The sequence below is a fragment of the Serinicoccus sp. CUA-874 genome (assembly GCF_001942225.1).
Taxonomy (GTDB): domain Bacteria; phylum Actinomycetota; class Actinomycetes; order Actinomycetales; family Dermatophilaceae; genus Ornithinicoccus; species Ornithinicoccus marinus.
On record NZ_MKJZ01000022.1, the window covers coordinates 56,229 to 111,040 of the forward strand.

Below are 54,812 nucleotides of genomic sequence, written 5' to 3' on the forward strand. Positions count from 1 at the left end.
CAACGCGCTGCAGCGCGCCGATCAGATCGCCTGGATGAACGGGGACACCAGCACCGACTTCTTCGCCCCGATCGTGGCCGACGCCGAGGCCGGCTTCGGCGGGCCGCTCAACGTCTTCGAGCTGATGAAGTCGATGATCGCGGCCGGTGCGGCCGGCGTGCACTGGGAGGACCAGCTCGCCTCGGAGAAGAAGTGCGGCCACCTCGGCGGCAAGGTGCTCATCCCCACCGGTCAGCACGTCCGCACCCTCAACTCGGCCCGGCTCGCCGCCGACGTCCTGGGCGTGCCCTCGGTCGTCATCGCCCGCACCGACGCTCTCGCGGCGGACCTGCTGACCAGCGACGTGGACGAGATCGACCAGGAGTTCACCACCGGCGAGCGCACCTCCGAGGGCTTCTTCCGGGTGCGCAACGGCATCGAGCCGGTGCTGGCGCGGGCCAAGGCCTACGCGCCCTACGCCGACCTCATCTGGGTCGAGACCGGCACCCCGGACCTCGGCCTGGCGCGGGAGTTCGCCACCGAGCTGCACAAGGACTTCCCCGGGCAGAAGCTCGCCTACAACTGCAGCCCGTCCTTCAACTGGAGGTCGGCGCTCTCGGACAGCGAGATCGCCTCCTTCCAGGACGAGCTCGGAGACCTGGGCTACGCCTTCCAGTTCATCACCCTGGCCGGCTTCCACGCGCTGAACCACTCGATGTTCCAGCTCGCCCAGGGGTATGCCCGGACCGGCATGAGCGCGTATGTCGAGCTGCAGGAGGCGGAGTTCGCCGCGGCCTCCTCGGGCTACACCGCGGTCAAGCACCAGGCGGAGGTGGGCACCGGCTACTTCGACGCGGTCAGCACCGCGGTCAACCCGGAGTCCTCCACCACCGCGCTGTCCGGCTCGACCGAGTCCGAGCAGTTCCACTGAGCAGCAGCCGAACCCACCGCGGTGGCCAAGTGCGGCCACAGCGACCGGAACCCACCGCGGTGGCCAGGGATCGCCCTGGCCACCGCGGCCGTCCACCCGAGAGGATGAGGTCATGGAGACCTACCCCGAGGCGCTGCTCCAGGACGAGCAGCTCGCGACGCTGACCGACCTCGAGCGCGCGCTGCGGGAGTCCCGCGCCGAGCTGCTGCGCGGCCGCAAGGAGCAGTCGCGGGGCGTGCGCGCCGGGACCGAGCTGCACACCCGCTCCGAGACCGCGCAGCTGCGCGCCGACGACGCCTGGCAGGTGGCGCCGCCACCGGCGGACCTGACCCACCGCCGGGTCGAGCTCGCGACCGCGGCCACCGCGGAGCAGGCCAAGGGCGCGCTCGCCTCCGGCGCCGACGTCTGGGTGGCCGACCTGGAGGACATGCTGGTGCCCACCTCGCGCCGGCTGGTCGCCGCCCAGGAGGTCATCCTCGAGGTAGCGGGGACCCGCACCGGTGACCCGGACCCCGGCGTGCCCACGCTCATGGTCCGGCCGCGCGGGCTGCACCTCGACGAGGCCCACCTGGAGGTGGACGGGCAGCCCACGGCGGCCTCGCTCGTCGACACCGTCACCTTCCTCGCCCGCTGCGCGAGGCTGCTGCTCGAGCGGGGCACCGGCCCTTACCTCTACCTGCCCAAGGTCGAGTCGGCCGCCGAAGCGCAGTGGTGGGACCGGATGCTCACCGCCGCCGAAGAGGCGCTCGGCCTGCCCACCGGATGCACCCGGGTCAGCGTGCTCGTCGAGACGGTGCAGGCGGCCTACGAGCTGGACGAGATCGTCCACGCGCTGCGGGAGCGGGTCACGGGGCTGGCCGCCGGACGCTGGGACTACGTCTTCTCCCACCTGCGGACCTACGGGGACCGGCCGGACCACGTGCTGCCGGACCGGGACGCGTTCACCATGAACACCCGGTTCCTGCGGACCTACACCGACCTCATCGTGCGCACCTGCCACCGGCGGGGCGTCCAGGCCATCGGCGGACCGATCGCGCTCGCCGCCAGCGGCCCCTTCGACGACTCGGCCGCGATGACCCACGCGCGGGTGCACCGCGACAAGGCCCGCGAGGCCAAGCAGGGCTTCGACGGCGCATGGGTGCTGCACCCCGCTCTCGTGCCGGTCGCCCGGCAGCCCTTCGAGGAACGCGACCGGCGGCGGGCCGAGCGGCAGGCTCCGGCCGAGGACGCACCCTCGCCCGGCCGGGCGTCCGACGCGGCTCCGGATGCCGAGGCGCTGCGTGACGTCAGCGCGATCCCCGGCGCGTCGACCCTGACCGGGGTGCGCACGGCGATGCGCTCGTCGCTGACCTATCTCACCGGGTGGCTGGCCGGGGAGGGCACCGCCACGCTCGCCGGTCACGTCGAGGACTTCGGCACCGTCGAGCTGGCCCGCATGCAGCTGTGGCAGTGGCTCTCGCACGGCACCCGGCTGGCCGAGGGTCCGACGATGTCGACGCTGCTGCTGGACCGGATGCTCGAGGACGAGGTGGCGCTGATGCGTCGCCGCGGGGCCCGCGAGGACCTGCTGGGGCACGCCGTCGAGCTCCTCCGCGACTCGGTGGTGGCGGCCGACCCGCCGGCCTTCCTCTCCCAGCGGGCCTACGACGTCCTGCTCGGCATCGGCGAGCCCGACGAGGACGACCACCACGACGCTGCGCAGGAGGCCACCTCCGGCGCCGCCTGACCGCGGTGGGGATGTGCTGCCAGGACGACACCCAGCCACCGCGGTGGGGATGTGTTGCCAAGGCAACACCCGGCCACCGCGGTGGGGATGTGTTGCCAGGGCAACACCGAGCCACCGCGGTGGGTCAGCCGGAGGCCCCGGAGCGGGGGTGCCGGTGCCCGCGCAGGACGACGTGCTCCGGATCGGCCAGGACCCTGACGTCCGCGCGCGGGTCCTCGCGGTAGATGACGAGGTCGGCCGACTCACCCTCAGCGATCCCGGGGCGACCCAGCCACTCGCGGGCCGACCAGGTGGCCGCCCCGAGCGCCTCGGTCGCACTCATCCCGGCCCGGGTCAGCGCCTCCACCTCCTGGGCGACGAGCCCGTGCGGCAGCTGCCCACCCGCGTCGGACCCGGCATACACCGGTATGCCCGCCTCGTGCGCCTTGGCGACCGTCTCGTGCCGCCGCGCGTAGAGGTCCATCATGTGGTCGGCGTAGGTCGGGAACTTGCCGCGACCGGCGTCGGCGAAACCCGGGAAGTTGTCGATGTTGACCAGGGTCGGCACGATCGCGATGCCCTCGGCCGCGAAGGTGTCGATGGTGTCGTCGACCAGCCCGGTGGCGTGCTCGATGCAGTCGGTCCCGGCGGCGGCGAAGTCGACCAGCGACTGCTCCCCGAAGCAGTGCGCGGTGACCCGTGCCCCCTCCTCGTGCGCGGCGGCGATGGCCTCGGTGAGCACGTCGACCGGCCAGCAGGTCCCCAGGTCACCGGTCTCCCGGTCGATCCAGTCACCCACGAGCTTGACCCACCCGTCACCGGCGCGCGCCTCCTGGCGCACGTAGGCCACGAGGTCCTCGGGCTCGATCTCCCAGGCGAAGTTGCGGATGTAGCGCCGGGTGCGGGCGATGTGCCGGCCGGCGCGGATGAGCCGCGGCAGGTCCTCCCGGTCCTGCACCCACCGCGTGTCGGCCGGGCTGCCCGCGTCGCGCAGCAGCAGCGCGCCCGCGTCCCGCTCGGCCAGCGCGTGCTCCTCGGCCCGGGCGTCGTCCACCGCACCCTGGGCCTCGAGGCCGACGTGGCAGTGCGCGTCGACCAGCCCGGGGAGGGCATACCCCCGGATCGTCTCGACCTCGGCACCCGTCGGGGCACTGAGGCTGACCCGGCCGTCGACCACCCAGATCTCCTCGAGCACCTCCTCGGGACCGACCAGGATCTGACCCGTGACGTGGAGCACCGGTGCGCTCATCGCTCGCCTCGCCTTCTTCGCCGTGGATGCTCACCGTAGCGTCGAGCAGTGCGGCCGTAGACTCCCCCTTCGTGTCCGACCCCGGTATGCCCACCCGCGAGCCGCTGCGTGTCCCGCGCGTCGACCTCGGCGCGATGCTGCGGGCGGCCGCCGACGGTCACTTCCCAGAACCGGACGGCGGCTTCTCGCGCACCGCACCGTGGCGGGGCGGGGTCGAGGGCGCGATCGCCTTCACCGGCCACGCCGTCATGGCCGTGACCGAGGACGTCACCGACGGCGAGCTCGCGGCCCTGGGTGTCCACGGCTTCGGCGGGGCGCACGACCCGCGGATCGCGACCACGCTCGCGGGTGAGGGCCCGATCGGGGTCCTCGACGCGCTGCTCGTGGGCCGTGGCACCGGGGCCGGCGGGCCCCTGGTCCCCCGCCCCGACCTCGCCGGCACCGACCGCGCCGCGCACGCCGGCGAGTGGCGGACCGAGATCGACGTCTACGGCCTGCCCGACCGCGACGTCAGCTCGCTGGCGACGCTCTCCCGCGGGATCGGCGGCCTGCCGGAGGTCGGCATCCAGGCCGAGGACGGCCACGCCGCCACCCTGCTCGACGGGATCCTGGCGCGCCGACCGGCCGGCGAGGTCGTCCTCGCGTCGGTGACGCCCGGCAACGCCCGCTCGCTGCGCTTCTTCCTGCGCCGCGGATTCGTGCCGGTCGCCAGCGAGCAGCTCTGGAAGCCGCGACGCCTGACCCGCGGTCAGGCCAGCGGGACGGCGGCCACCACCTCGATCTCGACGAGCTGGCCGGGATAGCCCAGGACGGTGACTCCGCTCAGCGTGCTGGGCACCTCGTGCTCGGCGAAGGTCGCGAGGCGCCGGCGACGAAGATGGGCCGACTCGCGCCGTCGGTGGTGGCGGAGTAGGCGTAGGGGGACGGGGCCAGCGCCGAGTCGCCGGACAGTCGGACGATGGAGGAGGGCACGGCCACACCGTGGGCGCCGGGGCGGTCGACGGCGCGCCACCCCCGCCCGGCATCGCCGTCGCGATCAGATCACGCCGGCAGCGAGGGCCGGCTCGGCGTACGCCTCGGCGAGCGACGCGACCGTCTCGTGCGCGTTGAGGCCGCTGGGGTTGGAGACCACCCACAGCTGCGCGCCCTCGAGATCCTCCGGCTGCCGACCCGGGGTCGCGCCGCGAGCCCCGAAGGCGCTGCGGTATGCCGTGATCCCCGCGACGGCGACGACCGCCGGTCGCACCCGGCGCACCGTGTCACGCAGCCGCTCACCGCCCTCGCGCAGCTCCGAGGCGCTCAGCTCGTCGGCGCGGGCGGTGGCACGGGGCACGAGGTTGGTGATGCCGATGCCCCGGTCGAGCAGGTGGGCACGGTCCTCGTCGTCCATCCCGGCACCCTGGTCGATGCGACGCCCGCTGATCCCGGCACGCTCGAGCGCGGGGTAGAACCGGTTGCCCGGGTGGGCGAAGTGGGTCAGCGTCGCGGCGGTCCACAGGCCGGGGTTGATCCCGACGAAGAGCAGCCGCACCCTCGGGCCCGAGCCCGGCTCCGGGAGGAGGTCGGGGACCTCGGCCCCCCGGTAGGACTGCAGCTCCGCCTGCGTGAAACGGGGCGTCACGAGACCGGCAGCCCCACGCCGTCCCAGGCCGCGAGCAGGGCGTCGAGCACCTCCGGGGCATCGGCATACCGCTCCCGCGCGGACTCCGCGGTGGCGGCGGCGAAGGTGGCGAAGTCGACGTCCCGCGCGATCCGGCCGCGGGTGGCGAGGGTGTCGTACCAGACCTGGCCGGCCCGCTCCCAGGCCCGTCCCCCGAGCCCAGTGGCGAAGAGGTGGAACGCCTTGTTGGGAATGCCGGAGTTGATGTGCACCCCGCCGTTGTCGTTGTCGGCGTCGTGCGGCAGGTCGACGTAGTCGTCCATGTGCGCCGGTTGCGGGTCCTGGCCGAGGGCAGGGTCGTCGTAGGCGGTCCCGGGAGCGGCCATCGAGCGCAGCGCCACGCCCTGGACGCGATCGGTGAGCAGGTCGGCGCCGATGAGCCAGTCGGCCGAGCCGGCCTCCTGCCCCAGGAGCCGCTGCCGCACCAGCGCACCCAGGACGTCGCAGACCGACTCGTTGAGCGCGCCCGGCTGGCGACGTAGGTCAGGCCAGAGGTGTATTGCACCAGCCCGTGACCCAGCTCGTGCGCGATGACATCCAGGCTCGCGGTGAACCGCCGGAAATAGACGCCGTCCCCGTCGCCGAAGACCATCTGCCGGCCGTCCCAGAAGGCGTTGTCGTAGTCGCGCCCGTAGTGGACCGTGGCCGCGAGCAGCATGCCCTGACCGTCGAGGGAGTCCCGGCCGTAGGAACGCGCGAGCAGCTCCCACGTCGCGCCCAGGCCGTCGTAGGCCTCGGTGGCAGCGACGTCGCCGGTCGCCGGGTCACCCTCGCCGCGGACCAACCGGCCGGGCAGCGTGGTCGCCCCACCAGCGTCGTAGATGCTGCGCCGGGGCGCCGCGTCGTCGGGCACGACGGTCCGCGCTAGGTCGGGGGCGACGACCGGCTCGGCGGGCAGCCGCGGCAGCGGCATCGTCGTGGGCAGGATCGTCCCCTGGGACGGCGGCTCTCCTCCCGGCCACCGGGTCGCCATGAGCTCCCGGCGCCCCCGCGTCTGCTCGCTGTCCTGCAGCGTGGCCTGGACGATCGGAGCGACCTCCGGGTCGGCCTGGGCGATCCGGGCCAGCAGGTAGCCCGGGATGATCGTGCAGCGTGTCCCCGTCATGGACCCACTCTGACATCGGGCGCCGACAGACGCCTGCGGCGCCCTCGGCTCAGCCCTTGCCGCCGTCGAGGTACTTCTCGAAACCCGGCGGCAGCTTGAGCCCGGACAGGTCGCTTCCCTGCCCAGGGTCGTCCTCCAGCCCGGCGGCCCCACCGCCGAAGGCGCTCTCCAGCGAGCGATCCCGGGCCGCCTGCTCCTTGGCCGCGGCCTCCCGCTCCTGCTGCGCCCGCTTGGCCGGGTTGCCCGACTTGCCCTTCTTGCGCTGCTGCTTGCCCTTCTTGGCGCCACCCCCGGCGCCGCCCATGCCGGGCATCCCCGGCATACCGGGCATGCCGCCGCCCTTCTTGAGCTGACGCATCATCTTCTGCGCCTCGCCGAAGCGCTCGATGAGCTGGTTGACCTCGCCGACGCTCACACCCGAGCCCCGCGCGACGCGGGCGCGGCGCGAGCCGTTGAGGATCTTGGGGTGGCCACGCTCGAGCGGGGTCATCGAGCGGACCATGGCCTCGACCCGGTCGAACTCGCGCTCGTCGAGGGAGTCCAGCTGCGCCTTCATCCCCTGCATCCCGGGCATCATCCCGAGCATCTGCTTCAGCGAACCCATCCGCTTGATCGCCGACATCTGCTCGAGGAAGTCGTCGAAGGTGAAGTCCTCGTCGGCGAGGAACTTGCGGGTCATCTCCTTCGCCTGAGCCTGGTCGAAGGCCTTCTCCGCCTGCTCGATGAGGGTCAGCACGTCGCCCATGTCGAGGATGCGCGAGGCCATCCGGTCGGGGTGGAACAGCTCGACGTCCTTGACCCCCTCCCCGGTGGAGGCGAAGAGGATCGGCTGCCCGGTGACGGTCGCGACCGACAGCGCGGCGCCACCGCGGGCGTCGCCGTCCAGCTTGGACAGCACGGTGCCGGTGATGCCGACGCCGTCGGCGAAGGCCTTGGCGGTGTCGACCGCGGCCTGCCCGATCATCGCGTCGATGACGAAGAGCACCTCGTGCGCGCTCGTCTCGACCCGGATGTCGTGCGCCTGGCGCATGAGGTCGACGTCGACGGCCAGCCGGCCGGCGGTGTCGATGATGACGACGTCGTGGTTCTTGCGGCGGGCCTCCTCGACCCCGTCGACCGCGACGTCGACCGGGTCCCCGAAGCTGCGGGTCCCCTCCCCCGACTCCAGGGTCGCGTCGTGACCGAAGATGTTGCCGCGCTCGGGCGCGAAGACCGGCACCCCCGCGCGCTCGCCGACGACCTCGAGCTGGGTGACGGCGTTGGGGCGCTGCAGGTCGGCGGCCACGAGCATCGGGGTATGCCCCTGGTCTGCGAGCATCCTGCCCAGCTTGCCCGCGAAGGTCGTCTTTCCCGAGCCCTGCAGGCCGGCGAGCATGATCACGGTGGGCGGGTTCTTGGCGAGGTTGAGCCGCCGCGTCTGGCCCCCGAGGATCGCGACGAGCTCCTCGTTGACGATCTTGACGATCTGCTGCGCCGGGTTCAGCGCCTGGTGCACCTCGCGCCCAGCCCCCGCTCGCGGATCCGGCCGGTGAACTCCTTGACCACGGGCAGCGCCACGTCGGCGTCCAGCAGCGCCATCCGGATGTCGCGGATGGTGGAGTTGAGGTCGGACTCGGTGACGGTGCCCTTGCGCTTGAGGTTGCGGAAGGTCTGCGTCAGGCGGTCGGAGAGACTGGTGAACACCCGCCCTACGATACGTGCCGCGCGGCGCCGACCGGTCCTCCGCCGGGTCACCTCCGGCGCGCACCGGGCCCCTCCGGCTGCGCATACTGGGCCCGTGCCCTCCCCCCGACTCGCCGAGCAGGCCCGCAACCGCCTCGCCGAGGCGCTGCGGCAGCGGGTGGCGGGACCGGACGCCGCACCCCGGGCCGCGGCCATCTGGCTGGCTCCGGGCGAGCGCCGGTTCGCCCCCTCCGACCCGATCTGCCGGGTGCACGGACACGCCGGGATGTATGCCGGGGGCATCCGCGCGCTGCTCCTCCAGGCGTTGCACCCGTTGGCGATGGCCGGCGTGGGCCAGCACTCCGGCTACCGCGGCGACCCGTGGGGCCGGCTGCAACGCACGAGCGAGTTCATCGCGATGACGACCTACGGGCCGGTGGACTCCGCGCAACGTGTGATCGACCGGATCAACCGGGTGCACCGCACGGTCAGGGGGACCGCGCCGGACGGGCGACGGTATGCCGCCACCGACCCGCACCTGCTGCGCTGGGTGCACGTCGCCGAGATCGACAGCTTCCTGGTGGCCCACCAGCACTACGCGCGGACCCCGCTCACTTGCGCCGAGGCGGACCGCTACGTCGACCAGGCGGCGTGGGCCGCCGAGAGCTCGGGGTGCTCGACCCGCCGCGCACGGCGCGCGGTCTGGCCGGGTCGCTCGCGGCATACCGGCCCGAGCTGGAGGCCAGCGAGGGGGCGCTCGACGTCGCCCGCTTCCTGCTGGCCGAGCCGCCGCTGCCGTGGGCCGCGCGACCCGGATTCTGGATGCTCGCCGCCGGCGCGGTGCAGATGCTGCCCGGGTATGCCCGCGACCTGCTCGGGCTGCGTCTGCCGGACCCGCTGCGTGCCGTGGAGCGACCCGCGCTGGCGACGCTCGACCCGCTCGGCCGGCTCGGGACCGCGGCGGTCGGCTGGGCGCTCAGCAGCCCCGACGACCCGCGGAACTCACCGCAGAGCTCGGCCGTCGTCGACCGCACCGCCCGGGCACCCCACTCCTAGCCGTCAGCCGACGATCGCGCTGACGAAGGCCTCCGGGTCGAACGGCGCCAGGTCGTCCGGGCCCTCGCCCAGGCCGATGAGCTTCACCGGGACGCCGAGCTTGCGCTGCACGTTGACGACGATGCCGCCCTTGGCGGTGCCGTCCATCTTGGTCAGGACGATCCCGGTGATCGCGACCTCCCGGGCGAACTCCTCCGCCTGCCGCATGCCGTTCTGCCCCGTCGTGGCGTCGAGCACGAGCAGCACCTCGCCGACCGGGGCCACCTTCTCCACGACCCGCTTGATCTTGCCGAGCTCGTCCATGAGGCCCCGCTTGGTGTGGAGCCGCCCGGCGGTGTCGACGAGCACGACGTCGACCTCGGCGTCCACCCCGCCCTTGACGGCGTCGTAGGCGACCGACGCGGGGTCGGCACCCTCGGTGTGCGAGCGCACGGTGGGCACACCCACCCGCTCACCCCAGGTCTGGAGCTGGTCGGCGGCGGCGGCGCGGAAGGTGTCGGCGGCGCCGAAGAGCACGTCCTTGTCCTCGGCGACGAGCACCCGACCGAGCTTGCCCACCGTCGTGGTCTTGCCGGTCCCGTTGACGCCCACCACGAGGATGACCGCCGGGTGCTCGCCCTCGCGGCTCGCGGCGACCCGCCGGTCGAGGGTCGGGTCGACGAGCCGGAGCAGGTCGTCGTGCAGCCACTGCTTCACCTGGGCCGCGTCGGTCGTGCCGTCCACCTTGACCTGCGTCCGCAGCGAGTCGACGAGCTCCTGGGTCGCCTCCACGCCGAGGTCGGAGGCGAGCAGGGTGTCCTCGACGTCCTCCCAGTCCTGCTCGCTGAGGCCACCGCGTGACAGCAGCGCCAGGAGCGCGTTGCCGATGGCGTTGTTGGAGCGGGCGAGCCGGGCGCGCAGCCGCTGCAGCCGGCCGCGGGCCGAGTCCGGCCGCTCCAGCGTGGGCGCGGACGCCTCGGGCTCCTCGACCGCGACCCCACCACCGCGATTCTCGACCTCGCCGGAGGGCTCGGGCCGCTCCTCGGTGAGGACATCGGAGTCCTCCTCCCGCCGCGTGCCGGCGGGCGGCAGCGTCGCCGAGTCACCACCTCGACCGCGGACCAGCGCCACCAGCAGCGCGAGACCCCCGAGCACCACGACGGTGACGAGGGTCAGGATCTCCCAGAGCTCATTGATCGGTCCCACGACGTCAGTCTCTCAGACCGGCTCGGCCGATCCGCACCGCGCGACCGGCGCCGGGCGCGCGCAGCAGCGTGCTGGGCGCGGTGTGTCCGCGCCCCGGCATACCGTGCAGGTATGCCGACGCCCCAGGAGCCGGACTTCGCCCCGGTGCCGGTCAGACGGGTCGAGCGCGACCCGCAGTCCGCGCTGCCGGACGAGCACACCTGGCCGCGGACCATCCCGGCCGTCGCCCAGCTGATCGCCGAGGGCCTCGACCTCGGACGGGCCACGGTGCTCGTCGGGCCGAACGGCTCGGGCAAGTCCACCATCCTGGAGGCGGTGGCGATGACCTACGGCCTCAACGCCGAGGGCGGCTCCACCGGCGTGATGCATCGGACGCGCACGACCGAGTCCGACCTCGCGCAGTGGTTGCGCGTCGTGCGGGGCCCGGGGGCCTCCCGGTGGGGCTACTTCGTGCGGGCCGAGACGATGCACGGCCTGTTCAGCTATCTGCAGGACACGGTGCGGCACGACTTCCACCGGTTCTCGCACGGGGAAGCCTTCGTCGAGCTTCTGGGCTCGAAGCGCTACCAGGGGGACGGCTTCTTCGTCTGGGACGAGCCGGAGTCCGGTCTGTCCTTCGAGGCCCAGCTGCGCCTGCTGTCCGAGCTGGTCGAGATCGCCTCGCAGCCGGGGGCTCAGGTGCTCCTGGCGACGCACTCCCCGCTGCTGGCCGCCCTACCCGGGGCCGTGGTGCTCGAGTGCTCCGAGGAAGGGATGCGGGAGACGGCGTGGGACCGGCTCGACATGATCGACCACTACCGGAGGTTCCTGGAGGCGCCAGAGCGCTACCTGCGGCACCTGCGCGCCTGAGAGCTCTCAGCTGGCGGCGGGGTACTCACCCGGAGCGTCGTCCTGCGCCGACGGGGCGGTGGACGCCGAGCGGCGGCGCTCACGCAGCGCCTGGGTGCGCTGGGCGGCGGAGCGACCGAGCTGCTCGCCGCGGCTCCGGACCTGCTCGCCGCGCCGGCGCGCCCCGGCGATGAGCTCCTCCCCCTCGGGGGTCCAGAACTCTCCCCGGCCCTCGCGACGCGCCTCGATCATGACGTACCCCACGACCCCCGCGCCCAGGGCGACACACAGCAGCATGGCCAGGACTAGTGCAAGCATGTGACCAGTGTGCCGCTCGGTGTGCGCCGGAGCCGATCTGACGCCCGGCGTGTCGCGGGCGTGTCGCCCTCAGGGTGAGCGGAATCACACGACACAGACCGTGCGGCCGGTCGGGGAGTCAGCGGGCGAGGTCGCGCTCGATGCGGCGCAGCGTCTGCCGGGTGGAGGCGATGAGCCCCGCGTCGCCGGCGGCCTCCCGCAGCGCCAGGGCTCGCGACGCGGCCGCGTGCGCCTCCTCCGGTCGACCCTCGTCGAGGAGCACCTTGGCCCGGTGCTGGTGGACCAGGGCGGCCCGCGGGTCGTCGCCGGCGAGGATCTCCTCCGCGGCGTCGAGCAGCGCATACGCGGGCGCATACTCGCCCCGCCAGTGGTGCACGTGCGCCAGCCGGACCGCCGCGAGCGCCCAGGGGGAGGACCCAGCGTCCTGCTCGGCCAGGCGCGCCTGCCCCGCGGCCAGCGCCGCGTCGAGCTCGCCCAGCATCCGCAGCAGCGCGACGGCGTGCGGGTCCTCGGGCGTCTCCTCGACCCACTCGCGGGTCTCCTCCTCGTCGAGCAGCTCCTCGCGCAGCGTCTCGTCGTCGATGACGTAGGCGGGGAACTCGGCGCCGCCGAAGACCACCGTCATGCGGGCGACGGCTCGGGGGCGGGCGCGCGGCGGCGGGTGGGCTGCTCCACCCCGTCGGCGGCGACGTCCTTGATCCGCTGGCTCACCACCGTGGTCACGCCGTCGCCACGCATGGAGACGCCGTAGAGCGCGTCGGCGATCTCCATCGTGCGCTTCTGGTGGGTGATGACGATGAGCTGGCTGGAGTCGCGCAGCTCCTCGAAGAGGGTGATGAGCCGGCCCAGGTTGGTGTCGTCGAGCGCGGCCTCCACCTCGTCCATGATGTAGAACGGGCTGGGCCGGGCCTTGAAGATCGCGACGAGCAGCGCCACCGCCGTCAGCGACCGTTCCCCGCCGGAGAGCAGCGAGAGGCGCTTGATCTTCTTGCCCGGGGGCCGCGCCTCGACCTCGATGCCGGTGGTGAGCATGTTGTCCGGGTCGGTGAGCGTGATCCGCCCCTCACCCCCCGGGAAGAGGCGCGAGAAGACGCGCTCGAACTGCGCGGCCGTGTCGTGGAAGGCCTCGGTGAAGACCCGTTCCACCCGCTCGTCCACCGAGCGGACGATCTCCAGCAGGTCCTCCTTGGAGCGCCGCAGGTCCTCCACCTGCTCGGTGAGGAAGGTATGCCGCTCCTCGAGCGCGGCGAACTCCTCCAGGGCGAGCGGGTTGACCTTGCCGAGCTGGTTCAGGGCACGCTCCGCCTTGCGCAGCCGCTTGTCCTGGGCCTCCCGGACGAACGGCTGGGCCTCGGGCAGGTCCGCGTCCGGGTCGTCCGGGTCGGGGTCGTCCGGTCCGGGGATGACAGGGACGGGCAGGTGCGGACCGTACTCGTCCACCAACGTCTGCGGGTCCACACCGAGCTCCTCGACGGACCGGGTCTGCAGCGCCTCGATGCGCAGCCGCTGCTCGGCGCGGGCGATCTCGTCGGCGTGCACGGAGTCGGTGAGGTCACGCAGGTCGTCGGCGAGCTCGCGGGCCCGCTGCCGGGCGGTCGCGAGCGCCTGGTCACGCTCCGCCTGCTCCGCCTGCCCTCGGGAGCGTTCCTGCGCGGCCCGCTCCACGACCTGCCGGCCCGCGCCAGGAGGTAGCCCGCCCCCGCACGCACCGCCGCGGCGGTGTCACGCTCCCGGGCCCGGCGCTCCCGCCGCTGCGCGGCCTGCCGCCGGGCGGCGAGCTCGCCCGCGGCGGCCGACTCCAGGCTGTCGGCCCGGCCGGACAGCGCGGTGACGCGCTCCTCCTGGGTGCGCAGGGCCAGCCGTGCCTCGGTCTCCAGCGTCCGCGCCCGGGCGGCCGCCTCGGCGAGGCGCTCCCGCTCGGTGGTGTCCGGCTCCTCGGTCCCCTCCTGGCTGGCGAGCTGCTCGGCGTCGGCCAGCCGCTGCTCCAGCTCGGCGAGCTCGGCGCGGGTCGTGGCCAGGGACTCCTCGGCGGTGCCGATGGCGGTGGTGGCCCGCTCGTGCTCGGCCCGTGCCGTGCGCATCGTCTGGCCGAGCTGGGAGAGCTGCTCGGCCACCGCGGTCATCCGCGCGTCGGAGTCGTGCAACGCGTCCAGCGCCTCGTCGGCGCCGCGCTGCGCCTCCTCCAGGTCCTCCGTGGCCGAGCTCAGCGCGAAGGTCGCCCGCTCGGCGCGCGACGTCGCCTCCTGGACCCCGCTCTGCGCCTCCTCCAGCGCCGAGGTCAGCTCCAGCATGCTGGGGGCGGCCGACGACCCCCCGCGGACCCATCCCGGGCCGTAGACGTCCCCGGTACCGGTGACCACCGTGATGCCGGGCAGCGCCCGCACCAGCAGCGCGGCGTCGTCGGCGTCGTTGACCAGGGCCACCTGCTCCAGCAGTCCGGTGACCGCTCGCCGCAGCGCCTCGTCCCCGTCCTTGGCGCGCACCATGTCGGCGGCCCACACGGCATACCCGGGGAGCTCGGGCCAGCGCTCCCGCTCGGCACCGTCGTCGGCCTCCCCCGTCACCAGCTCGGGGACCATGAGGCCGGCCTGCCCCTGGTCCTGGTCGCGCAGCCAGGCCAGCGCCTCCTGCGCCTGGCCCAGCCCGTCGACGACGAGCGCCTCACCGGCCCAGCCCAGCGCGGCCGCGACCGCGGCCTCGCGGCCGGCCTCGACCACGAGGTGGTCGGTCACGGTGCCGGTCACGCCGGTCACGCCGTCGGCCGAGAGCAGCGCGCTCGCGCCGTCGGTGCGCCGCAGGCTCAGCGACAGCGCCTCCACCCGGGCCCCCCACTGCGCCTGCTCCGCCTGCGCCGCGCGCAGCTCCTCGGTCAGCCGCTCGACCTCCTCGCCCGCCTCGGCCCGGCGCTGCTCCGCGGCCTCGTAGTGCTCGTCGAGCCCTTCCTCGCCCTGCTCGACGTCGAGGACCGTGCCCTCGAGCCCGGCGTAGTCCTGCTCGGCCTTCTCCGCCCGCTGCACGACGGCCGCGGCCACCTGCTGCAGCCGGGTGACCTCGCCCTCGCCGGCCTCGAGCCGGGAGCGTCGGGCGGCCACCTGCCCGGACAGCCGAGCCAGCCCCTCGCGACGGTCCGCCGCGGCCCTCGCCAGCCGCTGGAGCCGCGCCTGCTCCTGGGCGTGCGCGTCCTCGGCCTGCGCCCGCGCCCCCTCCGCGTCGGCCAGCGCGGCCGCGAGCTCGGCCACCCGGGCCTGCAGCGCGGCCTCCTCCTCCCGGACCCGCGCCGCCTGTGCACGCAGCTCCTCGGGGTCGCGGCCACGGCGGGAGCGACCGCTCTCCTCCGCGGCCAGCTCCTCGGCCTCCGCGCCGAGCAGGCGCACCCGCTCGGCGGCGAGGTCACCCAGGGCCCGGGCCCGCTCCACCAGGGAGGACAAGGCATACCACCGGTCCTGCACCGCGGTGATCGCCGGCGCCGCCGCGGCCCGCTCCTGCTCCAGCTCGGCGACCCTGGCCTCGGCGGACCGCGCCGCCTCCTGCACCCGGGTGCGTCGCTCGATGAGGGCCCGCTCGTCGGCGAGCTCGGCCTCCAGCGCGCTCGTGAGCTGGACGAGGTCGTCGGCGAGGATGCGCAGCCGGGCGTCGCGCACCTCCGCCTGGATCGTCGCGGCCCGCCGGGCGGTCTCCGCCTGCCGGCCGAGCGGCCCGAGCTGGCGGCGGATCTCGGTGGTCAGGTCGGTGAGGCGGGTGAGGTTGCCCTCCATCGTCTCGAGCTTGCGCAGCGCCCGCTCCTTGCGCTTGCGGTGCTTGAGGACGCCGGCCGCCTCCTCGATGAAGCCGCGCCGCTCCTCGGGGGTGGCGCGCAGCACCTGGTCCAGCTGCCCCTGGCCGACGATGACGTGCATCTCGCGCCCGATGCCGGAGTCGGAGAGCAGCTCCTGCACGTCGAGCAGGCGGCAGGAGGTGCCGTTGATGGCGTACTCCGACCCGCCGGTGCGGAACATCGTGCGGGTGATCGTCACCTCGCTGTAGTCGATCGGCAGCGCGCCGTCGGTGTTGTCGATGGTGAGCGAGACCTCGGCGCGACCCAGCGGCTGGCGGCCGGAGGTGCCGGCGAAGATGACGTCCTCCATCTTGCCGCCGCGCAGGCTCTTGGCCCCCTGCTCCCCCATCACCCAGGCGAGCGCGTCGACGACGTTGGACTTGCCCGAGCCGTTGGGTCCGACGATGCAGGTGATGCCCGGCTCGAGCCGCATGCTCGTCGCCGAGGCGAACGACTTGAAGCCCTTGAGGGTCAGGCTCTTCACATACATGTGGCTGGGTCTTCCGCACTGGTCGCCGGGTCGGTGGTCCGGTCAACATACCTGCCGGGTATGCCGCGACCCGGCCGCCACACCCGGCTCCTCCTGCTCCTCAGCTTGGTCAGCGCTCCAGGAACCCCGTCAGCCCCTCCCGCACCTGGTGCCACTGCACCACCACGCCGTCGACCCTCCCGGGGCGGTTGCGGGTGGAGGGGTCCTCGCGCAGCAGCCCCGCGAGCGTCTCCACCGCGACCCGCTCGCCCTGGGCGTTCACCTCGACCCGGCCGTCGGGCAGGTTGCGGGCATGCCCCACGAGGCCGAGCTCCAGCGCCCGCGCCCGCGTCCACCAGCGGAAGCCGACGCCCTGGACCCGGCCGCGGACGAAGATCAGCGCGCGCTCCATGCCACCGAGACTACGGTGGACCCATGACCGACCCGTCGACCGCGACCCCGCCGGCCTACACCCCGATCGCCGACCGGCCCGTGCGATGGGGGCTGCTGGCCGCCGGAGGGATCGCCCGGGCCCTGGCGCAGGCGATCGCCGCGGTCGAGGGGGGCGAGGTGGTCGCCGTGGCGGCGCGCGACGGCGACCGAGCCCGGGCCTTCGCGGAGGAGTTCGGCATCCCTCGCGCCTACGGAAGCTATGCCGAGCTGGTCGACGACGCCGAGGTCGACGCCGTCTACATCTCCTCGACCCACCCCTTCCACCGCGAGCAGGCGCTGGCCTGCATCCGGGCCGGCAAGCACGTGCTCGTCGAGAAACCGACGACGCTGACCGTCCACGACACCGAGGAGGTGCTCGAGGCCGCCCGCGCGGCCGGGGTCCTCGCTGTCGAGGCCATGTGGACCCGGTGCCAGCCGATCGTCCTGGACGCGCTCGCCCGCGTCCGTCGCGGCGACATCGGCACGGTCCGCAGCGTCCACGCCGCCCTCCCGGTGCCCTTCGACTACGACGAGTCGCACCGCCTCTTCGACCTCACGAACGGCGGCGGGGCGCTGCTCGACCTCGGGATCTACCCGGTCACCCTCGCCCACCTCTTCGCCGGTCACCCCACCCACCTGCACGTCCTCGGCTCCCGGGTCGCCACCGGCGCCGACGCGCTGGTGGCCCTGCAGTGGATGACCACCGAGGGCGCCGTGGTCCAGGTCCTGACCGACTCGCTCTCGCACGGCAGCACCGAGACCCTCGTGCGCGGCTCGGAGGGGTCGCTGCAGCTGCACGGGCCGATCAACAACCCGACCTCCTTCACGGTCCGCCGGGGCGAGGAGGAGCAGCTGGTCGACGGTGGTGACCGACGCGGCTACGAGCACGAGGTCGAGGAGTTCCACCGCTGCCTGGAGCTTGGCCTGCCGGAGTCCCCGCTGATCCCGCACGCGGATACGGTGGCGATCATGACCATCCTGGAGAGCGCCCGTCGCGAGCTCGGCGTCCGCTACCCCCAGGAGGACGAGCCGCTGCACACCGCCGACGTGGTGCCGTGATGGTCGAGCTGCTCCTCTTCCTGGTCCTGGCCGTCGGGCTCCTGGCCCTCCTGGGGCGCACCGCGACGCCGCCGTCCGAGCGGCTGCCGCTGCGCCGGTGGACGCCGGTCCACGTCGCCGACCTCGTGGCTCGGGCGTTCCGCCTCTTCCGCGACGCCGGCGCGGAGCGGGTGCGGCGCCAGGAGGTCGCCCGCGAGTCGGTCGAGGGGCGTCAGCCGGAGAAGCCGCGGCGCGGCCAGCTGCCGCCTCCCCCGCCCAACCCCGAGGACGACCAGCGCTGACCGCTCACACCCGAGGGACCCGCGGCGCCGGCTGGCAGCGGGGGCAGAAGTGCGAGCTGCGGTTCGTGAACTCCTCGCGCCGGATCGCGGTCCCGCAGCGTCGACACGGGCGGCCGGTCTGCCCGTAGGCCTCCAGCGACCGGTCGAAGTAGCCCGACTCCACACCATTGAGACGTTATGTACAGCGCATAGAATCGTCAGTCGACTGGGCATCCAATCGGCACTCGACTCGTGCTCAGGTCCCGGCGCGTCGAAACACCGCAGATCCGGCGGCCGTCCACAGACTACTGAGCCTCGCATCCGCTACGTGCTATCCTTGCACCATCATGATCAGCCCGTTGCCGCAAGGCGCGGGCTGATTTTCTTTCCAGGGGAGGGTCATGGCCGAGTACGCGAAGCCGTGGCTGTCCGTCGACGAACAGATCGATCGACTGGCGAGGCACGGAGTCGAGATCGCAGACCACAGCCGAGCCGCGTCGGTCCTACAGGCGGTCGGCTATTACCGCCTCACTGGGTACCTCTACCCGTTCCGTGAGTCCGAGGTTGACATCGACGACGAGGGTCGCGTGCGGGTCCGCGTGCTCAGCGACTACAGGGCCGGCACAACGTTGCGGCACGCCGAGGACCTCATCGACTTCGACCGGCGTCTGCGCTTGCTCGTCATGGCCGGCGTCGAGCGCATCGAAGTGGCTGTTCGAATGCGGATCGGGTACGTGCTCGGCCGGAGGTCACCCTTCGCCTACGAGGACCCCGCCTGTTTCACTGACTCCTTCACTGCCGAGAGCACCGACGGGCCAGACTCCGCGCCGAGCAAGCACGTGCAATGGCTTCGGCGCGTCAACGAGAGGAAGACCCGCTCGGACGAGAAGTTCGTCGAGCACTTCCGGGAGAAGTACGACGATCGGATGCCGGTCTGGGCGCTCACCGAGATCCTCGAGCTGGGCCACCTCTCAGTCCTCTATCGGGGGATGAACCAGCAGGATGCCGAGGAGATCGCGCTGGCTTTCGGAGTCCCGACGAAGAGCATCATGAGCAGCTGGTTGGCCAGCCTGAACTACGTTCGCAACGTCGCGGCGCACCACTCCCGCCTGTTCAACAGAAAGCTCCAGAACGCACCGGCTCGCCCCAAGGTCGGACAGGTCCCCATCCTCGACCACCTGCGTGATGAGGAGACGGCTAAAGGTGTCTTCGGCACCTACAACGCCGTCGCCGTCATCGCGTATCTCCTGCCGACCATCGACCCCTGCTCTGACTGGGCGCAACAGCTGGCCGCGCTGCTGAGGAGGTTCCCGACCTCGCACGCCCTGACGGTCGAGTCGATGGGCGTACCACGCGACTGGGAATCGTTCGAGCTCTGGCGAGGCTGACGCCTGCAAGCGGATCGGCCCGAACTCGCAATCTGGGAGCTGACACGCGGATGCCCCGCCCGCAAATCCTGCGCTTGAGTGCCGCCGCACCTGGCCGCCTCTCCTAGGACGCCGCCCCAAGGATCTTCTACTTGTCGGAGGGTGCTGGTAGGCAAGACGGCATGGACTCTGAACCGGCACATCGCAAGCCACCCAACTTCCAGAAGCCCCTCATCGGCCGCCGTCCAGAGGACCGCACAATCGACAAGAAGGTGCACGCGACGCACCGTACCCATCAGGTGAAGATTCGCGGTCTCATCATGGACCTCCCTGGCGCAGAGGAACCAGTCGAGGTCTGCGTGAACGACCAGGCCGACTGGGAGTTGATCTATAAGAACCCTGCGGTCCACGTGAAATGCATCGTCTCTTCGTGCGACACGCTGCTCACGGCGAAGCGGATGAGCGCAAGCGGTCTTCGCTTCTTCGCCATCCGTTCCGGAGGTTGTGACCACAACCAGGTAGACATGCCAGTCAACCCTGGCGAGATAGCACAAGACCCCGCCACGCTCGACGGAGGAGGCGGGCCAGAGGGAGTCGAGCACCTGTGGATCAAGGGCCGCCTGTACAGGATCGCGAAAACGCTGGGTGCAAAGGCCGAGGTCGAGCACTCACTCACCCATGGCGACGTCTTCCTGCCGGAGCACGACCTCGTCCTTGAGTACCAGCGATGGAACACAGACTTCGCCACCCGAACGCTGCAGCGCACAACGGCCGGTGCAGCAAGGACGATCTGGCTGTTCCCGACAGAACTTCCCGAGCGAGCCTCCAAGTCTCTGAGCGCAGCAATCCGCAAGGAAGTCTTTCAAAACGGCGGCATCTACGTGTCGGTACTCAATCCGAGCGACAACTACGCACCCCAGAGACCGTGGGAAGATCCCTCACAAGAGCGCACTGCCCGCCTCTTCGCGCGGGGATCGATCGCGGAGTTCGATCCTGTCCACCAAGCACTGATCTATAAATCCCGCTCGCTGGCGACGATCCTCGCCCAAATCCTCAGCGGCGAGCGAGTGTTGCAGCAAGCTCCCATTTGGAAGAAGAGTGTTCGCCGTCGGGAGATGGCGCGAGTCTGGGTACTGCGAGGCGACCTTGAGTTGTCAAGCGCTGCCCAGTCGAGACGACGATCCACCTCACCGCCACCTGCAAGCAATCACACAGCATCGGAGCATCCCGACGAACCGCGTCCCGAGCAGGCGGTCCGACCTAAACTCGAGCTGGTTACAGGACTGGACACTCCTCAATCGCACTCTGGCGCGGCAGCTTCAGCTACTGCGGCCGACCACTCCCCTCTCACAGGAGAGCAGGCAAAGGTCAACGCAGAACCGATCGCTGATCGGGACACTGTTTCGACCGTCGAGGCCGCTTCGTCGACATCCCCGCAGACAGCCGATCAAGATGTGACGACCGAACGGCCAGCACCAGCCAGGCCCCTTTGGAAGAAGTTCGTGGACTGGCTACGCCAAGGATGATTGAGCGTACGTCACACCCACCACCTATAGCGTCGGATTATTGCAGCGCCCGGGCTCCACAACTGAACACTCGCGCAAAGGCTATCCAGACCGTGTCCCGATCGGAGCTTGCAGCGTTATGGACTAGGCTACTCGCAGTGGAACCGGTCGTCCAATGTTCGCCGCGCAAACCGTTCATCAACTCCCGGAGGCGTCGAGCCTGCTGTTTGTCACCCCGATAATCCGGGCAGCGTGATACTCGGGCCGGCCGTCTGCTGGAACGAGGCCAGCAAACGACCGAATCTCGGCCGAGGTCATCTCCCATCATGGACATTGTTCGGCGGGTGCTGCGCCTCATGGACGCCGGCGCGGAGCGGGTGCGGCGCTAGGAGGTCGCCCGCGAGTCGGTCGAGGGGCGTCAGCCGGAGAAGCCGCGGCGCGGCCAGCTGCCGCCTCCCCCGCCCAACCCCGAGGACGACCAGCGCTGACCGCTCACACCCGAGGGACCCGCGGCGCCGGCTGGCAGCGGGGGCAGAAGTGCGAGCTGCGGTTCGTGAACTCCTCGCGCCGGATCGCGGTCCCGCAGCGTCGACACGGGCGGCCGGTCTGCCCGTAGGCCTCCAGCGACCGGTCGAAGTAGCCGCTGGCCCCGTTGACGTTGACGTAGAGCGCGTCGAAGCTGGTGCCGCCCTGTCCCAGCGCGTCGCGCATGACGTCGGCGGCGTGGTCGAGCACCCGCCCGAGCGCGGGCTTCGTCTGGCTGGAGGCGAGCCGTCGCCCGTGCACCTGCGCCCGCCACAACGCCTCGTCGGCGTAGATGTTGCCGATACCGCTGACCACCCCCTGGTCCAGCAGGACCCGCTTGAGGGCGACGTCCTTGCCCTTCATCCGGCGCACCACCGCTGCCCGGTCGAAGGCCGGCTCGAGCGGGTCCGGGGCGATGTGCAGCACCGGCTCAGGTATGCCGTGGGAGTGCCCGCCGGGGTGACCCGGCGCGCTTGCCCCCGGCTCGTCGCGCAGCGGGGTGAGGGCGAGCCCGCCGAAGGTGCGCTGGTCGACGAAGCGCAGCTGGGGGCCGTCGTCGTCGAGGTCGAGGGTGGCGTGCAGGTGCTTCTCCCGCGGCGCCTGCGCGTCCTGCACGAGGAGCTGGCCGCTCATCCCGAGGTGCACGACCAGCGCCTGGGGGTCGTCGGCGGGAGGCTGGAGCACGAGCCAGAGGTACTTCCCCCTCCGGTCCGCGGCGAGCACCTGCGCACCGGCGACGCGCGCGGCCAGGTCCACTGGTCCGGCCGCGTGACGTCGGGCGACCCGCGCGCCGGTCAGCCGGGCCTCGCGGATGCGTCGCCCGACGACGTGCGTCTCGAGGCCACGACGGACGACCTCGACCTCCGGGAGCTCGGGCACGCCTCAGCCGCTGCCGGGGCCGTCGCCGGTGAGGTCCTCGACCGTCGGTTCGGTCGCGACCACCTGGGCGGCGCGCTCGGTGAGCAGCCGCCAGCCCTGCTCGGCGGCCTGCTGCTCAGCCAGCTTCTTGGAGCGACCCACCCCGGTCCCGACCACCTCGTCGGCGACGACCGCCCGGGCGGTGAAGGTCTTGTCGTGGTCCGGTCCCTCGGCGTCGACGAGGTACTGCGGGGGGCCCAGGTCGCCCGCCGAGGCGACCTCCTGCAGGCTGGTCTTCCAGTCCAGCCCGGCGCCGAGCCCCGCGCTGCGACGCATCAGCGGGTCCAGCAGGTGGTGGACGAAGGTGGCGGCAGCGGGCAGCCCGGCGGAGAGGTAGACGCAGCCGATGACCGCCTCGGTGGTGTCGGCGAGGATCGAGTCCTTGTCCCGCCCTCCGGTGGCCTGCTCCCCCTTGCCGAGCAGCACGAAGGCGCCGAGGTCCACGACCCGGGCGACCTCGGCCAGCGCGCGCGAGTTGACCACGGCCGCGCGGAGCTTGGCCAGCTGCCCCTCGGTCAGGTCGGGGTGGGTGCGGTAGAGCGTGTCGGTGACCACCACCCCCAGCACGGAGTCACCGAGGAACTCGAGCCGCTCGTTGTGCGGCTGCCCGTCGTTCTCGTAGGAGTAGGACCGGTGAGTCAGGGCCCGCAGCAGCAGCGCCTCGTCACAGGACTCGCCGACCACCTCGGTGAGGTAGTCGGCCAGCTCGGAGACGGGACGCACGACGGTGCCCCGAGGTCAGCCCTGGTGCTCGGTGCGCTCGGCGGCCGCGTAGTGGCGGCCGCCGTAGGTGCCGCAGGTGGGGCACGCCTGGTGCGGGGTCGCCACAGCCTGGCACTGCGGGCAGGTCGACAGCGCGATCGGCGCCGCCTTCCACTGCGAACGGCGGTGCCGGGTGTTGGAACGGGACATCTTCCGCTTGGGAACGGCCACGTCAGGTCCTCTTCTCGTCGTCGTCGGCCGGCGTGGCCATCGCGGCCAGCGCCGACCACCGGGGGTCGATCACGTCGTGCTCGTGCTCCGGGTCGTCCGCCAGGCGCGCCCCGCACTCGGAGCACAGGCCCGGACAGTCCTCCCGGCACACCGGTTGGAAGGGCAGCTCGGTCACGACGGCGTCCCGGACGACCTCTTCGAGGTCCATCAGGTCACCGTCGAGCATGCGCTGCTCGTCCTCGTCGCTCGCGTCCTGGTCGCCCGAGCGGCTCCCCACCTCCTGGTGGTGCGCCGCGCGGTCGGGGTAGGCGTAGAGCTCCTGGAAGGTCACCTCGACGTCGTCGACGATCTCGTCCAGGCAGCGCACGCACTCCCCTCTCGCCGTGGCCTGTGCCGTCCCCGTCGCCAGGATGCCCTCGACGACCGACTCCATCCGCAGCTCCAGCCGGACCGGGTGGCCCGCCGGGATCGCGATGACATCGGTGCCCAGGGGCTCCGTCGTGGTGACCTCGCGCGAGAGCTCGCGCATGGTCCCGGGCCGGCGGACCAGCTCCCGGGTGTCGAACACCCAGTCGCGCTCCGTCTGCTGGGCAGCCATGCCGAATTCCCTTACGTGTGGTCTGACCTGATGGACGGGTTCGGCCCTCGTGCACGGCGAGCACGGGAGGGACACAAACCGACGCACCAGCCTACCGGGCCGGTGCGGCGCGCTCAAATCTGGCGCAGCGCCTCCAGCACCGGCGCGGGCACCAGCGCGGAGACGTCGCCCCCGAGCCGGTGGACCTCCTTGACCAGCGAGCTGGAGACGTGCTCCAGCGCCGGGTCACCGGGCAGGAAGACCGTCTCGACACCGGTGAGGTGACGGTTCATCAGGGCCATCGGCAGCTCGTAGGCGAAGTCGGTGCCGCCGCGCAGCCCCTTGACCACCGCCTCGGCCCCGACCTCCTGGCACACGTCGACCAGCAGCCGCTCGGCATACGCCTCGACGCGGACGCGACCCGCGACCTCGCTCGGCAGCGAGGCGCCGACGAGCTCCAGCCGGGTCGGCACGGGGAAGCTGCCCTGCTTGGCAGGGTTGTGCAGGACGGCGACCACGACCTCGTCGTAGAGCGCGGCGGCCCGGGTCACGATGTCGACGTGCCCCAGCGTCACCGGGTCGAAGGATCCGGGGCAGACGCAACGGCGGGTCGACATGGCCAGGGAGCCTACCGGGCTGCGATCACCCCTCGTCCTCGAGCAACCCGTCCTTCCGGGCCTGCTCGACCAGAGCACGGACGGTATCGGCGTCCACGCCCTCGTCGAGGTGCCGGCCGCGGACCTCGAGGAAGGCCGCGCCGAGGTCGCGCCGCTCCTGCTCGGGGACCTCCTCGCGGGCGGGGTTGAGGATCGTGAGCTCCTCCTCGGTGAGGTGGTGCTGCAGCACCTCGTTCATGGCCTCGACGGCGTCGTCGAACTTCTGCGTGTCCGTGCCGGCGCACTCGAGCAGGTCCAGCAGCGCCTGGTTGATCTCGGCGTGCTCCTCCTCACCGTGCTCGGCCTCGTGCGCGTCGATGGCGTCCTTGCGCCGCAGCCGGGGGTAGACCTTCTCCTCCTCGGCCTCGCCGTGGGCGATGAGGACGCTGGCGAAGGCCGCGCGGGCCGCGGCACGGTCGCTGGAGCTGTCGCGGAGGTCGCGCATGAGGGCCTCGAAGAGCCGGTGGTCGTCGAGGATCAGGTCGACGACGTCGCCGGACACGGGACGCGGGATGGTGTAGTCGCTCATGCCGCGATCCTCCCAGGGTGGCCGCTCAGGCGCCCGCCGGGCCGCTCGGCTCGGCCAGGTGCAGCGCGGTCTCGCCGTAGCGCCGGGTGTCGAGGTGGCGCAGCGTCTCCGGCCAGGGCGGCCGCGGCGACCGGGCGCTGCGCTCGACCACGACGAGCGCGTCCGGGTCCAGCCAGCCGCCCGAGCCGAGCGCGTGGAGGACGCCGGCGAGCTCGGCGTCGGGCAGCGGGTAGGGCGGGTCGAGCAGCGCAAGGTGGTAGGCGTGCCCGCCCGGTCCGGCGGCCAGCACCGGGCCGACCGGGCCCACGACCACCTCGACGCCCGGCAGCGCCAGCTCCTCGGCGCTGCGCCCGATGAGCCGGGCGGTGGCCCGGTGCCGCTCCACGGCGAGCACACGGGCTGCGCCGCGCGAGGCCGCCTCCAGCCCGAGCGCGCCGGACCCGGCATACAGGTCCAGCACGGAGCAGCCCTCCAGGTCGAGCAGCGACTCGATCCGGGAGAACATCGCCTCGCGCACCCGGTCGGTGGTGGGCCGGGTGCCGGCGCCTCGAGGGGTATGCACGGTGCGCCCGCCGGCGCGCCCCGCGATGATCCTGGTCATCGCCTCATCCCCGCTCCAGGAAGGCGGCGCTGGTCGCGTCCAGACGGGTCAGTGCGTCGGCCAGCTCGGGATGGCGACTCAGCTCGGGGTCGGACTCCACGGTGCGCCAGGCAGCCTCGTGCGCCTGCACGATGAGGTCCTCGTCGCGGGCCAGCCGCAGGAAGCGCAGGCCGCTACGGCCGCCGCTCTGGCTGGCGCCGAGGACGTCGCCCTCGCGCCGGCTCTCCAGGTCGATGCGAGCCAGCTCGAAGCCGTCGGTGGTGGCGGCGACCTGCTCCAGCCGCTCGATCGCGGCGGGGTCCACGCCGTCGCCCTGCGTCACGAGCAGCGCCAGCCCGGGACGACCGCCACGGCCGACCCGCCCCCGCAGCTGGTGCAGCTGGGAGATGCCGAACCGGTCGGCGTCCAGCAGCACCATCGTCGTCGCGTCCGGGACGTCGACGCCGACCTCGATGACGGTGGTCGAGACCAGGACCTCCACCCGCCCCGCGGCGAAGGCCTGCATGACGGCGTCCTTGGCCTCGGCCGGCATCCGGCCGTGCAGCACCTCGATCCGCAGGTCGCGCGTCGCCGGCAGCTCGCGCAGGCACCGGGCGACCTGGTGGACCCCGTGCAGCCCGGGCGGTCCGGCGGACCCCTCCGGCATCTCGAGCAGGCCGAGGAGGTCGGCGCCGTCCTCGCCCTGCGGCGCTCCGGGCCCGGCCTCTCCGCCGAGCGGCAGGCCCGGACCGTCGGTGCCCGAGCCCGGCAGGTCCGGGTCGTCCGGATCCCCGATGCGGGGGCACACGACATACACCTGACCGCCACCGCGCACCTCCTCGGCGACCCGTTGCCAGGTCCGGCGCACCCAGTCGGGGCGTCGGCCGTCGACGACGTGACTGCTGATCGGGCGGCGCCCGCCGGGCAGCTCGCGCAACGTGGAGATCTCCATGTCGCCGTAGACGGTCATCGCCACGGTGCGCGGGATCGGGGTCGCGGTCATGACCAGCACGTGCGGGGAGGTGCCCTCGGGAGCCTTGGCGCGCAGCGCGTCGCGCTGCTCGACCCCGAACCGGTGCTGCTCGTCGACGACGACCAGACCCAGCTCGGCGAACTGGACGTGCTGCTGGATCAGCGCGTGGGTGCCGACCACGATCCCGGCCTCGCCCGAGGCGGCGGCCAGCAGCGCCTGCTTGCGCTCCCCCGCCGACTGGCTGCCGGTGAGCAGGGCCAGCCGGGTGCCCTCCTCCAGACCGCCGAGCAGCCCGGCCTCGGCGATCGGCCCGAGCAGCTGGCTGATCGAGCGGTGGTGCTGCGCGGCGAGGACCTCGGTCGGGGCGAGCAGCGCCGCCTGCCCGCCGGAGTCGACGACGGCGAGCATGGCGAGCAGGGCGAGCACGGTCTTGCCCGACCCGACCTCGCCCTGGAGCAGGCGGTGCATGGGGGCCTCGCGGGCCAGGTCGCCGAGGAGCTCGGCGAGGACGGCCTCCTGGCCCTCGGTGAGCGCGAACGGCAGCCGGTCGCGCAGCCGCTGCCCGAGCCCCTGCTCCGCCGGCACCCGGGGGCGGGCGGGCACCGCCTCGCTGGACCGGCGCACCCGGGCGAGCTGGGCCTGGACCGTGAAGGCCTCGCCGAACTTGAGCCGCCACCGGCCCCTGCGGTGGTCCGCCTCCGTGCCGGGCCGGTGGACCAGCCGGTAGGCCTCGAGCAGGCCGGGCAGACCCACCTGCCGCCGCACCTGCGCGGGGACCGGGTCCGGCAGCTCGTCGAGCTGGTGGAAGACCAGGTCGAGGCACTGGCCGTGGACGATGGGTGACAGACCCTTGGTGGCGGTGTAGACCGGGACCAGACCGTCGAGGAGCCACTGCGCCCCGCCCTCGCCGCCCTCGCTCAGCGTGGCGTAGTCCGGGTGGGTCAGCTGCAGCGTGTCGCGCCACACCCCCACCTGCCCGGAGCAGACGACCCGGACCCCGGGTCGGAGCCGGTCCTGGTGCCCGTAGGGCTTGAAGAAGGTCAGCTGGATCGTCCCGCCCGCGTCGTCCGCGACGTCCACGACGAGCCTGCGGCCGCGCCGGTTGCGCATCTGGTGGGTGGTCGCGGCGCGCACCGTCCCCACGACCACGACGTCCTCGCCGTGCGGCAGGTCGCGGAAGGCCGTGGGCCGGGTGGGGTCGAGGTAGGTGCGGGGCAACCAGTCGAGCAGCTGGCCCACGGTCCTGATCCCCCGCGCCCGCTGCAGCGTCTGCGCACTGGCCCCGACGAGGTCGCGCAGCCCGAAGTCGAGCGGGTTGGCCTCGCCGTCGGCCACGGGGCGCAGGTGGGCGCGTCCGGCGCCCGGCATCACTCGACCCCCAGCAGCACGGTATAGGTGGGCTGGCCCCCGTCCAGCACGCTCTGCTCGACCTCGCTGCCCGCGCAGCGGTCGGCGACGGCGTGCGCCATGACGTGGCGGACCTCGTCGTCGGCGTCCTCGCCGAGCAGCGCCGTCAGCAGCTCGACCCCGTCGTGCCAGATCGTGTCGAGCACGCACCGCGCGGCAGGCTCCAGGTCGTCCTCGACGGCGACGATCGCGTGGTCCACGATGCCCAGCCACTGGCCCGGTCGGCACGGACCGACCGGGGTCTCGGCCGCCCGGTCGGCGCGGGTGAGCGCACCCCCGTGCACCGCCGAGGCCGCCGCCGTCATCGCGTCCAGGACCGGCCCCAACCGGCCTGCCGGGTCGAGCACGGCGAGCGCGGCCAGGCCCTCCAGGAGGTTGCGGGTCGGCACGACCTCGACCTCCAGACCCTCGCGCCGCGCCTCCGCGGCGGCGGCGCGGGCGACCATGAGCATGTCGCCGTCGTTGGGCAGGATGACGACCGACGCACCGGTGCTGGCGCGCACCGCGGCGAGCAGCTCTCCGGTCGGGGCGCGACGACGCGGACCGCTGGGCACCAGCACGGCACCGCCGTCCGACATCAGCCGGGTCACCCCGTCGCCGAGGGCGCACGAGACCACTCCGATGCCCTGCGGCAGGGGCGCGACCGGGTGCGGGTGCTCACGTCCCTCCGTGCCGTCTCCGGGGCTCAGCGACGTCTGCCGCACCTCGCTCACGACCCCCGCCAGCCCTCCGGCCTCGATGGCCGCGGCGGTGTCCTCCTCCTCGACGTGCACGTGGACCTGGAACTCTGCGGGGCCACCCGCGACGGCGACGGAGTCCCCGAGATGCGTCAGGTGGGCCCGCAGCCGCTCGGCGCGCTCGGGGTCGCTGCCGCTCAGGAGGTACATCACCTCGACGGCCTCCTCCGACGTCGTGCCCCGACCCGAGGTCGGTCCGGGCGTCGCGGCCCACCAGTGCGGCACCTCGCCGTCGGCGCCGGCCGGGCGCTCGTCGAGGACGGCGTGCAGCGCCTCGACGACGAGGACCAGCCCTGCCCCGCCGGCGTCGACCACGCCCGCGTCGCGCAGCTCGGGCAGCTGCTCGGGAGTGCGTGCCAGGGCCTGCTGCGCCGCCTCGAGCGCCGCGTCGACGACCACGAGGACGTCCTGCGCGCCCTCGTCGACCGCACCCCGGGCGCGACGGCGGCGGCCCGGGCGACGGTGAGGATGGTGCCCTCCACCGGGGCGGCGAGCGCCTCCCAGGCGCTGCGCGAGGCGGACTCGAAGGCGTCGGCGACCTCGCGCGGGCCGGCCACGTCGACGTCGGGGGCCACCGCGTCGGCCAGCCCGCGGGTGAGCTGGGCCAGGATGACGCCCGAGTTGCCGCGGGCCGCCAGGAGCATGCCCCGCGCGATGAGGGCGAGCCCCTCCCGGAGCCGGTCGGTGCCGCCGCCGCTCTCGAAACGCACCCGCACGTGCTCCAGCGCGCCGTCGAGGGTGAGGTACATGTTGGTGCCGGTGTCGCCGTCCGCCACCGGGAAGACGTTGAGCGCGTCGACCTGCTCCCGCGCCGTCGCCAGCGACAACCGCGCGGTGACCGCCCAGCGGCGGGCGGTCACGAGGTCGAGCACGGGTCCGGGCACGGCACCAACCTAGTGCCCGGCGCCGACGCCGTCCGCGGCGCCACAGGCATACCGTGGAGGTGCGGCGACGCACGGTCGTCGTCCGCCGCGATGATTTGGGCGCCGTGTCGCGGTTCCGGTACGCTGGACCGGTTGCCCGCGCCGCGCTGCTGCGGGCCCGAGACCTTTCACCGGACGACCTTCAGGAGAACACCGTGGCTGCCACTTGCGACGTCTGCGGCAAGGGACCGAGCTTCGGTCACAGCATCTCGCACTCGCACCGCCGCACCAAGCGCCGCTGGAACCCCAACATCCAGCGGGTCCGCACCACCGCGGGCGGCACCGCCAAGCGGATGAACGTCTGCACCTCCTGCCTCAAGGCGGGCAAGGTCACCCGCTGACCCTCCGCTGACGGCAGGTTGCCGTCATCTGCCGGCGCTCCTCGTCAGGGGGGCGCCGGTTCTGCTGTGTCGGGCGGCAGGACCGGTCCCGGTCTCAGCCGCCGAAGTGGTCCCAGCCGCCGCCGTCCGGGTCCAGGGCCTGCTCCCCCAGCCGCACGGTCGGCTCCCCCTGCACCTGCTCGGCACCCCCGAGGACGACCCACCCCGTCGGCACCGCGCCGACCGGGAAGGTCGCGAGCAGCTCGTGCTCCTCACCGCCGCCGAGCACGGCGCGCCGGGCCGCCTCCAGCCCCAGCTCGGGCGCGAGCCGGGCGGCGAGGTCGTCGACGGCCGCCTCGTCCAGCAGGAGGTCGACGCCGCTGGCGCGCGCCACCCGACCCCCGTCGCGGCCCAGCCCGTCCGAGACGTCGATCATCGCCGTGGCCCCGGCGAGCGCCGCCACCGGACCCTGCTCGAGGTCCACCCACGGCCGGAGGTGGTGGTCGACCCAGCGGCCCTGGCGCGCCCCGGCCCGGAGCTGCTCGAGCCCCGCGTGGGAGCGACCCAGCGGTCCGGACACCGCGAGGACGTCGCCCGGTCGGGCGCCGCTGCGCAGCACCGCACCCGGTATGCCCTCGGCCAGCTCCCCGAGCGCCGTCACCGACACCGCGACCACCCCCGGGCCGGCGGCGCTGAGGTCGCCCCCGACGACGGGGACCCCGGCGCGGGAGCAGGCGCGGGCGAGCCCGGTCGTGAGGTCGCGGCACCAGGCGAGCGGCAGCTCCCGGTCGCAGAGCAGGGTCACCAGCACCCCCGTCCCCCGGCCGCCCATCGAGGCCAGGTCGGCGAGGTTCTGGGTGACGATCTTCTCGCCCACGTCCTGACCGGTCGACCACGCGTCCAGCCAGTCCTGACCACGCACCATCGTGTCCGTGGTCGCCAGGACGGCGCCGGTGCGCACGCGCAGGTGGGCGGTGTCGTCGCCCGGCCCGACGACGACGTCGCGCAGGCTCCCCGCGGCCGCCCCGTGCTCGGCGAGCACGCCGAAGACCTCGCCGAGGATGCCGCGCTCCCCCACCTCGCCGACGGTCCGCCCGCCCTCGCCCGGAGGCTCGCTCGTGCTGCTCATCCCCGCACGGTAGCCTCCGTGCAACCGAGCAGGAGGCAGCACCGTGGTCAAGGCATACATCCTCGTCCAGACCGAGGTCGGCGTCTCCGCGCGCGTCACCCGGGCGATCCGCGAGCTCGACGGCGTCCAGAGCGCCGAGGACGTGGCCGGTCCCTACGACGTCATCGTGCAGGTGCAGGCGCCGACGGTGCAGGAGCTGGGTCGTGGCGTCATCGCGCACGTCCTGGCGGTGCCCGGGATCACCCGCACCACGACGTGCACGGTCGTCGAGCTCTGAGGCCGCGGGCCGGGCTGCTGGCGGCCGCGCTCGGGCTGGTCTCGCTCACGGCGTGCGGCGAGGGCGCGGTGCGCGCGGTCCCCTTCGACGCCTCTGACTCCGCGGTATGCCTGGAGGTCGCCGCCCGGTGGCCCGGGACGATCGGTCCCTACGAGGCGCGGGTGACCGCGGTGCAGTCCGAGGGGGTCGCGGCCTGGGGCGAGCCGCCGATCGTCGCCCGGTGCGGCAAGGCGCCGCCCGGGCCGACGACCGACCCCTGCATCGACGTCGGCGGGGTCGACTGGGTCGCGACGGTGCTCGACGACGGCGGCACGATGTTCACGACCTACGGCCGCGACCCGGCGATCGAGGTCCTGGTGCCGGAGAGCTATGACAGCCACCCGCTGCTCCTGCCGCCGCTGGACGACGCCGCCCGGGTGGTCCCGCAGACGCTGGGCGAGTGCTCCTCGCCGCAGGGCTGACCGGCGGCGGCCTGTCGCTGCGCCGGCCTTGCCTGACGCTCAGCGCAGCCCGAGCGGACGCTCCAGCGCCAGCGTGATGAGCTCGTCGACCAGTTCGGGGTAGGAGACGCCCGAGGCCGCCCAGGCCTGGGGGTACATCGAGTAGGGCGTGAAGCCGGGCATGGTGTTGATCTCGTTGAGCACCACCTCGCCGCGCGGCGTGACGAAGCAGTCCACGCGGGAGAGTCCCTCCGCGTCGGCGGCTTCGAAGGCGAGCGCAGCGATCCGGCGGATCTCGTCGCGGACGTCGTCCGGGATGTCGGCGGGGGCGGTGATCTGCACGCTGGCCTCGTCGAGGTACTTCGCCTCGAAGTCGTAGAAGTCGTGCCCGCCGCTGACGACGATCTCCCCGCACTCGCTGACCCTGGGCAGCGCCGAGCCGCGCCCGCCGAGCACGCCGCACTCGATCTCGCGCCCGTCGATGCCCTGCTCGACGAGCACCTTGGGGTCGTGGTCGCGGGCCTTCTCGATCGCGACCTCGAGCTCCTCCGGGCGCTCCACCTTGGCGACGCCCACCGACGAGCCGGCCCGTGCGGGCTTGACGAAGACCGGGAAGAGCAGGGCGCTCGCGGCCTCCAGCGCCCCCTCGCGGTCGCGCTGCCACTGCCGGTCGGTGATGACGGCATACGGCGCCACCGGCAGCCCGGCAGCGGCGAAGACCACCTTCATGACGTGCTTGTCCATCATCGCGGCGGAGGCGAGCACCCCGCAGCCGACGTAGGGCAGGTCGGCGAGCTCCAGCATCCCCTGGATGGTGCCGTCCTCCCCGAACGGCCCGTGCAGCAGCGGGAAGACGACGTCGACCTCGCCGAGGGAGTGCACCTGACCGTCGCGACCGGTCCAGGTCCACTCGTGGTCCACCCCGCCGAGCGGCACGAAGACCTGACGCCCGGTGTCCTGCACCTGCGGCAGCCGCCCGTCCCGGATCTCCAGCGCCTCCGGGTCGTCCTCGACGAGCACCCAGTGCCCTTCGCGGGTGATGCCCACCGGCACGACGGCATACCGCTCACGATCCAGCGCCCGGAGCACGCTGGCCGCGGTGGCGCAGGAGATCGCGTGCTCGTCCGAGCGCCCGCCGAAGACGAGGGCCACACGGTGCCGGGTGTCGGCGGACCGCTGCGTGCCGGCGCTGGTGTCCTCGTCGGGGCTCACGGCGGGGTCGGTGCGCTGGGTGGAGGCGTCCATATCGGGACGAGCCTAACCAGTGCGAGGCGGGACACCCCGCAGACCCACCGGGCACGACGGCCGACGCGTGAGGGCCGCTCTCCAGGTCGTCTCCGGGCCGGTTCGTCCACCGGGCGCCTCGACGTCAGATCGGAGCCTCCTCGAGGTTCTCTGATCTGACGAACCGGCTCACAGTGCTCCCCCCGGGGCGCGTGGGAGTGAGACCGACGCGGCTCGTCAGTGGCGCTCGTGCTTGCGTGCCCGCGTCATGAGCGCTCGGGTGAGGTCCTCGGGGGTCACCGAGCCGTCCACGACCGCTGTCACGCCCTCGCAGATCGGCAGGTCCACCCCCTGGCTGGCGCCCAGCTCCACCACGCTGCGGCAGCTCTTGACGCCCTCCGCCGTCTGGTGCGGCACGGCCAGCACCTCCTCGACGCTGCGCCCCTGACCGAGCGCGACGCCGACGCGGTGGTTGCGGGAGAGCGGGGACATGCAGGTCGCGATGAGGTCGCCGACGCCGGCCAGCCCCATGAGCGTGGCGGGGTCGGCGCCGAGCGCCTGCCCGAGCCGGGCGGTCTCGGCGAGCCCGCGGGTGATGAGGCTGGACTTGGTGTTGTCGCCGTAGCCGAGACCCTCGGCCATGCCCACCGCGAGCGCGATGACGTTCTTGACCGCTCCGCCGATCTCGGCCCCGACGACGTCGGTCTGGGTATAGGGCCGGAAGTAGGCAGTCATGCACGCCTCGGCGACCCGGTCGGCGGCGTCGTGGTCGAGGGCCGCGACGACGCTGGCGGCCGGCTGGCGAGCGGCGATCTCCCGGCTGAGGTTGGGGCCGGTCACGACGACGATGCGCCCGGCCTCGACGCCGCTGTCCTCGACCACCTGGCTCATCCGCAGGCCGGTGCCCAGCTCGATGCCCTTCATGAGCGAGACCACCGGGGCCCTCGCCGGGAGGTGCTCGCCCCAGTCGGCGAGGTTGGCGCGCACCGTCTGCGAGGGGACGGCCAGCACCACCAGATCGGCGCCCGCCGCCGCCTCCGCGGGGTCCGTGGTCGCGGTGACCACCGGGGCCAGCTCGACCTCGGGCAGGTAGTCCGGGTTGTGCCGTGAGTCGCGGATGCCCTCGGCGATCTCGGGTCGGCGGGCCCACAGGACGACCCGCTCCGCGCCCGCGTCGGCGAGGATCTGGGCGAAGGCCGTGCCCCAGCTGCCGGCGCCGAAGATGGCTGCCCGGGTCATCCCTCGGGCTCCGTGGGCCGACGGGCCGGGTCGAAGGGTTCGGCGGGAGGCTGCTCGCCACGGATCTGCGCCAGCTGCTGGGTGATCGCGGCCATGACGCGGCGCGTGGCCTCGGCGTGCGCCCGCGGCTCCTGCGCGCGGTCGTAGAGGTCGGACAGCTCGACCGGGGCGCCGGCACGGACGTGCTGGACCGGGCGCTTCAGCAGGTTGCCCGGGCGGCGGGCATAGTGCCCGAGCACCCCCTGGGCACCCCACTGGGCGATCGGCACCACCGGGGCCCGGCTGGTCAGCGCCAGCCGACCCACGCCCGACTTGGCCTTCATCGGCCACAGGTCGGGATCCCGGGTCAGGGTGCCCTCGGGCATGATCGCGATGCACCGACCGTCGGCGAGCGCGGCGCGCGCGGCCTCGAGCGCGTCACCGGCGCGCGAGCTGGAGCGGTAGACCGGGACCTGCTCCAGGTGCCGCAGCGCGGCTCCGAGCAGGGGCACCTCGAAGAGGGAGGACTTGGCGAGGAAGAAGGGGGCGTGCCCGTGGTCGACGAGGAAGTGGGCCAGCATGATCGGGTCCACCTCGGAGTAGTGGTTGCCGGCGACGATGAAGCCCTCGCCCCGCGGCAGGTGCTCGGCGCCGGACCAGTCGCGGCGGGTCACGCCCATGAGCACGGGGCGCAGGGCCGCGATGACCGCGTGGTAGGACCAGGGCACGGCCTGGCGCAGGGGCTGGCGTCTCACGCGGGTCATCTTTGCATCCGGGGGCGGTGCTGGCGAAGATGCTGGGGTGCGCGACAGGACGGGACGGGCTGCGGCCGGGCTCGACTGGCGGCTGGTGCTGCCGGTTCAACGAGCCGATCGCGCCAAGACCCGCCTCGTGGCACCGGACGGGGTCTCCCGACCCGAGCTGGCCCGCGCGATCGCCCTGGACACGCTGGACGCGGTATGCCGCGCCCTCCCGCCGGGCCGGGTGACCGTGGTGACCGCCGACGACGGTGCGGCCGACAGGGCGCGGGAGGTCGGGGCCCGGGCGGTCCCCGACCCCGGGCGCGGGCTGGACGAGGCGATCCGGCGCGGCCTGGACGACGCGGCCCTGCAGGTCGGGGGTGAGAGCGGCGCCGGCCGGCCGGCCCCCGGGTGGGCCGTGCTGCTGGGCGACCTGCCGGCGCTACGTCCGGAGGACCTCCGGGAGGCCCTGGCGCGCTGCGCCGCCCTCGACCGTGCGGTGGTGCCGGACGCCGAGGGCACGGGTACGGTCCTGCTGACCTCGACGCGAGGCATACCGCGGCCGCGCTTCGGTGCCGGGTCGGCCGCACGGCACGCCGTCGACGCCACCCGCCTGGACCTCGACCTCCCTCGGCTGCGGCGTGACGTGGACCGGGCCGAGGACCTGCAGGAGGCGCTGCTCCTCGGCGTGGGCGCCCGCACCCGCGCGGCCCTGGGCTCGACCGCCGCCTGAGCCGGTCCCCCACCCGCGCCACGACCTACAGTGGCCCCATGCAGGCCAGCGTGCACACCTACGACCTCGACGCCGGCAGCGGGACGGTCCTGCTCGACACCGGGCGGGTGCTGCCCTTCGCCGCCGCGGTGATGGACGCGAGCGGTCTCCGGCACCTGCGGGTGGGCCAGCGGGTGAGCATCGAGGTCGACGGTGACCCCGAAACCGCGGGCGCGAGCCTCACCCGGCTCTGGATCGTCGGCATCGGCGAGGGCGAGCCCATCGTCTGATCCACTCGTTCGCAGCAGGCGTCCCGCTGCGGTGATGCATCCCCGCACCGCAGCACCTTCTGCGCGGGGTCGGGCGCACAGCGGCTCAACGCTTCTTCGCGGCCTTCGTGCCCTTCTTCCCCTTCGTCGACTTCTTCCCCTTCTTGGCCTTCTTGCGCTTGCCGGAGTCGCCATGTGACACGTCGTCGTTCTTGACCTTCGCCAGCTGCGCCTTCTTGGCCGAGATCATGCCGGCGGTGATGTCCTCGCCGCCGGAGAAGACCCGTCCGCCGCCGACCGACCCCGGCTGCCGTGGCTCCGAGCTCTCGCTCGTCGGGTCGGGCTTCTCCCGGCGCACGCTCGGCGGGGTCCCCGAGGGGGCACGCCGCTCCCGGTCGCGGTCGGACGACGCCCGGGCGGCGACCCGACCCTTCGGCTCGTGCCGAGGACCGCTGTCATGGCGACGCACCGTGCTCGGGGCTCCGGCGGAGCCGCCCTCGGACTCACCGGCGGCCCGCGCCCCGGCCAGGCCCTGCGCGGGCAGCGTCGCCGGGTCGGCCACCACCTCCCTGAAGGCGGCTCCCGGCCGGAAGCGCGGGCTCCGGGTCTCCGGGATCGGCACCGCCTCTCCGGTCCTCGGGTTGCGCCCGGTCCGCGCTGCCCGGTCCACCCGCTCGAAGCTCCCGAAACCGCTGATGCTCACCGTGCCGCCCGCGGCCACCTCGCGCAGCACCACGTCCACCAAGGCCTCGACGGCGGCTCCGGCGGCGGCCCGGCCGCCCACGCGCGGAGCCAGCGCCTCGATCAGGTCCGTCTTGTTCATGCCCCCAGCCTCTCGCACGCTCCCTCGGCGCGCCAGCGTGCGGACCGGCCGGGCCTTCCCCCGCACGCAGGCGAACGGCCCCCACCGCTGCTGCGGTGAGGGCCGTTCGACACGGGTAGCCCCGACGGGATTCGAACCCGCGCTACCGCCTTGAGAGGGCGGCGTGCTAGGCCGCTACACAACGGGGCCGTGTCCGGCGCGCTCGGCGCCGAGGGGAGAGACTACCCGAGCGGGCACGTCTCCACGAAATCCGGAGCTGGGCTCCGTCATCGCGCTGGGGTACCAGGACTCGAACCTAGAACAACTGAACCAGAATCAGCCGTGTTGCCAATTACACCATACCCCAAGGGGGTGTCTCCGCCCTGTCCCACGAACCGGGAAGCGCGGCGAACCGAGCATCAACTCTACCGCGCCCGGCGCACCCCACCCAAATCTGGCGCAACCGCGCGGGTCAGAGCGACGCGCGCAGCCGGGCGAGCCGGTCCAGCGTCTCCTGCTTGCCCAGGATCTCCATCGACTCGAAGAGCGGCGGGCTGATCCGCTGCCCGGAGACGGCGGTCCGCAGCGGCCCGAAGGCGAAGCGCGGCTTGAGGCCCATCCCGTCCACCAGCGCCTCGCGCAGCGCCGCCTCGATCCGGTCGTGGGTCCACTCCACCCCACCGCCGAGTGGCTGCGGGGCGGCGCCCGAGATCGGCTCCAGGGCGGCCATCGCCGCGTCGAGGACGGCACCCGCGTCGTCCTTGAGCTGGCCGCGCGCGTCGTCGGCGATCTCCAGCTCCTCGCCGCTCACGTAGAACGGCCGCACCATGGGCACCGCCTCGGAGAGCACCTGGATCCGCGTCTGGATGAGGTCGCGACCGCCTGCAGCCGGGCCAGCTCACCCATACCGGACTGCTCCCCCAGCACCCCGGCCTCGCGCAGCACCGGGAGCAGCCGGGAGGTGAACTCGGCGAGCGGGAGCCGGCGCAGGTGGTCGCCGTTGAGCGACTCGGCCTTCTTCTGGTCCCACCGCGCCGGGTTGGGGTTGACGTCTCGGACGTCGAAGGCCTCGACGAGGTGCTCGGGGTCGAAGATGTCGCGGTCCGGCCCGATCGACCAGCCCAGCAGCGCGAGGTAGTTGATCATCCCCTCCCGGACGAAGCCGCGCTCGCGGTGCAGGAAGAGGTTGGACTCGGGGTCGCGCTTGGACAGCTTCTTGCTGCCCTCCCCCAGCACGAGCGGCAGGTGGGCGAAGGTCGGCACCTGCTCGGCGACCCCGATCTCGACGAGGGCGCGGTAGAGCGCGATCTGCCGCGGGGTGGAGGAGAGCAGGTCCTCGCCACGGATGACGTGGGTGATCCGCATCATCGCGTCGTCGACCGGGTTGACGAGGGTGTAGAGCGGCTGGCCGTTGCCGCGCACGATGACGAAGTCCGGCACCGAGCCGGCCCCGAAGGTCACCTCGCCCCGCACGAGGTCGGTGAAGGTGATGTCCTCCTCCGGCATCCGCAGCCGCAGCACCGGCTCGCGCCCCTCGTCACGGTATGCCTGCTTCTGCTCCGCGCTCAGCTCGCGGTCGTGGTTGTCGTAGCCGAGCTTGGGGTCGCGACCGGCGGCGCGGTGGCGCGCCTCGACCTCCTCCGGGGTGCTGAAGGACTCGTAGGCCAGCCCGGCCTCCAGCAGCCGGCGGGCGACGTCGGCGTGCAGGTCGGCGCGCTCGCTCTGCCGGTAGGGGCCGTAGGGGCCGCCCACCCCCGGCCCCTCGTCGTAGTCCAGGCCGAGCCAGTCCAGCGCGTCGACGATCTGCGCCATGGACTCCTCGGAGTCGCGCGCGGCGTCGGTGTCCTCGACCCGGAAGACGAGGGTGCCGCCGTGGTGCCGCGCGAAGGCCCAGTTGAACAGCGCCGTGCGGGCCAGGCCCACGTGCGGCGTCCCCGTCGGGCTGGGGCAGAAGCGGACCCGGACGTCGGCGCCAGTCGCCTCGTCGTGCTCGGTGCTGGACACGGGGGCGGAGTGCGTGGTCGTCATGATGCGCGCCAGCCTACTTCCAGCCAGGGGTCGGTGAGGCACGCCGACGAGGTATGCCTCAGCGCGCCATGAGCGCCAGCGTCACCGACTCCTGCATCCAGGAGAGGAAGTCGTAGTAGGCCATCTTCTGGGCCAGGGCCGGGTCCAGCTCACTCCTGCCGGCGAGCGCCTCCTCCAGCTCCTCGTGCAGCCGCTCGGAGTCCTCGTCGGTGCGCAGCCCGAGCCGCTCGCCCAGGATGAGCCGGGCGTCGGTGAGCGCCACCGCGAGCGCCCGACCCTGCTCCGGGTCCAGCTCGAGCCGCGGCGGCTGGGCAGCCTCCAGCGCCGCGATCGCGGTGGACAGCGTGGCGGCCTTGCGCTGGCGCAGCCCGTGCTCGGTGAGCCGCCGGAACTCGCTGGCCTGCTCGTCGTCGTCCCGCGAGGCCGGCGGCAGCAGCCGGCGCAGCGCCGGGTCGCTCGGCTCCTCCGGGTCCACCTCGTCCCCGAGCCCGGCGACCAGGTCGAGGAAGGGGTCCCCGGTGTCCGGCCGCTCCGGCGCGACGAAGTCACGGGTCAGCCGGAGCACGTGGACCACCACGGCGATCTCCTCGGCCTCGAAGGTCCCCACCAGCCGGTCACCCCGACGACGGAACGCGCGCGCCATACCTCAGTCGTCCTTCTGGAAGGTGGCCCACAGCCCGTAGCCGTGCATGGCCTCGGTGTCGGCCTCCATCTTCTCGCGGGACCCGGTCGAGACCACCGCGCGACCCTGCGTGTGCACGTCCATCATGAGCTTCTCCGCCTTGCTCCTGCTGTAGCCGAAGTGCGTCTGGAAGACCCAGGTGACGTAGTTCATGAGGTTGACCGGGTCGTTCCACACCAGCGTGATCCACGGGGTGTCCGCCTCGGGGCGGTCGAGGACCGCGACACCGCCCTGCTCCTGCGGCGTGGTCTGCGGGTCGGCCGGCGGGGCCGGCGGGCTGGGGGTGTCGATCGGCACGACCCCACCCTAGGCTGCGGGGGTGAGCACGAGCACCGCCCTGCTGACCGACCACTACGAGCTGACGATGATCCAGGCGGCGCTGGCCAGCGGCCACGCGACCGGCGCTGCGTCTTCGAGGCCTTCGCGCGCCGCCTCCCCGACGGCCGGCGCTACGGCGTCGTCGCCGGCACCGGCCGGGCGCTGGAGGCGCTGCGCGATTTCCGGTTCGGCGAGGAGGAGATCGCCTTCCTCGCCGAGCAGCAGGTCGTCGACCGCCCGACCCTGGACTGGCTGGCCGACTACCGCTTCACCGGCGACGTCTGGGGGTATGCCGAGGGTGAGGTCTACGTGCCCGGCTCGCCGCTGCTCGTGGTCGAGTCGACCTTCGCCGAGGGCGTCGTGCTGGAGACGCTCTTCCTGTCGATCCTCAACCACGACTCGGCCGTGGCCTCGGCCGCCTCGCGGATGACGGCGGTGGCGCACGGCCGCCCCTGCATCGAGATGGGCAGCCGGCGCACCCATGAGCAGTCGGCGGTCGCGGCGGCGCGCGCGGCCTACCTCGCGGGCTTCGCCTCCACCTCCAACCTCGAGGCGGGCCGGCGGCACGGCATCCCGACGATGGGCACCGCCGCGCACTCCTACACGTTGCTGCACGACGACGAGCGGCAGGCCTTCGCCACCCAGCTGGAGAGCCTGGGCCTGTCGACCACCCTGCTCGTCGACACCTACGACGTCACCGGCGCGGTCGAGCTCGCGGTCGAGCTGGCCGGGGCGCGGCTCGGCGGGGTCCGGCTGGACTCCGGCGACCTGGTGAGCCAGGCCTTCGAGGTGCGCGCCCAGCTGGACGCCCTCGGCGCGACCGGCACCCGCATCGTGGTCACCAGCGACCTGGACGAGCACGCGATCGCCGCGCTGCAGGCCGCCCCGGTGGACGCCTACGGCGTGGGCACCAAGGTCGTCACCGGCTCGGGCCACCCCGCGGCGGGCATGGTCTACAAGCTCGTCAGCCGGGAGAACGGCGCCGGTCAGATGGAGGGCGTGGCGAAGGCGAGCAAGGACAAGGCCAGCGTGGGCGGGCGCAAGTATGCCCTGCGCCGCCGCTCCGCCGCCGGGCTCGCCACCGAGGAGATCGTCGGCATCCACGAGCACCCCGACGACGACGGCGACGACCGCTCGCTGCTCGTGCCGCTCGTCGAGGGCGGCGAGGTCGTCGCGCCGACCGACGTGCAGACCGCGCGGGCCCACCACGAGATGGCCCGCGCCGAGCTCCCGCAGAGCGCGCTGCGGATGTCGCACGGCGACCCCGCGCTGCCGACGACCTATCTCGACAACTGGAGCTGAGCGGTGACGGCGCTCGACGAGGCCTGCGCGCTCCTGGACGAGGCCGGGGTCGAGCGGGAGACCGGCCCGGTGATGTCACCCGAGGAGCCGCGCCACTCGTCGCCGACGACCGAGAGGACCGGGGCTGCGCCGCACGACCGGTCAGCCGATCTCCACCCCGGCCTCGCGCAGCTGGGTCAGCAACGCGTCCGTGGTCTCCGGGGCGACCCCGGCGCACAGGTCGAGCAGGACGGTCGTCGCCAGCCCCTCGCGCCGGGCGTCCAGGGCCGTCGCGCGGACGCAGTGGTCGGTGGCGAGGCCGCAGACCTCGACCTCGTCGATGCCCCGCTCCCCCAACCAGTCAGCGAGGCCGACCTCGCGCCCGTCGACGTCGGTGCTGCCCTCGAAGCCGGAGTAGGCCGCCTCGTGCTCGCCCTTGCGGAAGACCGCCTGGACGTGCTCCAGCGCGCCGGCCAGCTCGGGGCGGAAGTCCGCGCCCTCGGTCCCGACCTCGCAGTGCACCGGCCAGGAGTCCACGAAGTCCGGCTCCCCGTCGGTCGCCCAGTGGTCACCGGGGTCGACGTGCCAGTCGGCGGTGGCGACGACGGCGGCATACCGCCCCGCGTGGGCGGCGACGTGCTCGCTGATCCGGGCGGCGACGGCGGTGCCCCCGGTCACGGGCAGCGAGCCGCCCTCGCAGAAGTCGTGCTGGACGTCGACGACGATCAGGGCGCGGGGCATACCGCCGATGATGCCACGGGGCTGTCGTGCCCGCTCAGCGCGAGCGGACGACGTTGGTGCGCGCGGCCTTGTCGTGCAGCGCCTGCCTGTTCTTGTCCCACAGCGGCCAGAGCACGTCGAGCAGCGTGAAGAGGCCGAGCGAGCCGAGGATCGGCACGAGCGAACCCAGCAGGTTGGGTCCCTGGTAGACCGCCGAGCGCAGCAGCGTGGCGCCCCACGTGGGCAGCCCCGGCTGGTCGCGCAGCCGCACCCGCAGGCCGGTGAGCAGCTTGCCGACGGTGCCGCCGAAGAACTTCACCATGAGCACCTCGTAGGCGACGCCGAGGAGGGCGCTGATCAGCCCGATGCGCAGCAGCCAGTCCTCCAGGACCACGGGCATGGCGCCGGTGGGGTCGGGGTCGCCGGCGTAGTCCTGCAGCGCGGCGGTGAGCTCGGGGTCGGCGGTCACGGCGACGAGCACCGTGACGAGCCCGAGCCAGAGCAACGCGTCGATGAGCCGGGCGCCGACGCGGTGCCACCAGCCGGCCAGCGGCTGGCCGTCCGGCGTGATCGTGCGCGGGTCGGGGCGGTAGCCGCCAGGCACCGGGCCACCCTGCCACTCGCCCTGGTAGGGCTGCTGGCCGGTCTGCCCGGCGTAGGGGTTCGGCTGCTGATATCCCTGCTGGCCGGGGCCCTGCTGGCCCCAGGGCGACTGGCCGTGCTGGCCCCAGCCCTGCTGGCCGGAGCCGCCCTGACCCCAGCCCTGCTGCCCGTAGCCACCCTGGGCCTGGTCGCTCCCACCCGGCTGCTGCGTCTGCTGGAGCGACTGCCCCGCCTGGGCGAGGTTGGGTTTCTGCTTCGGCGCGGTGTGCGAGGTCCACTGCACGCCGTCCCAGTAGCGGAGGTTCTGCTCGTCCTGCGGGTCGTCGTACCACCCTGCCTGCTGACTCATGGCGGCCAGACTAGCCGCGCAGGTGACCTACTCCGGCACCCCTTCTCCGCCGGCCCGGCGGGCCACCTCGTGGGCGACGAGCACCTGGTCGGCGCGGAACTGGTCGGCGGGCACCGGCGGCAGCAGGTCGTCCCAGTGGGACAGGAAGGTGCCGCGCAGCTGCAGCATCCCGGTCGGCCGGGCATACAGCCACCAGTGCAGGTGCTCGGCCCCGTCGCCCCACAGCGCCACCTGGATCCGGGGTATGCCGAGCACCTGCTGGGCGGCGGCGTCCACCACGCTGAGGAGCTCGCCCTGCCGGGCGGCCTCCTGCGGAGTGAGGTCGGCGAGCTCGGCGTGCCGACGGGGCATGAGGAAGAGCGCGAAGGGCAGGCCGCGCGGCTCGTGCGGCAGACCCAGGAGGAACAGCTCGTCGTGCCAGATGATGTAGCCCGGGTCGAGGCTGCGCGCCGCGTCGCAGACGAGGCAGTCCTGGCCCCCGGCGCCGCGCCGGTCCGGCTCGACGTCGACCGGAGGCTCGAGCGGCTTGGGGGTGAGGGAGCCGGTCCACGGCCACGAGCTCCACTGCTGCAGGTCGCTCTCGCGGTAGCCGTGACGCTCGATCGCCGCGCTGACCCGTGCGAACCACTCCTGCGGCGTCTCCGGCATGCTCCGACCCTAGGTGACCGGGTCGGTGCGGCGCATGCTCCGTGCCTGCGCGGCGGTCAGCCGGGCAGCGGGCATACCCGCAGCGGGGCGCCGTCGCCCGGGACGTTGGTGATGTTGCGCAGCCGGGTGCGCGCCGAGGCATCCGCGACGACGTCCACGCGGGTGAGGACCTCGCGCAGGACGACCACGCCCTCCATGAGCGCGAAGACCGCGCCGACGCACCGGCGGACGCCACCGCCGAACGGGATGAAGGTGTGCGCTGCGGGACCTCCGCCGAGGAAGCGCTCGGGCCGGAACGCGTCCGGCTCCGGGAAGGCGTCGGGGTCGTGGTGCGCGAGCAGGATCGCCGGGGCGGCGGTCGCGCCGGCGGGGAGGTCGACCCCGCCGATCCGCTGGTCGCTGCGCAGGGTGCGGGCGACGTAGTCGATGATCGGGTGCAGCCGCATCGCCTCCTTGACGCAGGCCTCCAGGTGCTCCTCGTCACCCTCCTGCGCCGCCCGGCGGGCACGGGCCCGGGCCTGGTCGTCGCGGCCGAGCTCGTGCAACGTCCAGGCCAGGGTCGAGGCCGAGCAGCAGCGTCACGACCTGGTCCCGGATCTCGTGGGTGCCCAGCGGCTCGCGCTCGTCGTCGTGGTCGGAGCCGACGGCGAGCAGCTGGTCGAGAAGGTCCGCCGGCTCGCGGGCGGCGCCGGCCCGGCGCTGCTGGACCTCGGCGTGGATGAGCTCGTCGATCGCCGCGAGGTTGCGGGCGTGGCCGCGCCAGGGCGGCAGCGCACGCAGCCGCGGGTAGAGCCAGCCCCCGACGACGACCGGGTCGACCTCGACGAGCCGCAGCACGCGGGGTCGCAGCGCGGTCAGCCGTCGGGGGTCGCTCGCGCCGAGCACCACCTGCGTCATCACCGCGAGCGTCACCCGGCTCATCCGCTCCAGGGCGACGACCGAGGAGCCAGGCGCCTGCGGCCAGGTGTCGACCTCGTCCGCGGCCGCGCGCTCGACGACCGGACGGTAGGCCCGCACCGCTGCCGGTGAGAAGGCCGGCATGAGATAGCGCCGTATGGCGCGATGGGCCTCGCCGTCGTTGAGCATGACCGAGCAGTCCCCCATCGCGGCGCGCAGCATCTCGTTGCCCTGGGCGCCGCTCAGCTCGACCGGGTCGCCGGCGAAGATCTCCTTGATGGCCTCGGGGTCGCTGAAGAGCACGAGGTGCTGTGGCCCGGGCAGCATCCGCACGGTGAAGGGGTCGCCGTAGCGGGAGCGGTGCCGCTCGAAGGTGCCTTGGCGGTCGGTGAAGGCCTGAATCGTCTGGAGCACCGCCGGGGTCCGCGGCCCCGGCGGCAGTCCCCCACGCGCCGGCTGTCTGGTGCGCATGCCTGCGACGCTATCGGCTCCTGGGGCGAGACGGGCCTCACGACGCCCGCCGCAGGCCCTGCCCGCATCACCACGCCCGCCTCAGCCCCTCCTGTGCCGTGCCTCCCGGCATACCTGTGCACGCCCCACGCCCTGCCCTCACCGCACCTGTCCCTGCCCTCACCTGGGCACGGTTGTGCACCTGATGCAGGCTTCTCGACGCTGCATGTGGTGCACAGCCTTGCTCAGGTGCGAGCCCAACGCGGAGACAGCCCGGGGTATGCCCCCGCTCCTGTCCTGGTATGCCGCCCCTCCAGCCCTGGTATTCCCCGCCCCCCCCCCGGCAGGTCTGCCTGCCTCAGCGGCGGCCGACGAACCACCGCCGGATGGTGTCGATCCGGTCGCGGACCTGCTCCGAGCTCGCCGTCGCCAGCTCCGGGCCGCCGGAGGCGCGGCGCAGCTCGGCGTGGACGACGGCGTGCGGCTGGCCCTTCTTCTGGGCGTATGCCGAGACGAGCTTGTTGAGCTCCTTGCGGTGCTCGGCCAGCGCCCGGTGCGCCGAGACCGCCTCCGCGCGCTCGCGCCCGCCACCCCGGCCGACCTGCGTCTTCTGCCGCTCCCGCAGCAGGGTCGCGACCTGGTCCGGCTCCAGGAGCCCGGGCAGACCGAGGTAGTCGTCCTCGTCCTCCGAGCCCGGCATACCGCCGAGGCCGTACTGCTCGGCGTCGAAGAGCACGTGGTCGAACTCCGCGTCCGACCCGATCGCCTCGTAGCTGCCGGCCAGCTCGTCCGAGGCCCCCTCGTCCTCCTGCGCTGCGGCGACGAGCCCGTCCTCCTCGGACCACAGCTGGTCCTCGTCGGTCTCCTTCCGGTTGAGCGCGTGGTCGCGCTCCAGCTCCATCGACCCCGCGTGCCCCAGGAGCAACGGCACGTTGGGCAGGAAGACCGACGCGGTCTCGCCGCGCCGCCGGGCCCGCACGAAGCGGCCCACCGCCTGGGCGAAGAACAGCGGCGTCGAGGTGGACGTGGCATAGACACCCACGGCGAGGCGTGGCACGTCGACGCCCTCCGACACCATCCGCACCGCGACCATCCACCGCGCGTCGCCCTGGGCGAACTCCTCGATCCGCGCCGACGCACCCGCGTCGTCGGACAGCACGACGGTCGCGGCCTGGCCGGTGATCTCCCGGAGCTGCTTGGCGTAGGCGCGGGCCGAGCGCTGGTCGGAAGCGATGACCAGGCCGCCCGCGTCCTCGACGTGCCGGCGCACCTCGCTGAGCCGCTTGTCGGCCGCCCGCAGCACCGCCGGGACCCAGTCGCCCGCCGGGTCCAGCGCGGTGCGCCACGCCTGCTTGGTGACGTCCTGCGTCAGCGGCTCCCCCAGCCGCGCCTCGAGCTCGTCGCCGACCTTGGTCCGCCACCGCATCGTGCCGCCGTAGGAGAGGAACAGCACCGGGCGCACGACGCCGTCCCGGAGCGCGTCGGCATACCCGTAGGTGTAGTCGGCCGAGGACCGCAGCACGCCCTCGGCATCCATCTCGTATCGCACGAACGGGATCGCGGCCGTGTCCGAGCGGAAGGGCGTGCCGGTCAGCGCGAGCCGGCGCGTGGCCGGCTCGAAGGCGTCCCGCACCGCCTCGCCCCAGGACAACGCGTCGCCGCCGTGGTGGACCTCGTCGAGGATGACCAAGGTCCGCGCGGCCTCGGTCCGGGCCCGGTGCAGCAGCGGCTTGCTGGCGACACCGGCATACGTCACCGCCACGCCGTCGAAGTCCCGGCTGTGGCGCCCCTGCGCGTTGGCGAAGCGCGGGTCGATCCGGATCCCGACCTTGGCCGCCGCCTCGGCCCACTGCGTCTTGAGGTGCTCGGTCGGCGCGACGACACAGATGCGCTGCACCTCGCCGCGGTCGAGCAGCTCGGTCGCCACGCGCAGCGCGAAGGTCGTCTTGCCCGCCCCCGGGGTCGCGACCGCGAGGAAGTCGCGGGGCCGCTCGGTGAGATAGGCCTCCAGCGCGGCGGCCTGCCAGGCACGCAACTTGCCCGCCGTGCCCCAGGCGGCGCGCTCGGGGTAGGCGGGGGGCAGGTGGGAGGCGGCTGAGGTGGACATCGGCGACCCAGGATAGGTCGTTTCCGGATCCGACTCACCGGGGCTCGGGCTCAGTCCCCCGACACCCCGGCCGTGGTATGCCGCCCGCCTCGCCCGTGCGCACGGCACGGACCTGACGCCTAGAATCGGGACATGAGCACGCGCATGTCGGACCAGCCCCTCGACGCCCCGGAGGCCCCCAGCGCCCCGTCGACGCAGACGGCCGTGCTGGAGCGGGAGGACACCCGGGTCGAGCCCGACCTGTCCGAGCCGGGCGACCACGAGCGCTTCTCCCACTACGTCCGCAAGGAGAAGATCATGGAGTCCGCGCTGAGCGGCAACCCCGTGATCGCGCTGTGCGGCAAGGTGTGGGTGCCGGGCCGGGACCCGCAGAAGTTCCCTGTGTGCCCGCAGTGCAAGGAGATCTACGAAGGTCTGCGTGAGCCGCAGGACGGCGGCGGCTCAGACGGCGACGAGGGCTGAGGGGCAACCACACGCGACGCTCGGTCGGTGCAGGAGCAACCACGGGCGACGCCAGGTCGGTGCAAGGCCAACCACACGCGGCGCCCGGTGGGCGCAGGAGCAACCACTCGCGACGCTCGGTCAGTTGCGCTCGGGGTGCTCGGTGAAGGTCACGAGGAAGGACGCGGCCGAGCGCTGGCGCAGCAGCACGTCGCGCCACAGGTCGTCGGTCTCCTCGCGGAACGGGTCGCGCGGCTCGCGGGGCACGACGTGCCAGGCCCCCTGCCGGATCTCGGAGTCCAGCTGCCCGGCCGACCAGCCGCTGTAGCCGACGAAGATCCGGAAGGCACCGAGCTCGGGCACGACGAGCGGTGCCGGCGCGTCGAGGTCCACCAGGCCGATGCCGCCGAAGAGCAGCTGCGTGCCCAGCGGCGGGTCGCCCGGGTCGTGGCCGGGCACGCTCACCAGCCCCATCGCGGTGTCGCGTCCGACCGGCCCGCCGCGGAAGAGCACGCCGGGCTCGGTGACGAACGGCTGCCACTCCGGCAGCACCGCGTCGACGGAGGCCTCCAACGGCTGGTTGAGCACCAGCCCGTGCGCCCCCTCCTCGTCGTGGTGCAGCACGAGGACGACCGACCCGGCGAACGGCTCACCCGTCAGCGGGGTCGCGACCAGCAGCTGACCGACCGCCAGCTCGGGGCTGGGCGTGGTCACCGGGACTCCCCCTGCCGCGCGTCCGCCGCGGTGGTCGCCGTCGCCATGCCCCCATCATGGCCCCACCGGCGCCTCGCCGTCGCGGCGATCCCGACCGCCAGCGCGATGCCGAGCAGGTCGGCGGCCAGGTCCAGCGGGTCCGCCTGCCGCATCGGGGCGAGCAGCTGCTGCAGCGGCTCGCTGACGAGTGCGTGCACCACCAGCACCGGCACCAGCCAGCGCGCCCGGAGCCAGCACGCGAGCAGCGTCGGGATGCCGAAGAGCAGCAGGTGGCCCACCTTGTCCAGGCCCGGTATGCCGTCCGGCCCGGGGGCCTGCGGGGCATAGAGGCCGTAGCCCTGCCCGAGGAGGGCCACGAGCAGCGCCACCCACCCGAATAGCCGGATGAGGTCGAGACCGGGCTGCGGACCCGGGGCCAGCGAGGTCAGCTGGACCCCTGGAGCCTCGCCTCGGCCGCGGCCTGCACCGCCTGGGCGACGGCCTTGGTCGCCTTGGGGTTGAAGACGCTCGGGATGATGTAGGTGGGGTTGAGCTCGTCGGCGGACACCACGTCGGCCAGCGCCGTGGCAGCGGCGAGCAGCATCTCGTCGTCGATGTGGTCGCTCTGCGCGTCGAGCAGGCCGCGGAAGACGCCGGGGAAGACGAGCACGTTGTTGATCTGGTTGGCGAAGTCGCTGCGCCCGGTCGCGACGACCGTCGCGTGCTGGCCGGCCTCGACCGGGTCCACCTCGGGGACCGGGTTGGCCATGGCGAAGACGACGGCGTCCTCGTTCATCTGCGCGATGTCATCGCCGGTGAGGATGCCCCCGGCGGAGACGCCGATGAAGACGTCGGCGCCCACGAGCGCGTCCTTGAGGGTCCCGGTCTCCAGGGCCTGGTTGGTCTGGCTCGCGATCCAGGCGAGGTTGCCGTTGTCGCCGCGCATGACGTCCGCGCGGCGCGGGTGGATGATCCCGTCGACGTCGGTCACGATGAGGTCGCGGGCCCCGGCGCGGAGCAGCAGCCGCATGATCGCCGAGCCGGCCGCCCCGGCGCCGGACATGACGATCTTGACGTCGCTGATGTCCTTGCCCACGACGCGCAGCGCGTTGGTGAGCGCGGCCAGCGCCACGATCGCGGTGCCGTGCTGGTCGTCGTGGAAGACCGGGATGTCGAGCTCCTTGCGCAGCCGGGCCTCGATGGCGAAGCAGCGCGGGGCGGAGATGTCCTCGAGGTTGATGCCGGCGAAACCGGGCGCCAGGGCCTTGACGATCCGCACGATCTCGTCGGCGTCGGTGGCGTCGAGGCAGATCGGGAAGGCGTCGATGTCGGCGAACCGCTTGAAGAGCGCGGCCTTGCCCTCCATGACCGGCATCGCCGCGAGCGGGCCGATGTCGCCGAGGCCGAGCACGGCCGAGCCGTCGGTGACGACGGCGACGGTGTTGCGCTTGATGGTCAGGCTGCGGGCGTCCTCGGGCCTCTCCGCGATCGCCTGGCAGATCTTGGCCACGCCGGGGGTGTAGACGAGGGACAGGTCGTCGCGGTTGCGGATCGGCAGCTTGGAGGTCACCTCGAGCTTGCCGCCGAGGTGCGCCAGGAAGGTGCGGTCGCTCACGCGTCCGATCTCGACCCCGTCGACGCCGCTGACCGCCTCGACCACCTCGGCGGCGTGATCGGTGCCGTAGGTCGCGATCGTCAGGTCGGCCTGCAGCCGCTCGGTCCCCGAGTCGCTGATGTCGACCGCCGTCACCATCCCCCCGACGTCGGCCACCGCGGTCGTGATCTCCGAGACGGCGGTGACCCGGGCCGGCAGCTCCAGCCGGACGGTGATGGAGTTGGACACGGACGGAACGGGGCTCATGGGCGCCATTGTGTCCTACCAGGTCACCACCGTGTCGCACCACGTGCGGAGAAGTTCCTCGTCGTGCGAGGCCACGAGCACCCCGCAGCCCGAGCGGTGCTGGTGGGTGTGCACGGCGCGCACCAGGTCGCGCGCCGTGGCCCCGTCGACCATGGACGTCGGCTCGTCCAGCAGCAGGTAGTCGGCGTCCAGCGCGAGCGCCCGGGCCAGGACGACCCGCTGCAGCTGGCCGCCGGAGACCTCGTCGGCGCGCCGGCCGGCGAGGGCCGGGTCGAGCCCGACCCGCTCCAGCAGACCGGCCACGACAGCGCGGTCGTGCGGCATACCCGCGAGCACCAGCGGCTCGACCACAGCGCGCCCGAGCGTCCACCGCGGGTCGACGGACTGCCGTGGGTCCTGCGGCAGGTAGGCGATCCGGCGCCGGACGCTCGCCGGCACCTCGTGACCGGTGCCGCGCACCGGGCGACCGTCGAGCACGACCTGCCCCGCCGCCGGAGGGTGCAGCAGCGCCAGGGTGCGCAGGAGCGTGGTCTTGCCCGCGCCCGAGGGCGCCATGAGACCGGTGACCTGGTCGGCGGGGACGCTCAGCGTCACCCCCTCGCGGACGAGGACACCGCGACCGCGCCGCAGCGTGAGATCGACACCGGCGAGGGTATGCCCCGTCCCCGCGCCGCGCTTCCGACGTCGCCCGGCGTCGTGGTGCCGGGCGCCCCGCACCCGGGCGACCACCTCCTGCGGCGGACCCGCGGGGGCGGTCCGGCCGGCGTCGAGCTCGACGACCCGGTCGGCGACCTGCTCGGCCAGCGTGAGGTCGTGCGTCACGACGAGCACCGCCCGGCCCTCCTCCCGCGCGAGCCGGGCCAGCCCGGCCCCGACCGCCTCGGCGCGTGGCCGGTCCAGCCCGGTGGTCGGCTCGTCGGCCAGCACCAGCCGAGGGTCGCCCAGCAGCGACAGCGCGTTGGAGACCCGCTGCGCCTGCCCCCCGGAGAGCTGCGAGGGCAGCCGCGCGCCCCACGCCGGGTCGACGTCGTGCCGCTCCATGGTGGCCACCACCGCAGCGCCGACCTCGGGCCGCGGCACGTGCACCCGGGCCTTCTCGACCAGGTGGCTGCGGACGGTCAGCACCGGCGTGAGCGAGCCGACCGGGGCCTGCGGCAACCAGGCCGTGAGCCGTCCTCGCAGCCGCTCCCGGGTGGGGCGGCCCGGGTCGAGCAGGTCGACCGTGGCGGGCTCACCGTGCCACCGCGCGCTCCCCCGCACCAGCGCGCCCGGCGGCAGCAGTCCGAGCAGCGCCGAGGCGAGGGTCGACTTGCCGGCGCCGCTGGGCCCCAGCAGCACGACGACCTCGCCCTCGCGCACGTCGAGGTCCACCTCCTCGAGGACCACCTGCTCCCCGCCAGCCCCGTCCGGCAGGGCGACGCCGAGCCCGCGCACCTGCAGGCCGCCGGTCATACCCGTCCCCTCCCCGCCGGTCGCAGCCGCTCGGCGACGGCGAAGACGAGCAGGCTCAGGGCGACGAGCAGCAGCCCGGGCAGCACCGCGGGCCACCAGTGCCCGGCGAGCACGGCGGAACGGGACTGCTCGATGATCGTGCCGAGCGAGGCCCGGTCGTCCGGGAGGCCCAGGCCGAGGAAGCTCAGCGCCGACTCGTGCATGATCGCGTGCGGCACCATGAGCACGCTGGCCAGGAGCACCCGCCCCATGACGTGCGCGAGGAGGTGCTGGCGCAGCACCCACCAACGGCCCGCGCCGGCTCCGACGGCAGCCTCGACGAAGCCGGCCCGGTCCAGCGCGAGCAGCTCGGCCCGCACGAGGCGCGCGGTGGTCGTCCAGTGGGTGAGCGCGACGCTGATGACGACGCTGGACAGCGAGGGTCCGAGCAGGGCGACGATGACGATGCCGAGCACGAGGTGCGGCAGCGCGTTGACCGCGTCCACCAGGCGCATGAGCGTGGAGTCCAGCCAGCCGCCGCCGCGGCCGGCCGTCATGCCTGCGGCCGCGCCGACCACGACGCCGACGACGCTGGAGACGGCCGCCGCGACGAGCCCGACGAGCAGCGAGACCCTGGCGCCGGACAGCGACCGGTCGAGCAGGTCGCGCCCCGCCTGGTCGGTGCCGAAGGGGTGCTCGGGTGAGGGTGGGAGGTAGGCCCGGGCGAAGTCCGCGCTGCCCGTGCCCCCGACGAGGTCGACCGCGAGCAGGACGAGCAGGAGCAGGCAGGCCGCGACGGCCCAGCCGAACGGCGAGCGGCTGCGGGTGCGTCCGGCCCTGGCCACGGTCCCGGGGCCTCCGTCGCGCACCGGCCGCCAGGGCTCAGCCATCGCGCTGCCCCACCCTCGGGTCGACCCAGCGGTAGGCGAGGTCGGCCGCCAGGTTGCCGAGCACCACCAGCACCGTCGTGAGCACGGTGAGCGCAGCGAGCAGCGCGAAGTCGAGCCGCAGTGCCGCGTCCACCGTCGCGCTCGCGATCCCGGGCCAGGAGAAGACGGTCTCGACGAGCACCGCCCCCGTGATGAGCTCGGGCACTCGCACGCCGAGCACCGTGACCAGCGGGAGCAGCGCCGGGCGCACCGCGTGCGAGCGCAGCAGCCGGCCCCGGGGTATGCCGCGGGCCCAGGCCGCGCGGACCGGCGCCCCGGCGAGCGCGTCCCGGGAGGCGTCACGCACGACGAGGACGAACCACGGCAGGTGCGCGAGGGCCAGCACGAGCACGGGCAGCACGGCGTGCCGCAGGACGTCGCCCGGCTCGACCCCGCTGGCCTGGGGTGACGTCGCTCCCCCGGTCGCAGCCAGCCGAGGGCCACGGCGAAGACCCAGACCGCGATGAGCCCGATCCAGAAAGGTGGCGAGGCCTGCACGGCCAGCATCCCGGGGCCGACGAGCCGGTCCAGGACCGACCCGGGGTGCGTGCCCGCCCAGCCGCCGAGCGCCACCCCGACCGGGATCGAGACGACCAGCGAGGCGGCGACCAGGCCGAGCGTCCACGGCAGCCGCTGCCCGACGACCGTGCTCACCGGGGCGCGCTGGCTGCTGGAGTAGCCGAGGTCGCCGGTCAGCGCGTTGCCCCACCAGGTGAGCCACTGCTGCACCGCCGAGGTGTCCTCCATGCGGGCGCGCATCGCCTCCAGCGTGGGCCCGTCCAGGGTGAGCGCCCGCTCGCCGAGGGCGGCGATGACCGGGTCGAAGGGCGAGCGCTGCGCCAGCGCGAACATCACCAGCGTGACCATCCCGGCCAGCACCGGCAGCAGCAGGAGCCGGCGGGCCACGAGGGCGCCGGTCCCGCCGCCCCTGGTGCCCGCACCGGGGCGCGGCCGGGTCAGCCCGCGGGGTCGGTCGTGGTCCATGCCGGGAGGTTCCACCAGGGCCCGCCCTGGAGCCCGTGCTCGTGCGGCTCGACCAGCGGCACGTCCCAGCCGCTCCAGGTGTCGGCGCGGATCACGTAGTCGTGCTCGACGTAGGCGAGGAAGACCCACGGCAGGTCCTGCGCGAGCTGCTCCTGCACCCGTTGGTATGCCTGCACCCGCTCGTCCTCGGCCTGCGCCGAGCGCCCGTCCTCCAGCGCCGCGTCCATGGCCTCCGAGGCATACCCGCCGGGGTTGTCAAAACCCTGGAAGGCGCGTGAGGAGTGGAAGAGGGGGTAGGTCGACAGGTCGGCGTTGTAGGGGTTGCCGCTGCCGTAGACCAGGGCGTCCTCGCGCATGCGCGGCTCGATCGCCTCCCAGCTCAGACCCTCCGGCTCGACCTCGATGCCGAGCTCGGCCGCCTGCGCCTGGACCGCCAGGGCGACGTTCTGCCGCAGCGTGTCACCAGCGGGATACATCAGCGTGAAGCGGGCGCGCTGACCGTCCCGGGCGCGGGTGCCGTCGGCCTGCTCGACCCAACCGGCCTCGTCCAACGTCGTCGCGGCGGCCTGGGCGTCGGTCTCGACCTCCACGACGTCGGCGTACTCCGGCGCCTCGGGGGGGATGGGCCCGTAGGCGGGGCGACCGGCCCCGGCGAGAGCGCCGTCGACGAGCGCCTGCCGGTCCAGCCCCTGGTGCAGCGCCGCGCGGACCGCCGGGTCGCCGGCGACCGGGTGCTCCTCGGGCAGGACGAGCGCCCGGAAGTCGGCGGTGTCGCGTCGGACGACCTCGAAGTCGTCGTCCTGCTCGACCCGGTCCAGCGCCTGGGCCGGGAGCAGCGCGCCGTCGACCTCGCCGGAGGCGACCCGGGCGGCACGGGCGGCGTCGTCCTCGACGAAGACGAAGGTCGCGCGCTGCACCTGCGGCTGCTCGCCCCAGTAGTCGTCGTAGCCCTCGAGGATCACGCGCTCGCCGGGGCGGTAGGTCTCGATGGCGTAGGGACCGGTGCCGACGACGTCGGCGGAGGCGGCGGGCTCGGGGTCCAGCGACTCCGCGGGCACGATGCCCAGCACGGTCGCGGCGACGAAGGACGACTGCGGCTCGGAGAGCGTGAAACGGACAGTCGTCTCGTCCACCGCCTCGACCGCCTCCAGCGCCGTCAGGTCGGCAGCTACCGGCGACGCGGTCTCGGGGTCGATCGCGGTCTCGTAGGTCGCGACGACGTCCTGCGCGTCGAGCTCGCTGCCGTCGTGGAAGGTCACGTCCTCGCGCAGCGTGAAGGTCAACGTCAGCCCGTCGGCGGAGACCTCCGGCAGGTCGGTGGCCAGCAGCGGTTCCTGCTCCAGCTCCGCGGTCAGGCGCACCAGTCCCTCGACGACCTTGCCGTCGCCCCACCGGGCATACCCGAGGACGGGGTTGAAGCTGTCCGGCTCGCCGCCGGTCGCGATGACGACCTCGCTCCCCGCGCCGCTGTCCTCGCCCTCGGTTGCCGCACCGCCCGTATCACCCGATCCCTGCTGGGTCGGGTCGGTGCAGGCGGTGACGGCGAGCAGGCGCCGAGCACCAGGACGGGACCACGAGCGGCCTTACCGCGAGTCATTCGCATGTGGTGACGCTAGCAGGCAGCTCGCGCGGCTCGGAATCAGGCGGCGGACGTGCTTGTTGGACTGACCATGAGCACCGTAGACCTGACCGCCGACACCTTCGAGCAGACCGTCACCGGCAACGACATCGTGCTGGTCGACTGGTGGGCCGAGTGGTGCGGTCCGTGCAAGATGTTCGCGCCCAACTACGAGAAGGCCTCGGAGAAGTACGACGACGTCGTCTTCGGCAAGGTCGACACCGAGGACCAGCAGGCGCTGGCCCAGGGAGCCGGGATCTCCTCGATCCCGACGATCATGGCCTTCAAGGAGGGCGTCC

51 protein-coding genes, 2 tRNA genes and 10 pseudogenes (2 of these 63 cut by a window edge) are annotated in these 54,812 nt (G+C 73.4%); 18 read left to right on the forward strand and 45 right to left on the reverse strand.

Annotated elements, in window-relative coordinates; all coding sequences use genetic code 11:
• Both aceA and BJF80_RS07030 read left to right on the forward strand, forming a co-directional pair.
• Window positions 1–910, forward strand: partial view of an isocitrate lyase gene (gene aceA, locus BJF80_RS07025; RefSeq protein WP_075812488.1) — the 3' portion only. Its footprint begins 395 nt before the window's first position; the window shows 910 of its 1,305 coding nt (coding positions 396–1,305); the start codon falls outside the window, past its left edge; its stop codon occupies window positions 908–910.
• Window positions 911–1,022: 112 nt separating this feature from the next.
• A complete protein-coding gene (locus BJF80_RS07030; protein WP_075812490.1) occupies window positions 1,023–2,636 on the forward strand; it encodes an aldolase/citrate lyase family protein in 1,614 nt (537 codons plus the stop codon).
• Between the two features lie 124 nt (window positions 2,637–2,760).
• Here the strand turns inward: BJF80_RS07030 and BJF80_RS07035 are convergent, their stop codons facing one another.
• The 7 genes and pseudogenes from BJF80_RS07035 to ffh all read right to left on the reverse strand — a co-directional run bounded on the left by BJF80_RS07035 (window position 2,761) and on the right by ffh (window position 8,312).
• Complete coding sequence (locus tag BJF80_RS07035; RefSeq protein ID WP_075812492.1) at window positions 2,761–3,864, reverse strand: amidohydrolase family protein; 1,104 nt, start codon at window positions 3,862–3,864, stop codon at window positions 2,761–2,763.
• 748 nt (window positions 3,865–4,612) lie between these two features.
• Window positions 4,613–4,717: pseudogene (locus BJF80_RS19915) on the reverse strand (RidA family protein); the annotation flags it as partial.
• Complete coding sequence (locus BJF80_RS19030) at window positions 4,687–4,836, reverse strand: hypothetical protein (protein WP_187344349.1); 150 nt, start codon at window positions 4,834–4,836, stop codon at window positions 4,687–4,689. The pseudogene BJF80_RS19915 and the gene BJF80_RS19030, both read right to left, overlap by 31 nt.
• Before the next feature lie 64 nt (window positions 4,837–4,900).
• On the reverse strand, window positions 4,901–5,485 hold the full coding sequence (locus tag BJF80_RS07045) for a mismatch-specific DNA-glycosylase (protein WP_075812494.1): 585 nt from the start codon (window positions 5,483–5,485) through the stop codon (window positions 4,901–4,903).
• A complete protein-coding gene (locus BJF80_RS21110) occupies window positions 5,482–5,949 on the reverse strand; it encodes a M4 family metallopeptidase (protein ID WP_321166360.1) in 468 nt (155 codons plus the stop codon). Before BJF80_RS21110 ends, BJF80_RS07045 begins: the two co-directional genes overlap by 4 nt.
• 134 nt (window positions 5,950–6,083) lie before the next feature.
• Window positions 6,084–6,629, reverse strand: a pseudogene (locus tag BJF80_RS21115) (M4 family metallopeptidase); the annotation flags it as partial.
• 49 nt (window positions 6,630–6,678) lie between these two features.
• A pseudogene (gene ffh, locus BJF80_RS07055) lies at window positions 6,679–8,312 on the reverse strand (signal recognition particle protein).
• A gap of 265 nt (window positions 8,313–8,577) precedes the next feature.
• On the opposite strand from ffh, the pseudogene BJF80_RS19920 reads away from it, so the two are divergent.
• Together BJF80_RS19920 and BJF80_RS19925 are read left to right on the forward strand one after the other, a co-directional pair.
• Window positions 8,578–8,919 (forward strand): annotated as a pseudogene (locus tag BJF80_RS19920) (oxygenase MpaB family protein); the annotation flags it as partial.
• 23 nt (window positions 8,920–8,942) lie between these two features.
• Window positions 8,943–9,347 (forward strand): oxygenase MpaB family protein, encoded by a 405-nt coding sequence (locus BJF80_RS19925; RefSeq protein ID WP_237767479.1) that lies wholly within the window; start codon window positions 8,943–8,945, stop codon window positions 9,345–9,347.
• Between the two features lie 3 nt (window positions 9,348–9,350).
• On the opposite strand, the gene ftsY is transcribed toward BJF80_RS19925, so the two are convergent.
• Window positions 9,351–10,532, reverse strand: coding sequence for a signal recognition particle-docking protein FtsY (ftsY, locus tag BJF80_RS07065; protein ID WP_075812496.1), 1,182 nt, complete (start codon window positions 10,530–10,532; stop codon window positions 9,351–9,353).
• 111 nt (window positions 10,533–10,643) lie between these two features.
• On the opposite strand from ftsY, the gene BJF80_RS07070 reads away from it, so the two are divergent.
• Complete coding sequence (locus BJF80_RS07070) at window positions 10,644–11,381, forward strand: AAA family ATPase (RefSeq protein WP_075812498.1); 738 nt, start codon at window positions 10,644–10,646, stop codon at window positions 11,379–11,381.
• A gap of 6 nt (window positions 11,382–11,387) precedes the next feature.
• On the opposite strand, the gene BJF80_RS07075 is transcribed toward BJF80_RS07070, so the two are convergent.
• From BJF80_RS07075 to BJF80_RS07090, 4 genes and pseudogenes are all read right to left on the reverse strand, one after another.
• Window positions 11,388–11,678, reverse strand: a complete 291-nt coding sequence (locus tag BJF80_RS07075; RefSeq protein WP_083673510.1) for a hypothetical protein — start codon at window positions 11,676–11,678, stop codon at window positions 11,388–11,390.
• 118 nt (window positions 11,679–11,796) lie between these two features.
• Window positions 11,797–12,303 carry a hypothetical protein gene (locus tag BJF80_RS07080; protein WP_075812502.1) on the reverse strand — a complete coding sequence of 169 codons (507 nt, stop codon included), beginning with the start codon at window positions 12,301–12,303 and terminating at the stop codon, window positions 11,797–11,799.
• Window positions 12,300–15,982, reverse strand: a pseudogene (smc, locus tag BJF80_RS07085) (chromosome segregation protein SMC). The gene BJF80_RS07080 and the pseudogene smc overlap by 4 nt, the downstream one beginning before the upstream one ends.
• A gap of 109 nt (window positions 15,983–16,091) precedes the next feature.
• Window positions 16,092–16,373 (reverse strand): acylphosphatase, encoded by a 282-nt coding sequence (locus BJF80_RS07090; protein ID WP_075812504.1) that lies wholly within the window; start codon window positions 16,371–16,373, stop codon window positions 16,092–16,094.
• Window positions 16,374–16,396: 23 nt separating this feature from the next.
• Between BJF80_RS07090 and BJF80_RS07095 the strand changes: the two genes are divergently transcribed.
• Together BJF80_RS07095 and BJF80_RS07100 are read left to right on the forward strand one after the other, a co-directional pair.
• Window positions 16,397–17,452, forward strand: a complete 1,056-nt coding sequence (locus BJF80_RS07095) for a Gfo/Idh/MocA family protein (RefSeq protein WP_075812506.1) — start codon at window positions 16,397–16,399, stop codon at window positions 17,450–17,452.
• A complete protein-coding gene (locus BJF80_RS07100; protein ID WP_075812508.1) occupies window positions 17,452–17,733 on the forward strand; it encodes a hypothetical protein in 282 nt (93 codons plus the stop codon). Before BJF80_RS07095 ends, BJF80_RS07100 begins: the two co-directional genes overlap by 1 nt.
• Before the next feature lie 4 nt (window positions 17,734–17,737).
• Here BJF80_RS07100 and BJF80_RS07105 read toward each other — a convergent pair.
• Window positions 17,738–17,905 (reverse strand): annotated as a pseudogene (locus BJF80_RS07105) (zinc finger domain-containing protein); the annotation flags it as partial.
• 208 nt (window positions 17,906–18,113) lie between these two features.
• Here BJF80_RS07105 and BJF80_RS07110 point away from each other — a divergent pair.
• Both BJF80_RS07110 and BJF80_RS18330 read left to right on the forward strand, forming a co-directional pair.
• Window positions 18,114–19,100: an Abi family protein gene (locus BJF80_RS07110; RefSeq protein ID WP_075812509.1), complete on the forward strand. Its 987-nt coding sequence runs from the start codon at window positions 18,114–18,116 to the stop codon at window positions 19,098–19,100.
• 161 nt (window positions 19,101–19,261) lie between these two features.
• Entirely contained in the window at window positions 19,262–20,605 is a 1,344-nt protein-coding gene (locus BJF80_RS18330) for a hypothetical protein (RefSeq protein ID WP_143456793.1), read from the forward strand.
• A gap of 471 nt (window positions 20,606–21,076) precedes the next feature.
• On the opposite strand, the gene mutM is transcribed toward BJF80_RS18330, so the two are convergent.
• From mutM to BJF80_RS19930, 10 genes and pseudogenes are all read right to left on the reverse strand, one after another.
• On the reverse strand, window positions 21,077–21,988 hold the full coding sequence (mutM, locus tag BJF80_RS07115) for a bifunctional DNA-formamidopyrimidine glycosylase/DNA-(apurinic or apyrimidinic site) lyase (RefSeq protein ID WP_075812511.1): 912 nt from the start codon (window positions 21,986–21,988) through the stop codon (window positions 21,077–21,079).
• Between the two features lie 3 nt (window positions 21,989–21,991).
• Entirely contained in the window at window positions 21,992–22,750 is a 759-nt protein-coding gene (gene rnc, locus BJF80_RS07120; protein ID WP_075812513.1) for a ribonuclease III, read from the reverse strand.
• 15 nt (window positions 22,751–22,765) lie between these two features.
• Complete coding sequence (gene rpmF / locus BJF80_RS07125) at window positions 22,766–22,960, reverse strand: 50S ribosomal protein L32 (RefSeq protein WP_022926136.1); 195 nt, start codon at window positions 22,958–22,960, stop codon at window positions 22,766–22,768.
• A 1-nt stretch (window position 22,961) separates the two neighbouring features.
• Window positions 22,962–23,558 carry a YceD family protein gene (locus tag BJF80_RS07130; protein ID WP_075812515.1) on the reverse strand — a complete coding sequence of 199 codons (597 nt, stop codon included), beginning with the start codon at window positions 23,556–23,558 and terminating at the stop codon, window positions 22,962–22,964.
• 113 nt (window positions 23,559–23,671) lie between these two features.
• The gene (gene coaD, locus BJF80_RS07135) at window positions 23,672–24,154 is read right to left on the reverse strand and encodes a pantetheine-phosphate adenylyltransferase (RefSeq protein ID WP_022926138.1); all 483 of its coding nucleotides are present in this window, start codon (window positions 24,152–24,154) and stop codon (window positions 23,672–23,674) included.
• Window positions 24,155–24,179: 25 nt separating this feature from the next.
• Window positions 24,180–24,722 carry a hemerythrin domain-containing protein gene (locus tag BJF80_RS07140; RefSeq protein ID WP_075812517.1) on the reverse strand — a complete coding sequence of 181 codons (543 nt, stop codon included), beginning with the start codon at window positions 24,720–24,722 and terminating at the stop codon, window positions 24,180–24,182.
• Window positions 24,723–24,747: 25 nt separating this feature from the next.
• A complete protein-coding gene (rsmD, locus tag BJF80_RS07145; RefSeq protein ID WP_075812519.1) occupies window positions 24,748–25,323 on the reverse strand; it encodes a 16S rRNA (guanine(966)-N(2))-methyltransferase RsmD in 576 nt (191 codons plus the stop codon).
• A 4-nt stretch (window positions 25,324–25,327) separates the two neighbouring features.
• Entirely contained in the window at window positions 25,328–27,643 is a 2,316-nt protein-coding gene (locus BJF80_RS07150) for an ATP-dependent DNA helicase RecG (protein ID WP_075812521.1), read from the reverse strand.
• Window positions 27,643–28,818 carry a fatty acid kinase subunit FakA-related protein gene (locus BJF80_RS07155; protein WP_158068491.1) on the reverse strand — a complete coding sequence of 392 codons (1,176 nt, stop codon included), beginning with the start codon at window positions 28,816–28,818 and terminating at the stop codon, window positions 27,643–27,645. The genes BJF80_RS07150 and BJF80_RS07155 overlap by 1 nt, the downstream gene beginning before the upstream one ends.
• A gap of 50 nt (window positions 28,819–28,868) precedes the next feature.
• Window positions 28,869–29,303, reverse strand: a pseudogene (locus BJF80_RS19930) (DAK2 domain-containing protein); the annotation flags it as partial.
• 194 nt (window positions 29,304–29,497) lie between these two features.
• Between BJF80_RS19930 and rpmB the strand changes: the two are divergent.
• The gene (gene rpmB, locus BJF80_RS07160; protein ID WP_075812523.1) at window positions 29,498–29,683 is read left to right on the forward strand and encodes a 50S ribosomal protein L28; all 186 of its coding nucleotides are present in this window, start codon (window positions 29,498–29,500) and stop codon (window positions 29,681–29,683) included.
• Between the two features lie 94 nt (window positions 29,684–29,777).
• Here the strand turns inward: rpmB and BJF80_RS07165 are convergent, their stop codons facing one another.
• On the reverse strand, window positions 29,778–30,791 hold the full coding sequence (locus tag BJF80_RS07165; protein WP_075812525.1) for a thiamine-phosphate kinase: 1,014 nt from the start codon (window positions 30,789–30,791) through the stop codon (window positions 29,778–29,780).
• 43 nt (window positions 30,792–30,834) lie between these two features.
• Here BJF80_RS07165 and BJF80_RS07170 point away from each other — a divergent pair, with 43 nt between their 5' ends.
• On the forward strand, window positions 30,835–31,068 hold the full coding sequence (locus tag BJF80_RS07170) for an Lrp/AsnC ligand binding domain-containing protein (protein ID WP_022926145.1): 234 nt from the start codon (window positions 30,835–30,837) through the stop codon (window positions 31,066–31,068).
• The gene (locus BJF80_RS07175; RefSeq protein WP_237767480.1) at window positions 31,047–31,529 is read left to right on the forward strand and encodes a DUF3515 family protein; all 483 of its coding nucleotides are present in this window, start codon (window positions 31,047–31,049) and stop codon (window positions 31,527–31,529) included. Before BJF80_RS07170 ends, BJF80_RS07175 begins: the two co-directional genes overlap by 22 nt.
• A 39-nt stretch (window positions 31,530–31,568) precedes the next feature.
• On the opposite strand, the gene BJF80_RS07180 is transcribed toward BJF80_RS07175, so the two are convergent.
• The 3 genes from BJF80_RS07180 to BJF80_RS07190 form a co-directional block, all read right to left on the reverse strand.
• The gene (locus BJF80_RS07180) at window positions 31,569–32,753 is read right to left on the reverse strand and encodes a D-alanine--D-alanine ligase family protein (protein WP_083673513.1); all 1,185 of its coding nucleotides are present in this window, start codon (window positions 32,751–32,753) and stop codon (window positions 31,569–31,571) included.
• Between the two features lie 216 nt (window positions 32,754–32,969).
• Complete coding sequence (locus BJF80_RS07185; RefSeq protein ID WP_075812527.1) at window positions 32,970–33,971, reverse strand: NAD(P)H-dependent glycerol-3-phosphate dehydrogenase; 1,002 nt, start codon at window positions 33,969–33,971, stop codon at window positions 32,970–32,972.
• Entirely contained in the window at window positions 33,968–34,714 is a 747-nt protein-coding gene (locus BJF80_RS07190; RefSeq protein ID WP_075812529.1) for a lysophospholipid acyltransferase family protein, read from the reverse strand. The genes BJF80_RS07185 and BJF80_RS07190 overlap by 4 nt, the downstream gene beginning before the upstream one ends.
• 37 nt (window positions 34,715–34,751) lie before the next feature.
• On the opposite strand from BJF80_RS07190, the gene cofC reads away from it, so the two are divergent.
• Window positions 34,752–35,423 carry a 2-phospho-L-lactate guanylyltransferase gene (cofC, locus tag BJF80_RS07195; protein WP_075812531.1) on the forward strand — a complete coding sequence of 224 codons (672 nt, stop codon included), beginning with the start codon at window positions 34,752–34,754 and terminating at the stop codon, window positions 35,421–35,423.
• A 38-nt stretch (window positions 35,424–35,461) separates the two neighbouring features.
• Window positions 35,462–35,692, forward strand: coding sequence for a hypothetical protein (locus BJF80_RS07200; protein WP_022926151.1), 231 nt, complete (start codon window positions 35,462–35,464; stop codon window positions 35,690–35,692).
• 85 nt (window positions 35,693–35,777) lie between these two features.
• Here BJF80_RS07200 and BJF80_RS07205 read toward each other — a convergent pair whose 3' ends face one another.
• The 6 genes and pseudogenes from BJF80_RS07205 to clpS all read right to left on the reverse strand — a co-directional run bounded on the left by BJF80_RS07205 (window position 35,778) and on the right by clpS (window position 39,480).
• Window positions 35,778–36,494, reverse strand: a complete 717-nt coding sequence (locus BJF80_RS07205) for an HU family DNA-binding protein (RefSeq protein ID WP_075812533.1) — start codon at window positions 36,492–36,494, stop codon at window positions 35,778–35,780.
• Window positions 36,495–36,610: 116 nt separating this feature from the next.
• A tRNA-Glu gene (locus tag BJF80_RS07210) sits at window positions 36,611–36,683 on the reverse strand.
• An 85-nt stretch (window positions 36,684–36,768) separates the two neighbouring features.
• A tRNA-Gln gene (locus BJF80_RS07215) sits at window positions 36,769–36,840 on the reverse strand.
• 105 nt (window positions 36,841–36,945) lie between these two features.
• A pseudogene (gene gltX, locus BJF80_RS07220) lies at window positions 36,946–38,501 on the reverse strand (glutamate--tRNA ligase).
• 58 nt (window positions 38,502–38,559) lie between these two features.
• Window positions 38,560–39,144 (reverse strand): DUF2017 family protein, encoded by a 585-nt coding sequence (locus tag BJF80_RS07225; RefSeq protein ID WP_075812535.1) that lies wholly within the window; start codon window positions 39,142–39,144, stop codon window positions 38,560–38,562.
• Between the two features lie 3 nt (window positions 39,145–39,147).
• Window positions 39,148–39,480 carry an ATP-dependent Clp protease adapter ClpS gene (clpS, locus tag BJF80_RS07230; RefSeq protein ID WP_022926155.1) on the reverse strand — a complete coding sequence of 111 codons (333 nt, stop codon included), beginning with the start codon at window positions 39,478–39,480 and terminating at the stop codon, window positions 39,148–39,150.
• Between the two features lie 67 nt (window positions 39,481–39,547).
• Between clpS and BJF80_RS07235 the strand changes: the two are divergent.
• A pseudogene (locus BJF80_RS07235) lies at window positions 39,548–40,803 on the forward strand (nicotinate phosphoribosyltransferase).
• A 141-nt stretch (window positions 40,804–40,944) separates the two neighbouring features.
• Here BJF80_RS07235 and BJF80_RS07240 read toward each other — a convergent pair.
• The 5 genes and pseudogenes from BJF80_RS07240 to BJF80_RS07260 all read right to left on the reverse strand — a co-directional run bounded on the left by BJF80_RS07240 (window position 40,945) and on the right by BJF80_RS07260 (window position 46,556).
• Complete coding sequence (locus BJF80_RS07240; RefSeq protein ID WP_075812537.1) at window positions 40,945–41,523, reverse strand: isochorismatase family protein; 579 nt, start codon at window positions 41,521–41,523, stop codon at window positions 40,945–40,947.
• Window positions 41,524–41,557: 34 nt separating this feature from the next.
• Window positions 41,558–42,454 (reverse strand): RDD family protein, encoded by an 897-nt coding sequence (locus BJF80_RS19935; protein ID WP_075812539.1) that lies wholly within the window; start codon window positions 42,452–42,454, stop codon window positions 41,558–41,560.
• A gap of 27 nt (window positions 42,455–42,481) precedes the next feature.
• On the reverse strand, window positions 42,482–43,102 hold the full coding sequence (locus tag BJF80_RS07250) for an HIT family protein (protein WP_083673514.1): 621 nt from the start codon (window positions 43,100–43,102) through the stop codon (window positions 42,482–42,484).
• Between the two features lie 56 nt (window positions 43,103–43,158).
• Window positions 43,159–44,470: pseudogene (locus BJF80_RS07255) on the reverse strand (cytochrome P450).
• Between the two features lie 337 nt (window positions 44,471–44,807).
• Window positions 44,808–46,556, reverse strand: coding sequence for a DEAD/DEAH box helicase (locus tag BJF80_RS07260; RefSeq protein ID WP_075812541.1), 1,749 nt, complete (start codon window positions 46,554–46,556; stop codon window positions 44,808–44,810).
• A 132-nt stretch (window positions 46,557–46,688) separates the two neighbouring features.
• Between BJF80_RS07260 and BJF80_RS07265 the strand changes: the two genes are divergently transcribed.
• Window positions 46,689–47,018 carry a DUF3039 domain-containing protein gene (locus BJF80_RS07265; RefSeq protein ID WP_143553803.1) on the forward strand — a complete coding sequence of 110 codons (330 nt, stop codon included), beginning with the start codon at window positions 46,689–46,691 and terminating at the stop codon, window positions 47,016–47,018.
• Window positions 47,019–47,138: 120 nt separating this feature from the next.
• On the opposite strand, the gene BJF80_RS07270 is transcribed toward BJF80_RS07265, so the two are convergent.
• The 6 genes from BJF80_RS07270 to BJF80_RS19225 are packed head-to-tail and all read right to left on the reverse strand — an operon-like array spanning window position 47,139 to window position 52,470.
• Entirely contained in the window at window positions 47,139–47,711 is a 573-nt protein-coding gene (locus BJF80_RS07270; protein WP_075812543.1) for a YqgE/AlgH family protein, read from the reverse strand.
• Entirely contained in the window at window positions 47,708–48,079 is a 372-nt protein-coding gene (locus tag BJF80_RS07275; protein ID WP_075812545.1) for a VanZ family protein, read from the reverse strand. Before BJF80_RS07275 ends, BJF80_RS07270 begins: the two co-directional genes overlap by 4 nt.
• A 56-nt stretch (window positions 48,080–48,135) precedes the next feature.
• Entirely contained in the window at window positions 48,136–49,551 is a 1,416-nt protein-coding gene (locus BJF80_RS07280; RefSeq protein ID WP_075812547.1) for an NAD-dependent malic enzyme, read from the reverse strand.
• Between the two features lie 15 nt (window positions 49,552–49,566).
• Window positions 49,567–51,003 (reverse strand): ABC transporter ATP-binding protein, encoded by a 1,437-nt coding sequence (locus tag BJF80_RS07285; RefSeq protein ID WP_075812549.1) that lies wholly within the window; start codon window positions 51,001–51,003, stop codon window positions 49,567–49,569.
• A complete protein-coding gene (locus tag BJF80_RS07290; protein ID WP_075812551.1) occupies window positions 51,000–51,872 on the reverse strand; it encodes an ABC transporter permease in 873 nt (290 codons plus the stop codon). Before BJF80_RS07290 ends, BJF80_RS07285 begins: the two co-directional genes overlap by 4 nt.
• Window positions 51,865–52,470, reverse strand: coding sequence for an ABC transporter permease subunit (locus BJF80_RS19225; protein ID WP_269087384.1), 606 nt, complete (start codon window positions 52,468–52,470; stop codon window positions 51,865–51,867). Before BJF80_RS19225 ends, BJF80_RS07290 begins: the two co-directional genes overlap by 8 nt.
• Here BJF80_RS19225 and BJF80_RS19230 point away from each other — a divergent pair.
• Window positions 52,375–52,590 (forward strand): hypothetical protein, encoded by a 216-nt coding sequence (locus tag BJF80_RS19230; protein ID WP_202817165.1) that lies wholly within the window; start codon window positions 52,375–52,377, stop codon window positions 52,588–52,590. The two genes, BJF80_RS19225 and BJF80_RS19230, sit on opposite strands and share 96 nt — an antisense overlap.
• A gap of 277 nt (window positions 52,591–52,867) precedes the next feature.
• Here the strand turns inward: BJF80_RS19230 and BJF80_RS07300 are convergent, their stop codons facing one another.
• Window positions 52,868–54,256: an ABC transporter substrate-binding protein gene (locus tag BJF80_RS07300; protein ID WP_083673515.1), complete on the reverse strand. Its 1,389-nt coding sequence runs from the start codon at window positions 54,254–54,256 to the stop codon at window positions 52,868–52,870.
• A 309-nt stretch (window positions 54,257–54,565) separates the two neighbouring features.
• On the opposite strand from BJF80_RS07300, the gene trxA reads away from it, so the two are divergent.
• Window positions 54,566–54,812, forward strand: the 5' portion of a protein-coding gene (gene trxA, locus BJF80_RS07305) for a thioredoxin (RefSeq protein WP_022926171.1). Its footprint extends 143 nt past the window's final position; the window shows 247 of its 390 coding nt (coding positions 1–247); the start codon lies at window positions 54,566–54,568; the stop codon falls past the right edge of the window.

Coding starts and splice junctions, on each gene's coding strand:
- BJF80_RS07030 (WP_075812490.1), top strand. CDS start 1,023: ATGGAGACCTACCCCGAGGCGCTGCTCCAGGACGAGCAGCTCGCGACG.
- BJF80_RS07035 (WP_075812492.1), bottom strand. CDS start 3,864: ATGAGCGCACCGGTGCTCCACGTCACGGGTCAGATCCTGGTCGGTCCC.
- BJF80_RS07070 (WP_075812498.1), top strand. CDS start 10,644: ATGCCGACGCCCCAGGAGCCGGACTTCGCCCCGGTGCCGGTCAGACGG.
- BJF80_RS07075 (WP_083673510.1), bottom strand. CDS start 11,678: ATGCTTGCACTAGTCCTGGCCATGCTGCTGTGTGTCGCCCTGGGCGCG.
- BJF80_RS07080 (WP_075812502.1), bottom strand. CDS start 12,303: ATGACGGTGGTCTTCGGCGGCGCCGAGTTCCCCGCCTACGTCATCGAC.
- BJF80_RS07090 (WP_075812504.1), bottom strand. CDS start 16,373: ATGGAGCGCGCGCTGATCTTCGTCCGCGGCCGGGTCCAGGGCGTCGGC.
- BJF80_RS07095 (WP_075812506.1), top strand. CDS start 16,397: ATGACCGACCCGTCGACCGCGACCCCGCCGGCCTACACCCCGATCGCC.
- BJF80_RS07100 (WP_075812508.1), top strand. CDS start 17,452: ATGGTCGAGCTGCTCCTCTTCCTGGTCCTGGCCGTCGGGCTCCTGGCC.
- BJF80_RS07110 (WP_075812509.1), top strand. CDS start 18,114: ATGGCCGAGTACGCGAAGCCGTGGCTGTCCGTCGACGAACAGATCGAT.
- BJF80_RS18330 (WP_143456793.1), top strand. CDS start 19,262: ATGGACTCTGAACCGGCACATCGCAAGCCACCCAACTTCCAGAAGCCC.
- BJF80_RS07130 (WP_075812515.1), bottom strand. CDS start 23,558: ATGGCTGCCCAGCAGACGGAGCGCGACTGGGTGTTCGACACCCGGGAG.
- coaD (WP_022926138.1), bottom strand. CDS start 24,154: ATGTCGACCCGCCGTTGCGTCTGCCCCGGATCCTTCGACCCGGTGACG.
- BJF80_RS07140 (WP_075812517.1), bottom strand. CDS start 24,722: ATGAGCGACTACACCATCCCGCGTCCCGTGTCCGGCGACGTCGTCGAC.
- rsmD (WP_075812519.1), bottom strand. CDS start 25,323: ATGACCAGGATCATCGCGGGGCGCGCCGGCGGGCGCACCGTGCATACC.
- BJF80_RS07150 (WP_075812521.1), bottom strand. CDS start 27,643: ATGCCGGGCGCCGGACGCGCCCACCTGCGCCCCGTGGCCGACGGCGAG.
- BJF80_RS07165 (WP_075812525.1), bottom strand. CDS start 30,791: ATGAGCAGCACGAGCGAGCCTCCGGGCGAGGGCGGGCGGACCGTCGGC.
- BJF80_RS07180 (WP_083673513.1), bottom strand. CDS start 32,753: ATGGACGCCTCCACCCAGCGCACCGACCCCGCCGTGAGCCCCGACGAG.
- BJF80_RS07185 (WP_075812527.1), bottom strand. CDS start 33,971: ATGACCCGGGCAGCCATCTTCGGCGCCGGCAGCTGGGGCACGGCCTTC.
- BJF80_RS07190 (WP_075812529.1), bottom strand. CDS start 34,714: ATGACCCGCGTGAGACGCCAGCCCCTGCGCCAGGCCGTGCCCTGGTCC.
- BJF80_RS07200 (WP_022926151.1), top strand. CDS start 35,462: ATGCAGGCCAGCGTGCACACCTACGACCTCGACGCCGGCAGCGGGACG.
- BJF80_RS07205 (WP_075812533.1), bottom strand. CDS start 36,494: ATGAACAAGACGGACCTGATCGAGGCGCTGGCTCCGCGCGTGGGCGGC.
- BJF80_RS07225 (WP_075812535.1), bottom strand. CDS start 39,144: ATGGCGCGCGCGTTCCGTCGTCGGGGTGACCGGCTGGTGGGGACCTTC.
- BJF80_RS07240 (WP_075812537.1), bottom strand. CDS start 41,523: ATGCCCCGCGCCCTGATCGTCGTCGACGTCCAGCACGACTTCTGCGAG.
- BJF80_RS19935 (WP_075812539.1), bottom strand. CDS start 42,454: ATGAGTCAGCAGGCAGGGTGGTACGACGACCCGCAGGACGAGCAGAAC.
- BJF80_RS07250 (WP_083673514.1), bottom strand. CDS start 43,102: ATGCCGGAGACGCCGCAGGAGTGGTTCGCACGGGTCAGCGCGGCGATC.
- BJF80_RS07260 (WP_075812541.1), bottom strand. CDS start 46,556: ATGTCCACCTCAGCCGCCTCCCACCTGCCCCCCGCCTACCCCGAGCGC.
- BJF80_RS07265 (WP_143553803.1), top strand. CDS start 46,689: ATGAGCACGCGCATGTCGGACCAGCCCCTCGACGCCCCGGAGGCCCCC.
- BJF80_RS07280 (WP_075812547.1), bottom strand. CDS start 49,551: ATGAGCCCCGTTCCGTCCGTGTCCAACTCCATCACCGTCCGGCTGGAG.
- BJF80_RS07285 (WP_075812549.1), bottom strand. CDS start 51,003: ATGACCGGCGGCCTGCAGGTGCGCGGGCTCGGCGTCGCCCTGCCGGAC.
- BJF80_RS07290 (WP_075812551.1), bottom strand. CDS start 51,872: ATGGCTGAGCCCTGGCGGCCGGTGCGCGACGGAGGCCCCGGGACCGTG.
- BJF80_RS19230 (WP_202817165.1), top strand. CDS start 52,375: ATGAGCCCGATCCAGAAAGGTGGCGAGGCCTGCACGGCCAGCATCCCG.